Origin of the sequence: Qipengyuania sp. YIM B01966 (assembly GCF_016461955.1) — a bacterium.
Classification (GTDB): Bacteria; Pseudomonadota; Alphaproteobacteria; order Sphingomonadales; family Sphingomonadaceae; genus QFOP01.
Map to the genome: position 1 here is coordinate 57672 of NZ_JADMNM010000007.1, position 55743 is coordinate 113414.

Genomic DNA, 55743 nt, shown 5'->3' on the forward strand with positions numbered 1-55743 from the left:
TCATCGGCAGCATCCTTGCATTGGCCCACCTGACTATGCGAGGCCCCGCGCGTGACAAGCCCCTTCGCGATTTCCGCCCGTGCGCTGACCCTCGATTTCGGCACCGCCGACGCCCCGGTGGCGATCCTGCGCGGGATCGATCTCGACATTGCGGCGGGCGAGGTTGTCGCGCTGCTCGGCCCGTCAGGATCGGGCAAAAGCTCGCTGATGGCGGTGCTCTCGGGCCTCGAACGGGCGAGCAGCGGGTCGCTGGAGGTCGCCGGCGAGGATTTTACCCGGCTCGACGAAGATGGCCTCGCCCGCGCGCGCCGCGGACGAATCGGCATCGTGCTGCAGGCCTTCCATCTGCTTCCCACCATGACCGCGCTCGAAAACGTCGCCACACCGCTGGAACTGGCCGGCATTGCTGACGCGAGTGTCCGAGCCAGTGAGGAACTGGCGGCAGTCGGGCTCGGCCATCGGCTGTATCACTACCCCGCGCAGCTTTCGGGCGGCGAGCAACAGCGCGTTGCCATTGCCCGCGCCATCGCCCCGCGCCCGGCGCTGATCTTTGCCGACGAGCCGACCGGCAATCTCGATGTCCGGACGGGCCACACGATCATCGACCTGCTGTTCGCGCGCCGCGCCGAAACGGGGGCGACCTTGCTGGTGATCACGCATGACCCCGAACTCGCGGTGCGCTGCGGGCGGGTGATTACTTTGGCCGATGGCCGGATTGCCAGCGATGTGGCGCCATGAGCGGTGCCCCGGCGCTCGATTGGCGCACCGCCTGGAAGATCGCGCGGCGCGACCTCAACGCCCGCTTCCGCGGCCTCAGGCTGTTGCTGGTCTGCCTGTTCCTCGGCACCGCCGCGTTGACCGCGATCGGCACGCTGACCAGCGCGATCGAGCGCGAACTGGCGGGGCGAGGGCAGGAGATACTTGGCGGAGACCTCGAAGTCGAGGTGTGGCAGCGTGACCTGACCGCTGCCGAACGTGCGCTGCTGACCGCGCGTGGGCGCATCTCGGCCGGGACGCGGATGCAGGCGATGGCGGTCGCCGGCGCGCAGGCCGCGCCGGTCGGGCTGAAGGCTGTGGATGATGCGTGGCCGCTTTATGGCCGGCTGGTGCTGGCCGATGGCCGCCGCGTCGGTGCGCCGGCAGCGGGCGAGGCCTGGGCGGCCAAGGGCGCGGCCGAGCGGCTGGGGATTGCGGTGGGCGAAAGGTTCACCGTCGGCACCGGCGAACTGGTGCTGGCCGGGATCATTGCCAACGAACCTGACCGCCTGTCCGAAGGGTTCCAGCTTGGCCCCTCGGTCATCGTGGCGGCCGATTTCCCCGCGCGCGCGGGCCTCCTCGCACCGGGCGCGATGTATCAGAGCAAATATCGCCTTGCGCTTCCGCCGGGGGCCGACCCGGCGGCGGCGCAGCAGGCGATTGCCGCCGCCGCGCCGTCTGCGGGGTTTGAATATCGCACGCGCGACCGGGCCTCGCCGGGTGCGGACCGGTTCGTGTCGCGGATGGGCGAATTTCTCGGGCTGGTGGGCCTCGCCGCGCTGGTGATTGCCGGGATCGGCATTGGCGGCGGGGTGACGTCCTATCTCGACGCGCGGCGCGCGGCGATTGCGACGCTGAAAGTATTGGGCGCCACCAGCCGCGATATTGCCCGCATCTACGCGTTGCAGATCGCCGCCGCGACCGCGCTGGGGACGGTGCTGGGGATGATTGCCGGCACGCTTGCCACCCCGCTGCTGGCGCGCGCACTCGCCGGGCTGCTCCCGGTGGAGACGCGGCTGCTGGCCGATCCGCGGTCGCTGCTGCTGGCGGCGGCCTATGGCCTGCTGGTCGCGCTGGTGTTCGCCGCGCCGCCGCTGATGCGGGCGCGCTATTATCCGGCGATGGCGATGATGCGCGCGCGGGTGGCGCCGCTTGCGTTTCGCCGCGCGGGCCTGTGGTGGAGCGCGGGCGGCCTTGCAGCGATTGCGCTGTTGGTGGTGGCGACATCGGCCCAGCCGCTGCTGGCGGGCGGTTTTCTGCTCGGAGCGGCGGTGGTGGTGGGGTTGCTGGCCCTGCTCGGCAGGGGGATTGCCCGCGCGGCCGCCGCGCTGCCGCGCCCGCGCAATCCGCTGGCACGCGCGGCCCTCGCCAATCTCCACCGGCCAGGGGCTGCCACCACCACGCTGGTTACCGCGCTGGGTTTCGGGCTGGCGGCTTTTGTGCTCCTAGCGGCGATTCAGACCGCGATTGACGGCAATATCGCCCGCACCGTCCCGCGCGAGGCGCCCGACTTCTTCGTTCTGGACGTCCCGCGCGAGCGCGAGGATGCGTTCCGCGCGCTGGTGACGGATAGCCAGCCGCAGGCCGCTATCCGCACCGTCCCGGCGCTGCGGGGCGCGATCCTCGCTTATGGGCCGCAAGCTGCGATGACCCGCGTGGCCGATTTGGAGGACATTCCCGACGGCGCCTGGGCGCTACGGGGCGAGCGCGGGCTGACCTATGCGCAGGGCGTCCCGCCCGGCAATCGCGTGACCGAAGGACAATGGTGGAGCGCCGATCAGGCTGGCGAGCGGCTGGTGTCGGTCGATGCCGATCTCGCCCAGGCCATCGGCCTGGAGGTGGGGGATTATCTGACCATCGGCGTGCTGGGGGTGGAGCGGACCGCCCGCGTCGCCAATCTGCGCGTGATCGACTGGGAGAGCATGGGCTTCAACTACGTGTTGGTGTTTTCACCCGGTACGCTGGCTGATGCGCCGCATAATCTGGCCGCCACCATCGACTTGCCGGCTGGTGCCCAAACCGGCCCGCTGCTGCGGGCGCTGGTCGGGGCGTTCCCGTCAAGCTCTGTGATCGAGGTGGGTGATGTGCTGGTGCAGGCGCGCGATCTGTTGGGGCAAGTCGGGCTGGCGACGCTGGCGGCGGCTTCCGTCGCGGTGCTGGCGGGTCTTGCCGTGCTCGCCGGCGCGATTGCCGCTGCCCGAGCGGCACGGACCTATGACACGGTGATGCTCCGGGTGCTGGGGGCCAGCCGCGGGCAGGTGCTGGCGATGCAGGCGGCGGAATACGGGATGCTGGCGCTGGCGTTGGCGGGCGTGGCGCTGGCTCTCGGCACCGGGATCGCCTGGCTGGTGGTTACGCAATTGTTCGAGTTTGAATGGTTGCCCCATCGGCCGACCGTGCTCGCGACGCTCGGCGGCGGGCTGGCGCTGGTGCTGGCGTTTGCCGTCGGGGGATCGTTGCCGCTGCTGCGCGCCCGCCCGGCCCAAGCCCTGCGGGCGCTGTGATGGACCGGGCGCGAAACGCCTAGCCGACGACCTGTTGCTGCGTTTCCATAAACTGGCGGCGAAAAATCATGGGATCGCTGATCCCCTTGATGGGTGCCTGCGATGTGCCTGTCCCCGAAATAATGACCGAACCATAATTAAAGATGCGGCCGAATATCCCCTGATGAACCCGAACGCTTTCGACCTTCGGCAGCAGAAGCTCGGTTGTATCGCGCGAAATGAAGCCAAACTTGGCCACCACCTTCCGATTCGTGACGGCGAGCTCAGTTGTCTTCCAGCGCAGAAATGCGATTAGCCAAAAAACGGGGCCAATGAAGATCGGCAGGGTCACCAACCCGAGAATGATCCATCCCGCCAACGACCAAATGCTGACCTTGGCCTCGTGTCGCACCACTTCGCCGTCATTCAACGTGCTGTCGATAAAGCTGCCCATTATTCTCCCCATGTGGCTTTACCGTCATCCGTAGTTATGTGCCTTTTTATCGCAATAAAAAAGGGACCCCGCCGCAGCGGAGCCCCTTTTTTTGTTCTGAGCGCTGCCCGCTTAGAAGCGGTAGCGGATCGACGCACCGTAGGTGCGCGGCTGGTTGGGATAGCTCGAGATCGAGCCTGCCTGCGCCACCGAATCAAACAGCGACAGCAGATAGCGGTCGTTGGTCAGATTGCGGCCCCAGATGGTGAATTCGAGCCCGTTCATCATAGCATAGGTAAGCGAGGCGTTGAGGTTGTCGACCTGACGGCGGAACGGACGGGCAGCGGCAACGGCCGCGGCCTGGCCGCCCTGCGACAGGAAGCCAGGCAGCCCTTCGACCACCTGCACCGGCGATTCGAGATGCAGATCTCCGCGCGCAATCAGGCGGTCGCCATTGCCCAGTTCCTGGTTCCACTGCGCGCCGAATGTCGCCGACAGTTCCGGCACCCCGGCCACTGCCCGACCGCTGAGGTCGCCGATCGCCGAATTGAGGAACTCGTCATATTTGGCGTCGAGATAGGTGAAGGCGACGTTCAACGTCAGCTCGTCCATCGGCCGCGCCATCCCTTCGAACTCGATGCCGAAGGTACTCTGCTTGCCCGCATTGGCCAGCGCAAAGCCGGTGCCGGTGAAGATGTTGGACTGGAAGCCGTCAATCTCCTGCTGGAACACGGTGAGGTTGGCAGAAGCGAGGCCCCAATCGGCCTTGATTCCAGCTTCGTACACCGTCGATTCTTCCGGGCCGGCAAAGCGCGAGCCGGTGGTGAGGTTCGGGGTGATGAGATTGGCCGCTGTCAGCGCCGGAATGTCGCTCGCCAGCGGGCGGCTGTCGCGCGACAGGTTGAAGCTGCTCGCCTTGAAGCCGGTCGCGTAAGACAGATAGAGGTTGATCGATTCCGTCACATCGTAGGCGACCCGCGCGGTGTAGCTGAAATCGCCATCATTGGTCTTGCCGTCTTCCACCGCGTTGGGAACGTTGAGGAACGGCGGCAGGAATTGCAGCGAACGCAGGCCGAGCAGCGGTGCAGTGCGCCCGGCGACCGTGGTGCTGATGGTCTGGAACAGGGCCGGCTGCGCCGCGGCAAAGCCCTGAATCTGCGCCGGCGTAGCAAACCCGCCGGGCAGCCCGAGGAGGCCGCCGATGGTCTGCGAGATGCCCGCATTGGTCGCCGCCGTACGGATCGCCGGCAGATTGAGCGCGGCAAACACGTCGGTCGAGACGACGTTGGTGGCGATTTCCTTCTTGTCCTTGGTGTAGTTGCCGCCGACCGTCACGGTCAGGCCGTCAACGATCTCGAAATCGAGCTGGCCGAAAATCGACCATGCCTGGTTGTCGAGCGAGTACGCTTCGGTGAGACCCTGCCCGGTGCCGAAGAAGCGGCCGGTATAGAGCGCCGGGTTGCCCGCCAGCGCGCCGAATTGCGTTTCAAGCGCCGCCACGTTCAGCGCACCCGCGCTGGCCCCGCGGATCAGCAGATCGGCATAGGGGCGGAACTGGTTGCCGAAGAAGATCTCGCTGTTCTGTTCGACCGACTCGTCGAAATAATAGCCGCCGAGCAGGAAGCCGACGCGATCGCCGATTTCCCCCGCGAGGCGCAGTTCCTGCGTGAAGGTTTCGATCCCGACATCGTCGAACTTGCGGCCGATCAGGTCGGCGCTGGTGAAGTCCGCATCCTGATTGGTGACCGCGTTGCTCTTGCGGAAGGCGCTGATCGAGGTGAGCGTGAGGCCGGCGCCGAGTTCGAAATCGACCTGGCCCGAAATGCCATAATTCTCGATCTCGTTGGTCGAATCGAAGTTCGAATAAACCACATCAGCATAGGGATCGGCCGGGTTATTGACCCGCCCGCCCACCGCGAAGATCGCCTGCGTGGCGGCCGACTGGCGGACATTGATGACGCCGCAGCACAACTCGTCGATGCTGTCATAATCGGCGATGATGCGCGCGCGCACCGGGCCTTCATTTTCGAACAAGGCCTGGCCGCGCACGAACCAGCGGTTGCGTTCGTTAGTGGCGTTGCCCGTGCCGAGATCGTCGAGATAACCGTCGCGCTTGTTAATCCCGCCCGCCAGGCTGAAGGCGAGGCTGTCGCTCACCGGTCCGGTGACGACGCCCTTGGCCAGGATCGCATTGTAATTGCCGTAGCTCAATTCCGCCTGTCCGCCGAAGCTGAACTGCGGTTCGCGGGTAACGATCGAGATGACGCCCGCCGAAGCATTCTTGCCGAACAGCGTCGACTGGGGCCCCCGCAACACTTCGACGCGCTGCACATCGGGCAGGTCCGAGATCTGCGAGGCGGTGCGGCTGCGATAGACGCCATCGACGAACACGCCCACCGACGGCTCGATGCCGGCATTGTTGGCGCCGTTGCCGAAGCCGCGGATGATGAAATTGGTGTTGGCCGCGCTCTGCAGCGTGGTCACCCGCAGCGAGGGCACCACGGTCGACAGGTCGGCCACATCGCGGATCTGCGCGCGTTCGATGGTTTCGGCGGTGGTGACCGAAACCGCGACCGGGATTTCCTGCAGCGTCTGTTCGCGCTTGGTCGCGGTGACGATGATCTCGTTGCCGGTCGCGCTGTCTTCCTGGTTCTCGTACGTGTCGCCGTCGGTGTTGGGCTCGCCCGGCTGGGCGGCCTGCGCAAAAGCGAGGCCGGGCACGGCCAGCGCAAAGGCGGCCGCGCCGGTGAGCAGCGAGAAGCGGGTCGAAATCATGCAAGTGGTTCCTCTGCCAAGGCTGTCCCGGGCCATCCGCGCGATGCGGTGCGGCCCGGTCAGCGTGCTTTTTTCCGGCAGCCGCCTTAGAAACAGGCTGTTTTTACGACAAGCGTATTGCCATGCCGGCCCACCGCATCGCCGGCGCTGTTGCAGGCGGGCCACAGGTATGCCTTGCCGCAGCGGGCCCCTGCCTGTAGAGGCGCGCGCGATCCGGCCGCCCCTTTCGCGGCCCCTGCAGCGCCCCTTTCGAGAAAGCTTTTCCCCTGATGTCCGCAAATCTGCGCAACGTGGCGATCATCGCGCACGTCGATCATGGCAAGACCACGCTTGTCGACCAACTGTTCCGCCAGTCCGGCACCTTCCGCGACAATCAGCGCGTCGAGGAACGGGCGATGGATTCGAACGACCTCGAAAAGGAACGCGGGATCACCATCCTCGCCAAATGCACCAGCGTCGAATGGACCCCGCCCGAAGGCGGCGAGACAACGCGGATCAATATCGTCGACACCCCTGGCCACGCCGATTTCGGCGGCGAGGTAGAACGCATCCTCAGCATGGTCGATGGCGTGATCCTGCTGGTCGACAGCAGCGAAGGCGCGATGCCGCAGACCAAATTCGTCACCGGCAAGGCGCTGGCGCTGGGCCTCAGGCCGATCGTGGTGGTCAACAAGGTCGACCGGCCCGACGAGCGTATCCAGGAAGTGCTCGACGAGGTGTTCGACCTGTTCGTCAGCCTCGATGCCAATGACGAGCAGCTCGATTTTCCGGTGCTCTACGCCTCGGGCCGCAACGGCTATGCCAATGCCGAGCCCGACAAGCGCGAGGGCACGCTGGCGCCGCTATTCGACAAGATCGTCGCGCACGTCCCCGCGCCGCGCGTCAATGCCGACGGGCCGTTCACTTTCCTTGCCACCCTGCTCGACCGCGACAATTTCATGGGCCGCGTGCTGACCGGGCGGGTGGTGTCGGGCAGCGTCCGGGTCAACGACCCGATCCGCGCGCTCGACATGGATGGCAAGGTCATCGAAACCGGCCGCGCGACCAAGCTGCTGGCTTTTCGCGGGCTGGAGCGGGTGCCGGTCGACAGCGCCGAAGCGGGCGACATCATCGCGCTGGCCGGCCTCGAGAAGGCAACCGTCGCCAACACCATCGCCTCGCCCGAGGTGACCGAGCCGCTGGCCGCCCAGCCGATCGACCCGCCCACGCTGTCGATGCGCTTTGCCGTCAATGACAGCCCGCTGGCCGGGCGCGAAGGCGACAAGGTGACCAGCCGGATGATCCGCGACCGCCTGCTGCGCGAGGCGGAAACCAATGTCGCCATCCGCGTCACCGAGAGCGCCGACAAGGACAGCTTCGAAGTCGCCGGGCGCGGCGAATTGCAGCTGGGCGTGCTGATCGAAACGATGCGCCGCGAAGGCTTCGAGCTCGGCATCAGCCGCCCGCGCGTGCTGTTCCGCGAGGAAGCCGGCCAGCGGATGGAGCCGTACGAAACCGTCGTCATCGACGTGGACGACGAACATTCGGGCACGGTCGTCGAAAAGATGCAGCGCCGCAAGGCCGAGCTGACCGAGATGCGCCCGAGCGGCGCAGGCAAGACCCGCATTACCTTCAGCGCGCCCAGCCGCGGGCTGATCGGCTATCACGGCGAATTCCTGTCCGACACGCGCGGCACCGGGATCATGAACCGGCTGTTCGAGAAATACGGCCCGCATAAGGGCCCGATCGAGGGGCGGCCCAACGGCGTGCTGATCTCCAACGCGACCGGCGAGGCGGTCGGCTATGCGCTCAACGCGCTGGAAGAGCGCGGCGTGCTGTTCATCAGCCCGCAGGCGAAGCTCTATGAAGGGATGATCATCGGCGAAAATGCCAAGCCCGACGATCTTGAGGTCAATCCGCTGAAGTCAAAGCAGCTGACCAATTTCCGTTCGACCGGCAAGGACGATGCGATCCGCCTGACCCCGCCACGGATCATGACGCTGGAACAGGCGATCGCCTATATTGACGATGACGAGATGGTTGAGGTGACGCCGAAATCGATCCGGCTGCGCAAGGCGATCCTCGACCCGCACGAGCGCAAGAAAGCCCGGCGCCGCGGCGAGGATTGAGCGAGGTGAGGAGGCGTCCGCTGGATTGCCACGGCGCCTGACAGCGCCTCGCAATGACGGGCTTAACCGTCGTCATTGCGAGCGAAGCGCGGCAATCGACGCGGCGTAGCGCTGCCGGGGCCACTGGATTGCCACGGAGCCTGACGGCTCCTCGCAATGACGAGTGTACGGGGCGCTTGCACTGTACTTCCCAGCGGCGGGCGGCTTCTCCAACGTCGTCATTGCGAGCGAAGCGCGGCAATCCAGGCGGCATAGTGCTGCGGGTGCCACTGGATTGCCACGGAGCCTTACGGCTCCTCACACTGACGGGCCTACTGGCCCACCTTCGTCATTGCGAGCGAAGCGCGGCAATCCAGGCGGCATAGTGCTGCGGGTGCCACTGGATTGCCACGGAGCCTTACGGCTCCTCACAATGACGGGCCTACTGGCCCACCTTCGTCATTGCGAGCGAAGCGCGGCAATCCAGTGGCCTGTGCGCCGCCCGGTCGCCAAGTCAGTCCTTGGGCTTCGCCGGTTCCTGCTTGTCATGCCCTTCGAGCTGGTCGGCATGATCGGCATTCTGCAACCCGTCGGCCGCATCCTTTGACTGCGCGCCGCCCGATTGCTGCGCCGCGATGGCGGCGGTTTCGGGGTCGAGCTTGACGGCGGAACTGTCACGCGGGGTGTCAGCGGCGGGTTTGGCGGTCTCGGCCATCATCGTGTCTCCAATCGGTGTGTTGCCCTCAACGCGCCAAGCGCCGCCTGGCTCCTAGCGCGTGACGGATTTTCCTACATCGGCATCGGGTGATACGTTGCGGGGTCGCGTCAAATCATTCCGTCCCGCCACAGCGTAGTGGCGGGTGACAATTGCGCCGCGAAAAGTCACCGGCCGCCCGGCCAAAAATTGGCACAACGCTCTGGCGGGGAAGGAATATTTCTGTGAAAGGTCACAGTCTGGCAACCCCTTTGTCTGTCGCCTTGCCCCGCCGCCACTGCCGCTTGGCGCCGGGGCGGGGCCGCGCTAGATGGCGGTGATGGAGACGGGGACCATCATTTCGCTCGGCGCGTATTTCGTGCTGATGCTCGCCATCGGGGTCTATGCCTGGCGCAAGACCGCGCTGACATCGGAAGGCTATCTGCTCGGCGGGCGCGATCTGTCGCCCTCGGTCACGGCGCTGTCGGCCGGTGCGGCGGATATGTCGGGCTGGCTGCTGCTGGGCCTGCCGGGCGCGCTTTATACGGCCGGACTGGTCGAGGCGTGGATCGGAATTGGTCTGTTTGTCGGCGCGCTGGTCAACTGGATCGTTGTCGCGCCGCGCCTGCGCCAGCAGACCGAGGAACTGGACAATGCGCTGACCATCCCCGAATTCCTCGCCAACCGCTTCCCCGACAAGGCGACCGCGCTCAGGCTGGTATCGGCGGTGGTGATCGTGGTGTTCTTCACTGTCTATACCGCCTCGGGCATGGTGGCGGGCGGCAAGCTGTTCGAAACCAGCTTTGCCGCCCTGTTCGATACCGCATGGGCGAGCGATTATCTGATCGGCATCTGGCTAACCGCCGGGGTGGTGCTGGTCTACACCATCATCGGCGGTTTCCTCGCCGTCAGCTTGACCGATTTCGTGCAAGGCATGATCATGTTCGTCGCGCTGGTCGCGATGCCGCTGGTGATCATGTTCGGCCCCGGCGGCAGCGGCATCACCGAGCTGGGCGAGGTGCAGGCGGGCTTCACCAGCCTGACCTATGGCCTTACCGGGCTGGGCTTCCTGTCGGCGGTGACCTGGGGGCTGGGCTATTTCGGGCAGCCGCACATCATCGTGCGGTTCATGGCGATCCGCGACGTGCGCGAGATTCCCACCGCACGGAATATCGCGATGGGGTGGATGGCGGTTTGCCTGGCGGGGGCGATCGGGGCCGGGCTGGCCGGGCGGGCCTATGCGATGCGCCACGCCCTGCCGGTGCGCGACCCGGAAACGATCTTCATCATTCTGGCCGAGGTGCTGTTCGATCCGCTGGTTACCGGGCTGCTGCTGGCGGCTTTGCTGGCGGCGGTGATGAGCACCATCAGCTCGCAATTGCTGGTTTCCGCGAGCTCGCTGACGGAGGATATCTACCGCCTGCTTGCGCGGCGCGAGGCGAGCGAGAAGGAAGCGGTGATGATCGGCCGGCTGAGCGTGCTGGCGGTGGCGCTGGCGGCGATTTTCCTCGCCCGCGATCCCGATAGCCAAGTGCTTGGCTTGGTGAGCAACGCCTGGGCCGGCTTCGGCGCGGCGTTCGGGCCGCTGATCATTCTGTCGCTCACTTGGCGCGGGATGACCGGGGCAGGGGCGGTGGCTGGCCTCGTCACGGGCGCGGTCGTTGTGGCCGCCTGGATCCTGTTGGGATGGAATGCCAGCTTTCTGGGCGGCGAGGGGATTTATGAAATCCTGCCCGGCTTTATCGCCGCGTGGTTAGCCATTTGGCTGGTCAGCAAGGCAACCCGCAAGCGCGCCTAGAGGCTGCATCCCACCTTGTGGTAAAATCCACCAATGTTTTCAACCTGAACCGATTGAAAGAATTTCGCCCGGTCCGAAAAGGGCGGAAATCAGCCATTTTCTCGGCGTGGCACGGTCCCTGCAAGCATGGGCTTATCGGCGGATAGCCGCCGAACCATTGATGAAGGGATCGAAAAATGCCGCGTGATACTGTTTCTGCCCGCGTCGCCGCTGCCACCGCCTCGCTGCTGGTTTCGGCGCTGTTCCTCGCTTTCGCGATCATTCCCGCCACCCCCGTGGCGCTGGCCGCTGGCGGCGTCGCATGAGCGGGATCGAACCTCGTCGCTCGGGGCGGTCGCTGGGCCGCCCCTTCCGCCGGGATCGGGCGGATGGCAAGGTCGCCGGGGTCTGCGCCGGGATTGCCGATTATTTTGAGATCGACCCGCTGCTGGTGCGCGCGGTCTTCGTGATCGGCACGCTGGTCGGCTTCGGCTCGTTCCTGCTGATCTATCTCGCGATCTGGCTGCTGGCGGATTGAGGCTTCCGGCAGCTCACATCGCCGAAATCCCGCCATCGACACGCAGTTCGGTGCCGGTGACGAAGCGGCTTTCATCGCTGGCGAGGTAAAGCACCGCGGCGGCGATATCCGCCGGCTCGCCCACCCGGCCAAGCGGAATTTGCCGCGCCAGCTTGTCCATCACCACCGCTTTGTCATAGCCGGTGTTGGCCGCCATCCCGTCGAGGATCGGCGTGTCGATAAAGGTCGGATGGACCGAGTTGCAGCGAATGTCCCAGCCCCGCTTGGCAGCGTAGAGCGCGACCGATTTTGTCAGCATCCACACCGCTGCCTTGCTGGCATTGTAGCCCGGCATCGTGTGGCTGGCGATCAGACCGGCGATCGAACTGATATTGACGATCGCGGCAGGCTGGCTCTCTTTCAGCAGCGGCATGGCATATTTGCAGCCGAGGAATGGGCCGTCGCTATTGACCGCAAAGCCGCGCCGCCATTCCTCAAGCGTGCAGCTTTCGATATCTCCGCGCACGCCGATGCCGGCATTGTTGACCAGCACCGATAGGCCGCCCATCCGCGCCTGCGCTTCTGCCACCGCTGCCTGCCATGCCGCCTCGCTGGTCACGTCGTGTTGCAGGGCGAAGGCTGTGCCCGCACCGTGCCTGCCGTTGATCGCTGCGGCGCTTTCTTCTGCCCCCTGGCCGTTGATATCGGTCACCAGCACCTGCGCGCCTTCCGCCGCCAGCCGCTCGGCAATCGCCGCGCCGAGCCCCTGCGCGCCGCCTGTTACCAGCGCTTTCTTGCCCGCAGCCCGCCTGGTTCTCATCCCCCGTCTCCTGTCTGTTCGAAGGCCAGCATCAGCCCCATCAACCGTACATCAATCCCCACGCCGCGCGCTCGCATGGTCGCGACGAACCCCGCCAGTTCGGTTAGCTCGACCCGATGGGTGATGATATTCTCCCCCTCGGTCCCGCCCCCGGGGCCCACCTTGCTCAGGCCATGCGCGCGGACCAAGGTGAAGCTTTCGCCGAGCATTCCGGGCGAGGAATAGAAGCTGCCGCAATCCTCTAGCCGCGCGGCGCGGTAGCCGGTTTCCTCTTCAAGCTCGCGGCCGGCGGCGGCAAGCGCGTCTTCGCCGTCGCTGTCCTCGTGGTCGCCGATCAACCCGGCGGGCAGTTCGAGGCAGTTGCGGCCCAGCGGCACCCGATATTGTTCGACCAGCAGGACGTGGCCTTCGTCGATGGCCAGGATCACCGCGGCGCGGATCCCGCGCGAACGAGTGACATATTCCCACCGACCGCGCACCTTGGCGGTGACGAAGCGGCCCTGCCACACGGTCTGCTCGGGCGCGTCGTGATCGGCGACCGGTGCCGGCCCGTCCGTCGCGCCCGCGTCCGCCATCAAATTTCGACCAGCCGGTCTGGCAGTTCGTTGATGTCGTTTTCCACTCGAGGGAAATGTTCGGCCAGCACCGCACCGACATCGCGGATGCCGGCGACCAGACCATCGCCCACGCGGCCGCGGGCAATATGTTCGAGCATGTCGAACATCGCTTCGCCCCAGACCTCAGGTGCGACCTTCTCGGAAATTGACTGGTCGGCCACGATTTCCGCACGATGTTCGTGCAGCGAGACGTAGAGCAGCACGCCGGTGCGACCCTGCGTGCGCCGGTCGGCACCGACCTTGAACAGGTCGATCGCGCGTTCGCGTACCCGCGCAGTCTTGACCGGGCCGGGGACCAGCGCGAATTTGAGGGGCCGCCAGAGTTGTAGCAGCCACATGCCGAGGAATTTAAGGATCGCCACCGCGGTGATCGTGGTCAGCACAAGGGCCGGGGTCCAGCTGTGGTTCCAGCCGCCCAACAAGCGGTCGATCAGCCCGAAATAGAAATCTGGAAAGAGACTCCAGACGGCCATCGCCGTGAACGCGGCGGCAGCTGACCAGGCCAGTGCGATATCGCTATACCCGTCGGAGCGGTCGGTGAGTACGGTGACGATTTCGCCGGAGGTGTGCGCCTCGGCCGCTTCGACCGCGCTGGTTACCTTGTCGTGTTCGTCGGCAGACAGATAGCGCATCACCAACTCCCGCTCGCGCCGCCGCCGCCAAAGCTGCCGCCGCCGCCTGAAAAGCCGCCGCCGCCGCCGAACCCGCCACCGAATCCGCCGCCGCCTCCCCAGCCGCCGCCATGATCGCGCCCGCTATTGGCTGCGGCATTGATTGCCGACCAGAGGATGACATCGCCGATCGCGCCGCTGACGCCGCTGCGCCGGCGATGGCGCCTGCCACCGCGGCTCAGCATCGGGAGAATAAAGAAGAAGAAAATGAAGATGAACCAGATCACCGTCCCGATCGGAAAGCCATCATCACCGCGCTGAGCGGGCTGCGCCTGGGCCTCGGCGGCGACGCGCGCGGCCTCTTCGGGCGGCAGCTCGAGCTGCTTCATCACTGCATCGGCGCCGGCGACAATTCCGCCGGTCATGTCGCCCGCCTTGAAGCGCGGCACGATTTCGCCTTCGATAATATCGTGAGCGAGGCCATCGGGAATGATCGATTCAATCCCGTAACCGGTTTCGATCCGCACGCGCCGCTCATTGGGCGCGACAAGGAGGATGATCCCATCGTCATTCTCGGTATCGCCGAGGCCCCACTGGCGCCCTAGGCGATAACCGTAATCGGAAATCTCGTACCCTTCGAGGCTCGGCACTGTCGCCACCACGAATTGGCGCTGCGTGCGCTGTTCGAACGCATCGAGCTTGGCCGACAGTTCGGCTTCGGCAGCATCGTCGATCACGTTTGCCGCATCGACCACCGGGGCGTTGCCGCGTTGGGGAAAGGTCTGTGCGGTGGCCGGCGCGGCGAACGCCAGCCACACGAACAGCGGCGCGACAAGGCGCAGCAGGCTCATCGCGCCGATCCGCCGATCAGTTGGCGGTAGCGGTCCGCGCCGAAGCCGGTGCGGCATTGTCGTTCACGCCGGAGGCCGGGGCGGTGCCGGCAGGGGCCGCCGCCGCGCCGCGCATATCGAGTTGCGGCGCTACTTCGGCACCGGCGGTTGCCGCTTCGTAGGGGACCATCGGCTCGGCCCCGTGGATCACCTTGGCGCCGATGATGTCGGGGAAGGTGCGGATGGTGGTGTTATACTGGCGCACCGCCTCGTTGTAATCGCGGATGGCGACACGGATGCGGTTTTCGCTTCCTTCGAACTGGGTCATGAAGCGGCCGAAATTTTCCTGGCTACGGAGCTGTGGGTATTGCTCGACCGACACCAGCAGCCGCGACAGAGCGCCGCCAAGCTGGTTCTGCGCGGCCTGATACTGGCGCATCTGTTCGGGATCGCTGAGATCTTCGCCCGACAACTTGATTTCAGGGCGCGTGGCCGATGCGCGCGCGGCGATGACCTCGGTCAGCGTGCCGCGTTCCTGCTCTGCCGACGACAGCACGATTTCCTGCAGGTTGGGGATCAGGTTGGCGCGTTCCTGGAACGCGGCCTCCACATCGGCCCACTTGGCCTTGGCGTTTTCTTCGGCCGTGGGGACGGAATTGACCCCGCAGGCCGCAAGGCCAAGCGAGGCGAGAGCGGCCACGGCAAAGCGCGGCAGGCGGGTGAACTTCATCGGGCACTCCCCTTGACGCGCACGACCACCGCGCACGCCTCTGTGTTGGCTAGTTAGCACACCATGCCCTTGTTTCAAGAACTCCGGTGGCTTAGCAATTGCACACCACGCTGCCAGAGGTCTCCTGGACAAACTTGAGGGAGGTTAAATATGCTGGGTGAATTTCGCGAATTCATCGCCAAGGGCAACGTGCTGGATCTGGCGGTTGGGGTGATCATCGGCGCGGCATTCGGCAAAATCGTCTCGTCGCTGACTGACGACGTGATCATGCCGGTGGTCGGGCGCATTTTCGGCGGGCTCGACTTTTCGAACCAGTATCTGGTGCTGGCGGGGAATGTCGCACCCGGCACCTCTCTCGCGGCCGCCCGCGCGGCGGGCGCCAATGTGCTGGCCTGGGGCAGCTTCGTCAGCGCGATCATCAATTTCCTGATCCTTGCCTGGATCATCTTCCTCATCGTCAAGGCGGCCAACAAGGCGATGCGCCGCGGCCCTGACGCGCCGGCCGGCCCGACCGATGTCGAATTGCTGGCCGAAATCCGCGACGAACTGAAGGGTCGCCCGACCGTCTGAGACGCGGTTGCGCCACGGTCACTTCACATTAAGCCGGTATCGCCTATATGGGGCGGTGCCGGCTTCGGCCGGATATGGCGATAAACTGCGCTGTGCAATAGATGCAACGGACCCGGGGGCAGTACCCGGCGGCTCCACCATCTCCTCCGTTGCGGCGGGGGGCATGACGGGGCCGAACCAGGATCGACGTGCGTTGAAAGACAGTGTTTTTGCCCGGGCTGAGTAACCCGTTCAAGGCTCACAACACACAAGTGCCAACGACAACGAAGCACTTGCTCTTGCTGCGTAATCTGACGGCTTAACGGCCTGATCTTACAAAGACTTGAGCACGGTTCGGACCGAACCGGGTAACAGAATCGGAAACCGGGCGTCCGGGGGTACGTAGCAACAGAAACCCCCACCTTCCTTTTTCAGGTTCCGGGTTCGGCAGGTTGGGTCGCCGCCTGTTCGTATTTCAGGCAATCAAGGATTTTCGCGCCGGCCAGAAACACCGAGCCAGTGCAGGCAAGGAACAGCAGCTTGCCGCCGAAACCTGGATATTGGCCAAGATAGACCTGCCCACGCTCGACCGCGCCAAGGGCCAGGGCGTAAATGATCAGAAAGGCCTCCCAGCGGGTCTTGATGACAAACAGTCGGCTGATCTTTGCGAGCATCTGCGAAATCCCGTTAACACTTTGCCCCAGCAAAGCCCGTGCCAGACGCAGTTTTGCGGGGTTTCCAATGGTTAAGCGCAGGCGGGATTGTAAGCCATCCCGACGGGTCAGGCGAGCGTCTCGAGGTCGAGCGCGTTGAGCAGGGACAACCGCGCTGCGCGCACCCGCCGGGCGAGGTGGGGATCGCCGATCTCGCCCGGCGCGATGGTTTCGGGCCAATGCTCGTCTAGCACATTGCCAATCCGCTGCGCCTTGGCATCGTCGAGCAGGAATCGCGGATCCACCGTGCGCGGATCGGCCACCACCCTGAGGCGCAGGCAGGCCGGCCCGCCGCCATTGGCCATGCTTTGCCGGACATCGACCGGGATCACCCGCGCAATCGGCCCGTTGCCGGCCACCATCCGGTCGAGCCAGGCCGAAACCGCCGCGCTCTCGGCGCATTCGCTGGGCACTACCAGCGCCATCGTTCCGTCCGGCAATGTCAGAAGCTGGGCGTTGAACAGATAGGTGCGGATCGCTTCGGCGAGGCTGACTTCGCTGTCGGCCACCTCGACCACTTCCAGCGCGGGGAAGACAGCGCGGATCGCGGCATAGGCGCCCTGCTGGTCGGCAAAGGCCCGTTCGTGAGTGAACAGCACGCGGCCATTGGCGACGCCAACTACATCGTTGTGAAACGCGCCCGCCGCGATCGCCTCGGGGTTCTGTTCGAGGAACACGGTCCGCGCCCGATCCAGCCGGTGCAGCCGGGCTACCGCGCGACTGGCCTGTTCATGCTGGCGGGCGGGGAAGCGTCCGCCGCTGCGGCCGAAGACGAATACCTCGATCCCCGGATCATCATGCGCCTCGGTCAGCCGCATATGGTTCGCCGCGCCCTCATCGCCGAAGCTGGGCGGAACGGGCGCGTGTAGGACGAAATGCCGTTCGTCGGCAAAGGCCAGCGCCAGTTGTCGCGTCGTGTCGGGCCATTCCTGCCCGCGGTGGAGCATAGTGACGAGGTTCGCCGGCGTCAGATGGCAGCGCCCGTCCCCTGTGTCGGGCGCCGGGCTGACCGTTGCGGCATTGGCGGTCCACATCGCACTGGCGGACCAGGCAGCCGCCCGCAGCGCGCGCTCTGCCCGCTCGTCCGCGCCTAGTTGCACTAGCAGTGCATCGTTCGGGCGGGGAAGCGGGACGAAAAACCCCTGTGCCAACCCCAGCGCGCGGTTGGCCTCCATCTTGGCCAAACCCTGAAGCGCGGCGGCGCGCGGATAGGATACATCGCCCGCATGGCTGGTCGCCGCGAGATTGCCGAGGCTCAGCCCCGCATAATTGTGGCTCGGCCCGACAATGCCGTCGAAATTGATTTCGACCAGCGCGCCCGGCGCGCTCATCGGGCGACGCTCCACACCGTCTCGCCCGGTTCGAGCTGCAGGATGCGCGCCGCATCAGGGTTGATCGCCAGCGTACCATCGGCTGCCAGCGAGCGCAGGCCATAGCACGCGCGGAACGTGCCCAGCCGCCCGGCGGCGAGGATCGCCTTGTCGCCTTCGTCCAGATCGGTCGCCACCAGTTTTCCTGCGCGGGCGGCGGCGATCGAGCGGACGTTGTCGGTCCGCGCCGTCATCGTCGGGCCGCCGTCGAAAATGTCGAGGTAATCCTCAAACGCGAAGCCTTCATCCTCCAGCATCCGCATCGCCGCCCGGCCCGAGGGGTGGGGCATCCCGATGGCCTTGCGCGCTTCGTCATCCAACATCGCGATATAGACCGGATGCTTGGGCATCAGGTCGGCGATGAACTGATTGCCATTGATGGCGTTAAAATAATCGGCCTCCTGGAAGCTCATCCCGAAGAACCGGCCGGCGACCCCGTCCCAAAAGGGCGAGCCGCCGCGTTCGTCGATGATGCCGCGCAATTCGGCCAGGATGCGGTCGGCAAAGCGCGCGCGGTGCATGGCGACAAACAGATACCGGCTGCGGGCGAGCAGCAGGCCCAGCCCGCCCGCGCGCGCACCGGGGTGGAGGAACAGCCCGCCAACCTCGCTCGACCCTTCGAGATCGGTGACAAGGTTCAGCATTTCGGCGCGTACGGTGCGGCCCAGCTCTTCCGAATGCTGGGTCAGCGTGGTCTTGCGATAGGAATAAAACGGCCACTTCTGGCCCACCTGGCTCATCAGCTGGCAGGTACCGCGAATCGCGCCGGTTTCGGAATCTTCCATCACCAACACGAATTGCTCATCAGCCACGCTGTTCTCGTCGCGGGCGAAGGCGGCATCGGCGCGCTCGAGCTTGGCGGCGAGCGCCTTGCGGTCGGGCGGCAGATTGGTGAACCCGCCGCCGGTCAGCTTGGCCATTTCATAGAGGTGTTCGAGATCGTCGGCATGAGCCGAACGCAGGCGGAAGGTCACAGATGATCTCCGGTGGCAAGCGAATGGAGCAGGAGCGCGGACAGGGCCGCGCGCTCGGTCAGCGAGGGGGTGATGAGATATTCGTCGGACGAATGGATCGCCCCGCCGCGCACGCCCAGCGTGTCGACCACCGGCACGCCGCAGGCGGCGATGTTGTTGCCGTCGCACACTCCGCCCGAGGGTTGCCAGCCGATCTCCTGCCCTAGCATCGCGCCGCATTGGCGGACCAGGTTGAACAGGTTCTGCGCGCGGGCATCGACCGGCTTGGGCGGGCGGGTGGTGCCGCCATGGACATGAAGCGTGACCTCGTGCGCCTGCGCGACATCGGCTACGAGCCGCGCCAGCCGCGCATCGAACCGGGCCGAAGCGTCGGGCGAGCGCGGGCGGATGTTGAACCGCAGCACGGCATTGTCGGGCACGACATTGTTCGCCGCCCCGCCGTCGATCCGCGCGGGGTTGACCGGGCAATCGCCCTCCTCGCCGTGCTTCAACCCCACCGCCAGCGCGGCCGCCGCAACCAGCGCATTGCGTCCATCCCCGGGGTTGCGCCCGGCATGGGCGGCACGTCCGCGAACGATCACCGCGTAATTCCCCGTGCCCCCGCGCGCATGGGCGAGCGTGCCATCTGGCAGGGCAGCAGGTTCGTAGGTCAGTGCGGCATATTTTCCGCGCGCCAGTGTTTCGATCAGCGCAGCAGATGCAAGCGAGCCGGTTTCCTCGTCCGAATTGAGCAGCACGTCATAGCCGATGCGGTCTGCATCCCCGCTCGCTTCGAAGGCGAGCAGCGCGTGGAGCATCACCGCGATGCCGCCTTTCATGTCGGCCACGCCGGGGCCGTTCACCGTGTTATCGTCGAGGCGAACCGGCTGCTGGAACGGATGGGCGGCGGGGAACACCGTGTCCATATGGCCGGTGAGAAGCAGCCGGCGCGGAGCGTCGGGTCGCACCCGCAGCACCAGGTGATCGCCATTGGACTGCTCGACCGCGCTGCCATCCGGGGCAATCGCGGTGACGGGGGCAGGGGCCACCGCCTCAAGCGTGCCGGGCAGCGCCGAGAAGGCCTCGGCCAGCGCCTCCCATTGCCGCCCCAGCCCGTCGAGGTTGCCGGTGCCGGTATTGATCGCGCTCCACCCCAGCACCTGCTCCAGCATGACCGCGCCATCGAGCGGCGCGGCGAGACGGGCGGCGAGGTCGCTGGTCGGGTCCATCGCGCGCTGCGTTAGCCGCCGGGCCGCACCGGGCCAAGCCCGGTTGCGTTTTGCCCCCGATTTGCCCATAGCCCGCTCGCCTCCTCCCCGGGCACGATGGCAAGGATTACGCCGGCTGCGCGCCGGACGAAAAAGGGGACTTCATGAGCACAATGGTCGCACGCAGCGGGCTTCAAGTCGACGAGGCGCTGGCCGCGTTCGTCGAACGTGAGGTGCTGGAAGCCGGTGGCCACGATCCGGCCGCGTTCTGGGAGGGCTTTGCGGGCCTGTTGGCCGACTACGTGCCGCGGAACCGCGCCTTGCTCGCGCGGCGCGAGGCGCTTCAGGCCGAGATTGACGGCTGGCACAAGGCCCACCGCGGCCAGCCGCACGATCCGGCAGCCTATCGCGCGTTCTTGGAACAGATCGGCTATCTGGTGCCCGAACCGGCACCGTTCACCATCGGCACCGCCAATGTCGACCGCGAGATTGCCAGCCTTGCCGGGCCGCAGCTGGTCGTGCCCGTGCTCAACGCCCGATTCCTGCTCAATGCCGCCAATGCCCGCTGGGGCAGCCTTTACGATGCGTTTTACGGCACCGACGCGCTGCCCGATGCGCCGGCGGCCCGGCATGGCGGGTACGATCCTGTGCGCGGCGCGGCGGTGATCGCGGCGGCCCGCGACTTCCTCGACCGGGCGGTGCCGCTGGCAGAGGGGGCAAGTTGGCGCGATCTTGCCGCGCCGAACGATGGCGGCATCGCGCTTTCCGACCCGTCGCAATATGTCGGCGCGACGGCGGCTGGCCGGCTGTTCTGCCACAACGGTCTTCACATCGAGGTCCGCTTCGACCCTGACAGCGCGATCGGGCAGAGCGATCCGGCGGGCATTTCCGATGTTCTGCTGGAAGCTGCCCTTACCACCATCGTCGATCTGGAAGATTCGGTCGCGGCGGTGGATGCGGCTGACAAGCTTACAGCCTATCGCAACTGGCTCGGAGTCATCCGCGGCGATCTGACCGACACCTTTGCCAAGGGTGGAGACACGCTTACCCGGCAGCTTGCGAGCGACCTGTCCTATACCGATCCGGTGGGGCGTGCTGCCAGCCTGCCGGGTCGCAGCCTGCTGTTCGTACGCAATGTCGGCCATTTGATGACGAGCCCCGCGATCCGGCTCGCCGATGGCAGCGATATTCCCGAAGGGATCATGGACGCGGCGATCACCGCTGCCATCGGCGCGCTCGACGTCGCGGGGGAGGGGCGCTGGCGCAACAGCCGCACTGGCAGCATTTATATCGTAAAGCCGAAGATGCACGGGCCGGAAGAGTGCGCTTTTACCAATGACTTGTTCGACGCAGTTGAAAACCTGCTAGAACTTCCACGCTATACCATCAAGGTTGGTGTGATGGACGAGGAACGGCGCACCAGCGCCAATCTGGCCGCCTGCATTCACGCTGTCCGGGACCGCATCGTGTTCATCAATACCGGATTTCTCGACCGCACCGGGGACGAGATTCATACGTCGATGCAGGCCGGGCCGATGGTTCGCAAGGCAGCGATGAAGGGTTCCGACTGGCTCACCGCCTACGAGGCACGCAATGTCGCCATTGGCCTTGCCTGCGGACTGTCGGGGAAGGCGCAGATCGGCAAGGGGATGTGGGCGGCGCCTGACCGGATGGGCGCCATGATGATCGAGAAGATCGCGCATCCGCGCAGCGGTGCCAACACCGCCTGGGTGCCAAGCCCGACCGCCGCCACGCTCCACGCGCTGCACTATCATGCGGTCGACGTGTTCGCCGCGCAGGAACATTTGCCACCGGCTCCCGGTCTGGACGCACTGCTGACCATCCCCGTCGCAGCCGGCACCAACTGGAGCGCTGACGAAATCCGGGCCGAGCTCGACAATAATTGCCAAGGGCTTCTTGGTTATGTGGTGCGCTGGATCGATCAGGGCGTCGGCTGTTCGAAGGTCCCCGATATCGACGATGTGGGGCTGATGGAGGACCGGGCGACTTTGCGTATCTCCAGCCAGCACCTCTCCAACTGGCTGCTGCACGGCGTGTGCAGCGACGAGCAGGTGATGGACAGCCTGCGGCGCATGGCGGCCAAGGTCGATGCGCAGAATGACGGCGACCCGGCCTATGTGGCTCTGATCGGCAACGAGAATGGGCCGGCATTCCGCGCGGCGCTGGACCTGATTTTCAACGGCGCGGAGCAGCCATCCGGCTACACCGAGCCGCTGCTCCACCATTGGCGGCAAATCGCCAAGGCGGGCTGACCTTTAGCGGAGCGCGCGGGCGATCGCGACGAATTCCGCGACGCTCAGCGTTTCGGCGCGGCGTTGCGGGTCGATGCCGAGGCTGTCCAGCGCAGGCAGCGCGCCGGGGACCGATTTGAGGCTCTGCCGCAGCATTTTGCGACGTTGGCCAAAGGCAGCTTCTGTGATGCGCTCCAATGCGCGCGCGGACACGCCCTCGGGCATCGCGGCGGGGGTGATGTGGACCACGGCGCTCATGACCTTGGGCGGCGGCGTGAATGCGCTCCGGTGGACCTTCATCGCGAGGCGCGCGTGGCTGCGCCACTGGGCGAGCACCGCCAATCGGCCATAGGCCGAGCTGCCGGCCGCGGCGACGATGCGTTCGGCGACCTCCTGCTGAAACATCAGCGTCAGGCTGGCCCATTGCGGAGGCCAGGCCTCGCCTCCCAGCCAGCCGACCAGCAGCGCGGTGCCGACATTGTAGGGCAAGTTGGCAACGACATGGAATGGCCCGGTGATGCCGGCATCGATGCGCGTGGCATCGCCTTCCAGAACGCGCAGCCGGCCGGGGAAGGCAGTCTCCAGTTCTCTGAGCGCGGGCAGGCAGCGGCGGTCCATCTCGATCGCGGTGACGTCGGCCCCTGCGCGCAAGAGGGCGCGGGTGAGGCCGCCCGGGCCAGGGCCGATCTCTAGCACCTGCACCCCGCCAAGATCGCCCGGGATGGCAGCGATCCGGGCGAGCAACTGCTCGTCGAACAGGAAATTCTGCCCGAGCGCTTTTGACGCCGACAGGCCATGTCGGGCGATAACTTCGCGCAAAGGAGGAAGTTCGATCACGCCGCCCGCCGCTGGGCAATGGCAGCAGCCATGCGGATGGCAGCGATCATCGCGCCCGGATGCGCGAGGCGCTGGCCGGCAATATCGAACGCCGTGCCATGATCGGGGCTGGTGCGCGCGATAGGCAATCCCAGCGTAACATTGACGCCCTCGTCGAAATCGAGCGCCTTCAGCGGCACCAATGCCTGATCGTGATACATCGCCAGCGCCACGTCGTAAGTGATCCGCGCGCGGGGGGTGAACAGCGCATCGGCGGGGTGCGGCCCGGTGACGTCGATCCCCTCCGCCCTGAGGCGTGCAATGGCGGGCGTGATGATCTGCGCCTCTTCATCGCCCATCCGGCCATCCTCGCCGGCATGCGGGTTGAGCGCCGCAACAGCGAGGCGCGGCGCCAGGATTCCGAAATCGCGCGCCAGCGCAGCCGCGACGATCCGACCGCGATGGACGATCAGCTCGGCGGAGAGCGCGCTCGGGACTGCACTCAAAGGGAGGTGGACGGTGAGCGGCACCGCGCGCAGGCTCGGCCCGGCGAGCATCATCACTGCGTCCTCGGCGGGTAAACTGCAGGCGGCGGCGAGGAATTCCGTCTGCCCGGGATGGGTGAAGCCAACCCCCGCCAAGTGCGCCTTGGCGACGGGGGCAGTGACCAGCCCCGCCGCTGCCCCGCTGATCACCAACGCGGTCGCATGATCGAGCGAAGCCAGCGCCAGCGCTGCGCCGGCCTTGTTTGGGAGACCGGGCGTATAAGTGCCGTCCTCAGCGCCGAGCACAGGCAAAGAGGCCGGAAAGGCGGCTGCCGCCTGATCGAGGTCGGTAATCGCGGCAATCGGTACGTCCAGCCCGCACGCTGCGGCGGCTGCACGCAGCACCCCGGCGCCGCCGATCGCGGCGAACGGCACATCACCCGATGCCCGGGCCGCCCATGCCTCGCAGATCAGTTCCGGCCCGATACCGGCCGGATCGCCGAGCGAGAGCGCGAGCGGGCGCAAGGCAGGTCAGTTATATTCGATGATCGCGTCGTTCCGCAGGTCGCGCAGATAACGCTGCGCGCGCTTGTTGACGCGGTCTTCCTCGAGCTGCTGCATCAACGCGTCGAAGCTGGGGCCGGCGCTCTGCTCCGGATCGTCGCGGCCGCACAGCATCAGCACCCGGACACCGTCCTCGACCGAGCCGAACGCCGGCGTGGTCTGGCCGATCTGCAATTGCAGCATCGCCGCCTGCAACTGTTCGGGCAAGCTGCGCGCGCGCAACTCGTCATTGGCGACGACCTGCGCCCCCATCGTGGCGGCGGCGCGTTCGACATCGCCGCAGCCGCGGATCGATTGGACCATCTGGCTGAACTGCCGCACGCGCCCCTGTGCCTGCGCCTCGGTCATGCCGGGTTCGAAGCTGATCGAGATCTGCTTGAGGCTGAGCACCGCATCGCGCGGATCGGCGGTCAGCACCTGCCGGCGGTCGATCATGTAGAGGATAGAGAACCCGCCCGGGATGGCGATCGGGCCGACCACCTGGCCGGGCTGCATGGATTGCGCGGCCACCGCCAGTTCGCTCGGCAGCTGAGCCGGGCGCACGAAGCCGAGATCGCCACCGACCGCGGCCGTCGAGGCTTCGGAAAACTGGCGGGCATAGGCGATGAAGCTGCCGCCCTGGCGTAGCTGTTCGATGATCCGCTGGGCATTCTGTTGAACCTGCGCGGCGTTTTCGGCGGTCGCCGACAGATAGATTTCGCCCAGCCGGTATTCCTCCTGACCGCGCGACGCTTCGAGCCGCTGGAGCAATTCGCGCACTTCATCTTCCGAGACGTTGACGAAGGGCTGGATGTTGCGGCGCAGCAGGCGCTGCCACGAGAGCTCCCCTTCAATCTGCCGCTTGAGCGAAGCTGGCGACGACCCGATCGAGCGCAGATGCGCGTCCATCGCGGCCACATCCTGCCCGAAATTCTGTGCCGCGACGCGGGCATATGTCTGATCGATATCCGCTTGCGGAACCTCGATCTCCTGCGCCTTGGCGGCCTGAATCTGCAGGGTCTCGTCAATCAGGTTGCGCAGCACCTGCATCCGCAAGCGAGCCAGTTCGCTGTCGGCGATCTGGCCGTCGCTCGCCGCGACCACCAGCGCCACGCGGTGATCGATGTCGGTTCCGGTGATGACCGAACCGTTGACCACCGCCGTCGCCGTGCGAAGGTTGGGATCGCGGGTGCCGAGCATCTGCGGATTGGCCGGCAGGTTCAGCGGGTTGGCTTCAGGCGCGCTCGCGGTCGCTGCGTCCTGTGCCTGAACGGCAATCGGTGCGCCGGCCAGTGCGAGACAGGCGGCAGAGGCGGCGAAAGTGGCAAGACGCTTGATAATCACACGCAAAACCTATCGTTGAGAGGACAGCGCGGGCTGCCCGATTGCCCGCGGCGACTGCCGCGCAGCGGCTGAACCCAAGCTGAGTGCTACCGGCCGCGCTGCCGATAGCCGCTTTCCCGTGCGGTGCCAATCGCCACGCCGCGCGGTCACCGGAAACCCAGATTGCGCAGCGAAAAGAACAGCTGGAAGGTGTTGCCGCGCCGGGCATCGCCCTGTTCGAAATAATCGCGCCGCCAGGTAAGCCCCATTTCGAGGCAATCGTCGCGATAGGCCACACCCAGCCGCGTGCGCAGCGGCTCGAACCCGTCGGAAGTGAGGCCGGGATCCTCTTCCCGATCGGTCAGATTGAACACGCCGGAGCCAAATACCGACCAGTAATTGGCGAAGGCGACCCGTCCGGCAAGGCGCAGCTCCTCGCGGTCCTGCAAATCCTCGATCGTCCGAGTAATGTCGCGGTTGAGCCGCAAATAGCCGATCTCGCCATAGGTGCGGGTGGTGCCGACCGTAGCGTCCACTTCGTTGCGGCGGATCGCCAGATTATCCTTGTCGAGCCGGAAGCGGTGCGTGAAGCGCACGAAATCGCGCAAGCGCAGCTCGGTGCGGCCGACGAAATCCGACAGCCGGTCGGACAGGCCGGTGCCGTCCGGCAGGATGGTCGGCTCCGAATTGAGACGATAGGACTGGCCGAAAGTCGTCTTCACCCGCCAGCCCGGCCGTTCGAGCTGCCAGTCGAAACCGTAGGTCACCCGCGGCCCTTCCTCGACCCGGTCGTAGCCGGGAAAGCGGTTGAGCGCGAACAGGTTCGAATCTTCGAGGTCGATCGCCCGTGCGTCTTCGTTGGGAACGGCGAGATTGCGGATCGGCGGGCTGACGACGAGCTGGACGCGCGGGGTGAACACCTGCGTCCCGCCCAGCAGCGAGCCGGCGAACGGCCATTGCAGATCGGCCGCCGCCAGCGCCACGGCGCGGGTCTGCCAGCCTTCCTCGCCGCGATAGATCGCGGTTGCGGTGCGGTCATTCTCGTCGGAATGATAGACATCGCCGCGCACCAGCGCGGTCAGCGTCAGCGCCTGACCGAGCGGGGTGAGCCGCCGCAAATCCCACCGTGCCCCCGCAAAGGCACGCTGCGTATCCTGCCCCGCGCTGCGGAAGATGGCGAGGCTGTTGGCCTGCAATTCGACCGTCCCGCCCAGCCACGGATCGATGATCCTCTTGCGATAGTCGATTGCCGGTAGCGCCAGCGGCACTTGCCCCTGGTCGACCCCGATCCGCAGCGTCTGCGTGGCCCAGCCGGCGAGCTGGAAGTAGGAGGTGGCGCTGATCCGCTCCAGCTGGGCGACCGAGCGCAGCCGGTCGTCCCGCGAAATGTCGTAGCGGCGCAAGAAGGTGCGGTCTGTTGCGAAGCGAACCGAGCTGTCAAAGCTCCATTTTTCGTCGAACTGGAACCGTCCATTCGCAAACAGATAGCCGCGTACATCGCGCTCGCTGGTGCCCAAGGGATTGCCGAAAGGGTCGATCCGCGCACTATGCGTGGCGTAACCCGTGATCTGGAATGCCCCCCGATCGGCCAACTGGCGATACTGGCCCGACACCATCGGCGGCGCTTCGGTAAACAGATAGCCGGCCAGCGTGAGGTCGCGATTGGGTGCCAGCCGCCAGTAATAGCTGCCCGCCAGCTCGAGCCCGTTGGACTGGGAAAAACGAATGTCGGGCAGCAGAAAACCGGTGCTTGCCCGGCCATCGGTGCGTATCGCCAGGCCCGGCAACGGCAGCAGCCGTGCGCCGAACAGCTCGAAGAAGGCCCCGCTGAACCGGATACGCGAGGTTGCCGGATCATAGGTCACCCAGTCGGCGGTGATGCGCCAGCTGGGCCGCTTGTCGCAGCCTTCCGCATCGACCACCGAGCAGCCCGAATAGGCGGCGGTTTCCAGCGTGATCGCGCCACCCGCCGCGCGCGTTCCCCGCTCGGCTGCGAGCCGACCGCCTGCACGTAGCGCGATCAGCAGATCGTCCATCGCGCCGGCGTCGAAATCCTCGTTCAGCGTGACCCGTTCGGTGAAGAGCTGGTTGCCGTTTTCATCGACCAGTCGGACATTGCCTGTGCCAGTGATGTCGCCGGTCTGCTGGTTCCATTCCACCCGGTCGGCGCGCACCGACCGGTCCTGCCCGTCGCCGATCAGGACATTGCCGGTGCCGACCGTTTCGCCGGTGCGGCTGTTCCAGATCACCTGATCGGCGCGCAGCGTGCGCCCCGTGCCGTCGGCGATCACGACCTCGCCTTCGCTTTCGATCAAGCCGCTATCGCGGTTCCAGCGCACGCCATCGGCGCGCACGGTACGATCGCGATTGCGCAGCAGCACATTGCCGCGCGCGGTGACCGCTTCGGAATTGCTGTCATATTCGATCGAATCCGCCGCAAACGCGACCTCGTTCTCGCCGCTGGGGCGCGGGAGGCCGGTAGTATCGGGGGCCGCCGGGGCGGGCTCGGCCGCCACGGGCGGAGCCAGCGTTTCGGCCACCTCGGCCGCCTCGCCGCGGCGCTGTGTCTGCCCGTCGGGCTGGGTCGCGGTGCCCATACCGGTGGCCGCCCCTTCCTGCGCCATGGCGGGCCGCGCCGCGAGCGCGCAGGCGAAGGCGGCGCAGCTGGCGGCGAGAAGAGCGGAGGAGCGGATCGCGCGAGACCAGCGCGCGGAAGGCGGCAGCATGGCTTGCCTATCGCACCGGTGCCGCCTAATCGCAATCGCCATCGCGCGCGCCTTGCCGGCCGCCCATTCCCGCTATCTCTGCCGGAGCATCCATGGACTTCACCTTCGCCCAATCCGTCCCCGCGTCCATCCGCACCATCGCGCTGCCGGTGCTGCTCGATACGCTGCCGCCCGAACTGGAACCGGCGCTGCGCGACGGGGCCAAGGCGGCGCGCTTTACCGGCAAGGCCGGGCAGGTGTTCGACGGGTTCGTCGAACGCGGCGGCGCGGTCCACCGGTTGGCGCTGGTCGGGGTGGGCGCAGCGACCGAGAAGGAGCGCCTGCCGCTGCTGGAAAAAGCGGGCGCTGCGCTGGCGGCGAAATATCTCACCTCGGGCGAAAAGGAGCTGGCGCTCGACCTCAGCAATAGCGGCCTGTCACCCGAACAGGCGGCGGCGATGCTGCTTGGTCTGCGGCTGCGGAGTTGGCGATACGATAAATATCGCACCAAGTTGAAAGACGAGCAGAAGGTGACGCTCGCCGCCGTCACCGTTGTCGGCGTGCCCGATGGCACGGATGCCGCATGGGCGGATGCCTCGGCAGTGGCCGACGGGGTCGAATTTACCCGCGAACTCGTCACCGAACCGGGCAACGTGATCTACCCCGAAAGCTTCGTCGAACGCTGCCGCGAGCGCTTTGCCGGAACGGGAGTCGAAATCACGGTACTCGACGAGGATGAAATGGGCGCGCTCGGCATGGGGGCGCTGCTCGGGGTCGGGCAGGGTTCTCGCCGCGCCTCGCGGATGCTGGCGCTGCGCTGGCAGGGCGGGGCCGAGGGCGCCGCGCCGATGGCCTTCGTCGGCAAGGGCGTTACCTTCGATACCGGCGGCATTTCGTTGAAGCCTGGCCCGGGCATGGAAGAAATGAAGTGGGACATGGGCGGCGCGGGCGCGGTGGCCGGCGGGATGCTGGCGCTCGCCCGCCGCAAGGCCAAGGCCAATGTCGTGGGCGTGATGGGGCTGGTCGAGAACATGCCCGACGGCAATGCGCAGCGGCCGGGCGATGTCGTGACCTCGATGTCGGGTCAGACAATCGAGGTGATCAATACCGACGCGGAAGGCCGGCTGGTGCTGTGCGATGCACTTCACTGGACGCAGGAGACCTATAGCCCTTCAGCCATTGTCGATTTCGCCACGTTGACCGGGGCGATGGTGATTTCGCTCGGCAACGAACAGGCCGGGATGTTCTCGAATGACGAGACGCTGGCCGAAAAACTGCTGCTGGCCGGCGTCGCCAGCGGCGACAAATTGTGGCGGATGCCGCTCGCCCCGGCCTACGACAAGCTGATCGATTCCCCGATTGCGGATATGCGCAATGTCGGCCCGCGTCAGGCCGGGTCGATCACTGCAGCGCAGTTCCTGCTGCGCTTCATCCGCGATGGCCTCCCCTGGGCGCATTGCGACATTGCCGGCATGGCTTGGGCCGACAAGGCCGGGGCGACTTGGGACAAGGGCGCCACGGGTTACGGCGTGCGGCTGATCGACCGCTATGTCCGCGACGCGCTCGGCGGCTGAACGGGTGGGCCGGGGTCGCGCGGCGTGAAAGCCGATTTCTGGCAGTTGGAGCGCGACCCGGCTGACAAGGTCGTCGCGCTGATTGCCGGGCGCGTACTGGCCGAGGGCGAGCGGCTGCTGGTGGTGGCCGGCGACGCAGCCTTGCGCGAGGCCATCAGCGCCGCGCTGTGGGATGCGGGCGAGGGGAGCTTCCTCGCCAATGGGCAGGCGGGCGGTCCGCACGATGCGCGCCAGCCAGTGCTGATCGCGAAGGAACTTGCGGGTGCCCCTGCCAACGGGGCGAGCCATGTGATCTTCGCCGACGGCGTCTGCCGGGCGGCCGACGGCTTTGCCCGCGCGTTCCTGCTGTTCGGCGAAGCGACGATCGAAGCGGCGCGCGCCTGCTGGCGCGGGCTCGACGGGGCGGAGGGGCTGGAACGGGCCTTTTACCGTCAGGATGGGGGCCGCTGGGTCAAGGTTGCGTGACTTGCCGGAAGGGGCAAACGCGGCTAGGGGCGCGCGCGATATTCACTCCCCTATTTCTCCAGACAAGGACACCACGATGGCGGCCACCCGCACCTTTTCGATCATCAAGCCCGACGCCACACGCCGCAATCTGACCGGTGCGGTCACCAAGATGCTGGAAGATGCCGGCCTGCGCGTCGTTGCCAGCAAGCGCATCCAGATGACCCGCGAGCAGGCCGAAGGCTTCTACGAAGTGCACAAGGAACGTCCGTTCTATGGCGAATTGTGCGACTTCATGACCAGCGGCCCGGTGGTCGTGCAGGTGCTCGAAGGGGAAGATGCGGTGAAGCGCAACCGCGACGTGATGGGCGCGACCAACCCGTCTGACGCGGCCGATGGCACTATCCGCAAGAGCTTTGCCGAGAGCATCGAGGCCAATTCGGTCCACGGTTCGGATTCGGACGAGAACGCCGCGAAGGAAATCGCCTTCTTCTTCACCGATGACGAAATCGTCGGTTAATTCGGCACCAGACAGACGAGAGAGATCACCGATGTCGCATACCCCGCACGAATTAGCCGATGAGTTCCCCGAGGATCACGCCATCCTTCACCGGCTGAAGATGGAAGACCATCATTACGCCAACCTGGCTGACCGCTATCACGAGGTGAACCGCGAGATTCACCGCATCGAGAGCGAGGTCGAGGCCGCATCCGACGAGCGGACCGAAGAGTTGAAGAAGCAGCGGCTCGCGCTGGTCGACGAGATTGCCGGCATCGTCGCCAAGGCGCGCACGAGCGCCTGATCCCACAGCCGCTCAGCCGGGGCGCTGGGCGGCGAAGTGGCGCAAGCTATCGGCGTGGCGGCGATGCGCGGCATCGTCGCCCGCCCGCATGACCCGCGCCATGCCGGCCGCTGCGGCGGGTGTGAAGGCGAGGCCCAGCGCGCTGTAGATGCCGCGCATGGCGCTCTGCCAATCGTCACTGACAACGTCATATTCCACCACCGCGACCGGGCCGGTGAATTTCGCCAGCGCCGCTTCCATGCGCGCTTCGCGCAGCGCCGCCTTGCGGTGCCACTCCTGCTCGAGCCAGGCCAGGTCCACCGCGTCCGATTGCATCGCCATCTGATTGGCCACCAGCGAACAGGCGCTGGCATGAACCGCCGCCGGATCGCGCCGTGCGACGACAACGCGCGCATCGGAAAAGCGCGCCAGCACGGCGGCTAGGTCCTCGGCAAATTGCGGCACTTTCATCACGCGCGGCTGCGCGGAGTTGCGATGCCAGCCGGCGTCAGTCGCCAGAATGCGTGCAAATTCGGCATAGACCGGCGCAGGATCGCGCGCTTCGCTGAACGCGACGAAGGAGGGGATACGCCATTGTGCTTCGTAGGTTGCGTGGTCCAGCGCGGCGGCCAGCCAGCCCAGTTCCTCGTCAGGCTCGCTGGCGCCGAAGGGGTGCAGCGTATCGAGCCAGGGATTGGCCAGACGCCCCAGGGCAAGCGCCATTGCGCCGCGCAGGGGGCGCAGATCGGGCCGCTGCGGCACCGGGTTCCAGCTATCGCAAAATCGCGTCGCCACGTGGGCCGGGTCGGCCGCCAAGAGACGATGCAGCCGGGTGGTCCCGGCGCGCATCTGGCCGACGACGAGGATCGGCGGCGCGAGCATTGTGGCCGGCAGATCGGGCCGCGCGCGCCACAACCGCCCAAGCGCCAGTCGCTGGCGGATCGCGCGGACCAACTGCCCATGCGCGGCGGCGAGGCCCACCGGGTTGAGCTGCGCTTCCGCCGCGGCGGAGCCGGCCAACTTCTCCAGCCGCAGCCGGAAATCCGCCACCTCGACGGCGCTGCGTCCGGCGCTCTCATCATCAGGCGAGAAACCCTTGCTGGCCTTGGCCCACAGCGCGGGCGGGTCGAGCGGCGGCACAGCCAGCCAGCCTTTGGGCCAGGCGCGGGCGAGCAAGCGATTGCCGCGATCGACCAGCGGCGCGCGGGCGAGGGGGTGGTGCCGTGGCGGCGGCATCGGGCGCTATCTAGAACGCGTCCGCCGCGTCAAGCAGCGTGGTGAGCCGCCGCGGCGCGACCGCGCGCCAACTGCGTGCCAGCCAGTAATCGACCTGCGCCCAATCGAGGTCCGGCCGGTTGAGGATCAGCCCGACCCAACCGCTCGCGCCGTAATAGGCCGGGCGATGGAACACATCCGGATCACTTTCGACCAGCGCCGCCAGTTCGTCCGGGCCGGAGGTCTTGCACAGTACAGAAACATACGGCGTGCCGTGATGCTGATCGCTGAAATAGGCGAAGAACTTGCCGCTCTTGCCGCCCGTGCGGAACCCCGGCGCGCCGTGGCTGTCGCGCTCTTCCGTCTCGGGCAAGGCGAGCGCCCTGGCGCGCACTTGTGCCAGCAGCCAGCCCGCATCGAACGGACGGCGCGCAATCTCGCTCAACATTGCCGGATAGAGCTGCTGTTCGGCCAGCTTGACCCGCGCGGCGAGGCTCTCGGCCGTGTCGCCGGCGGTAATGGCCACGCGGATCTGGCCGAGCGCCTCGCCCGCATCGAGCTCGTCGGTTACCCAGTGCACCGTCGCCCCGCCATGGCTGTCGCCCGCTGCTAGTGCGCGGGCATGGGTGTCGAACCCCGGATAAAGTGGCAGCAGGGAGGGATGAATGTTGACCAGCCGGCCCTGCCACCGTGCCACGAAAGCCGGTCCGAGCACGCGCATGTACCCCGCAAGCGCGATCAGATCGGCGCCGGCATCGGCCGCCGCTTGCGACATGGCGGCGTCATGCGCGGCGCGGTCCGTCCCGCGATGCGAGAGGGCGAAGGTCGGCACGCCTTCTCCGGCGGCCAGCGCAAGGCCGGGGGCAGTGGGATCGTTGCTTGCGGCCAGCACGATCTCGTACGCCGCGCCGGGCAGGCGGCTGGCATAAAGCAGAGCGGCAAAGGTGTTCCCCTGGCCCGACAGGAACACCGCGACACGCGCGCGCTGCATCAGCCGCGCTCAGGCATGGTGCACGGCGTTCCACGGGGCGCGGGCCGACCAGCTTTCCGCCCCGCCGCTGACGGTGCACCCGCGCTCGCCCGCGACGATTGTGCCAATGGCAAACACCGTCTCGCCCGCAGCGGCCAGATCGGCGGCCAGCGCCTCTGCCCCGTCGGCCGGCACCGCCAGCACCATGCCGATGCCGCAATTGAAGGTGCGCGCCATCTCTGCCGGCTCGATGCCCCCCTGCGCCTGGAGAAACGCCATCAGCCGCGGCTGCGGCCAGGCATCGGCATCGATCCGCGCATGGAGGCCTTCGGGCAGTACGCGCGGCACATTTTCAAGCAGGCCGCCGCCGGTGATGTGCGCCAGCGCATTGATCCGCCCCGCACGGATCAACGGTAATAGGCTGCGGACGTAAATGCGGGTGGGTTCGATCAGCGTATCGATCAGCAGCCGGTCCTGATCGAACAGGGCCGGGCGCGTCATCTTCCAGCCGAGATCGTCCGCCATGCGACGGACCAGCGAATAGCCGTTCGAATGGACCCCCGAACTGGCCAGACCCAGCAGCACATCGCCCGCCGCGACCTTGCTGCCGGTCAATTGCTCGCCGCGCTCAACCGCGCCGACGCAAAAGCCCGCAAGGTCGTAATCGCCCGCCGCGTACATCCCCGGCATTTCGGCGGTCTCTCCGCCGATCAGCGCGCAGCCGGCCAGCTTGCAGCCTTCGGCGATGCCGGCAACGACGCGCTCTGCTACGCCGTTATCGAGCTTGCCGGTGGCAAAATAGTCGAGGAAGAACAGCGGTTCGGCGCCCTGTACGATCAGGTCGTTGACACACATTGCGACGAGATCAATGCCGATCGTGTCGTGCCGGTCGTGGTCGATCGCCAGCTTGACCTTAGTCCCGACGCCGTCATTGGCGGCGACCAGCAGCGGATCGGCATAGCCGGCGGCACGCGGGTCGAAGAAGCCGCCGAACCCACCCAGCTCGGCATCGGCGCCGGGTCGGGCGGTCGCCTTGGCTAGCGGGCCGATCGCCCTGACCAGAGCGTTGCCGGCGGCGATCGAAACGCCCGCGCCTTCGTAGGAATAATGCGCCGGAGGGGAATTGTTGGAGGACATGGCCGCGCGCTAGCCTTTTCGCGCTTGGATTTCCATCGGCCTTTGGGCAAAAGGCCGCCAGTTTCCCCGATGGCCATGACCCTCGCCTTTCCCGCTGCCTCAGGCCGCTCGCCCGCCCGCATGATTGCGGCGGTGCTGGCGGTGCTTGCCGTGTTGGCGCTGGCCGTACTCGGCGCGCGGGCGCTGGTGGCGCAGGTCTCGGCCGAACGCGGGATCGCGCCGGTGGCGGTCAGCCGCGACATCAATGTCGGCGGGATCAAGGTCGATGTGCGCGGCGACAACGCGCAGGCTGCGCGGGAAAAGGGGTGGGAAGAAGCCGCCCGGCTGGGCTGGCAGAAGCTTGGCGGGCCGGCAATCGGCGATGGCGAACTGTCCTCGCTGGTCTCGGCCATCGTGGTCGAACGCGAACAGATCGGCCCGCGCCGCTATATCGCCACACTGGGCGTGGTGTTCGACCGGCAGCGGGCCGCATCCTACCTCGGCGGCGATGGCAAGGCGGCGCGCTCGGCACCGCTGCTGCTGGTACCGGTGCAGATCAGCGGTGGGGTGGCAACGGTCTATGAGACGCGCAATCCCTGGCAGCGCGCCTGGGCCGAATTTCAGGCCGGCAGCGGGCGGATCGATTATGTCCGCGCCTCGGGTGCGGGCGGGGATTCGCTGCTGGTGACGGCGGGGCAGACAGGGCGCCGTAGCCGGACGTGGTGGCGCACCGTGCTCGACACCTTTGGCGCCTCCGATGTGCTGATCCCGGTCGCGCATCTCCAGCATCGTTATCCCGGCGGCCCGATCGATGGCACCTTCACCGCGCGCTACGGACCGGATAACCGCTTCCTCGAAAGCTTTCGCCTGACGGCAGCCAACGATGCAGCACTGCCGGCGATGCTGGGCGATGCCGTCCAGCGGATCGACGCGATCTATGGCCGCGCGCTCGCCGACGGGTTGCTGGCACCCGATCCAACGCTCGATATGGGCGCACCGCAACTCGACCCGGCGATTGCCGCGCTGGTCGAATATGGCCGCGCTGCGCAGGCGCAGGACCGCGCGGCGGCGGCCGCTGCGGCCGAGCGCGCGCGGCGCGATGCGGCGGCTGCTGCAGGACCGGAAACAAGCACGGAGCCCGCGCCGGCGGCTGTACCGGTGCAAGGGGTGACGATCCAGGCAGCGACGCCCGACGCGGCGGCGGCCGATACGATTCTGGGCGCCATTCGCGGCGCTGCGGGGGTCCGCGCGGCGGCGACCAGCAGTCTTGCGCTGGGCGGCACCTCGGTCTTCAGCGTGATGTATGCCGGCGAAGTCGGTGCGCTTGCCGACGCGCTGCGGGCGCGCGGGCTGACCGTCTCGCGCAGCGGCAACATCCTGTCCGTCAGCCGCTGAGGCCGCGCAAGTGGCGCCGCGCCAGACGATCCTGCCTTTTGCCGCGCAGCCGGCCGGGCAAGGCGAACGGATCGTGCTCGGCGCGGCCAATCGCACGGTTGCCGACGCGCTGGCCGATCCGTCGCGCTGGCCCTATCGCACTGCCGTGCTGGCCGGGCCGTCTCGCGCGGGCAAGTCGCTCTTCGCCGGCTGGTTCGCAGCGCAGCCGGAGTGCGCGGCGATCGACGGGGCCGACGGGTGGGACGAAACGCGCCTGTTCCACCGCTGGAATGCGGTCCAGCAGGATGGCGGCTATTTGCTGCTCATAACCGACCGCCAGCCGTGGGAAATCGCACTGCCCGATCTGCGCTCGCGGCTGGGAGCTGCGCTTCAACTCGAAATTTCCGAACCGGACGATACGCTGGCTGCCGGCCTGATAGCACACCACGCCGAACGGCGCGGGCTGGTGCTTAGCGAGGAGGCGCGCGCCTATCTGCTGCCGCGCATTCACCGCACCCATGCCGGGATCGAGGCGCTGATCGCCGCGATCGACCGGCTCAGCCTCGAACGCAAGGTTCCGGCGGGCGTCGGCCTGTGCCGCGACGCGCTGGAGGGCGTGCAAGGGATGCTCCAGCCGCGCTTGCTTTGACGGGCCTGTGGTGGGAGATATGACGCGATGTTTGCCGGGCTGATCCGCTATCTCGATTCCATACGCGCGCGCGATCCGGCGCCGCGCTCGCGCTGGGAGATCTTGCTCTATCCCGGGGTCTGGGCGCTCGGCTTCCACCGCGTGGCGAACTGGCTCTATCACGCCCGGCTGTTCTTTCTGGCCCGGCTGATCAACCATCTGTCGCGGATGCTGACCGCGATTGACATTCACCCCGGCGCGCAAATCGGCCGCAATTTCTTCATTGATCATGGCTTCACCGTGATCGGTGAAACCGCCGAGATCGGCGACAATGTCACGATCTATCAATGCGTGACGCTGGGCGGGACGAACCCGACCAATGGCAAGGCAGGCAAGCGGCACCCGACGCTGGCCGACAATGTCATCATCGGGTCCGGTGCCCAGGTGATCGGCCCGATCCATGTCGGCGCGCGGGCCCGGATCGGGGCCAATGCCGTGGTGACCGACGATGTGCCCGAAGGCGCGACGATGATCGGCCTCAAGGCCCGCTCCACGCTGGTGCCGGTCGAAACCTGGCTGCGCGAGTTCATGCCCTATGGCACCCCGTGCGACGACCCTTGCGAGCCGAGCCGCGACAGCCTCGAAAAGCTCGAGGCCGAGTTGAAGGCCTTGCGGGGCGAGGTAGCCGAACTGCGTGCCGCGCAGCAGGGCGGGGGCAAACCCGCCAGACGCAGACGGGCGGGCGATTGATGGGGTGCTCGCCGGGCGACACCATCGTGCCCTTCACGCCGCGCGGGCAGGCCCTTCAGGTTGGTTTCGAGCGGGCTGAACTGCAACGCATTCTCGACCTGTACGGTCGCATGGTGGCCGCCGGACAATGGCGCGATTACGCGATGGATTTTACCCGCGAAGCGGCGGTATTTTCCGCCTTCCGGCGCACCGCCGAACGGCCCCAGGCACGGATCGAGAAGCGGCCAGCGCTGCGGAGCCGGCAGGGGATGTGGGCCTTGCTCGGCGAACATGGGCAAATGCTCAAGCGCGGGCATGACCTTGCCGGCGTGCTTGCCCCGCTCGAACGGCGGCTGGTCAAGGCAGTCGCCGATTAAGTCGCGGCTTGGCCGGCGGCTGCCGGAACCAGAGCGGGGGGTGGCAGGACTGTCCGCCAGCTTTCCGGCAGACGGGAGAGGACGGCGTTGCGCCAGCAGCGCTGTCAGTGTCGCGGCGAGCAGCAACGCGGCTGTGCCGGGGCCGGCGGATTGCTGGCCGGAAAGCGCCTGATTGCCGGCCGTCAGATTTTCACCAGCGATGGCGAACACGGGCAACGCCACCACACTCCCCACGGCGAGGTAGGCGGCGCCGGCAAAGGCCAGCAGCAGCACGATCGAGGGTAGCGCCATCCGCGGCCTGCGGGTGAAGATTTCCGCCAGACCCCACGCGGTCGCCGCGATCGCCGCTGCCGGCATCCCGACCGATAATGCGGTGTTGAGGAGGCTCGCGCCGGTTTCGTTGGGCATCGCCGCAGCGACGATCGACCCACTGCAATCAGCAGGATGATCACCCCGATGGTGACGAAGATGTCGTTGAAGCTGGTGACGAGGCGGAAGTTTTCCTCGTCCTGCAAGGGTGCCTGCCGCTGCACTGCGATATGGGCGCGCAGCGCGTCAGCCGCCTCAGCGCTCAGCGCACCGGCGGCGACTGCCGAATTGAGATCATCGTTCGAATACACTGGCGGCCCCCCGCAACCCTTGTCCTAGGCGAGGGTGGCGGCGGGGCCGGCCAACGTCAATCAAGCGGCGCGCTTAGCCCCGCGCGCTGCTAGGCGCGGCGTCGGGGCCGAGCACTTCCTGCATCGCTTTCAGGATCGCGGCCGATTGTTCGCTGCCCGATTGCGGCGCGCGAAGATTGTTCTGCGCGCTGATCTTGTCCCAATTGGCGGCGAAACCTTCGACCGTGCGGTCCTCGTCGCGCAGCCAGACGGCGTCGTTCATCATCACCCAGGCCGAGTGGAAGCCGCCGGCGCCCGCGCCAACGATGGCGTTGGACGGTGCATCCTCGCTGACCAGGAACAGCGCGGCCGGCACCACATTGACCGGATCGAACAGCTTGAACGCTTCTTCGGGAAACAGGTCCTGCGTCATCCGCGTGCCCGCCACCGGCGACAGCGTGTTGACCTTGATGCCGTATTTCGCCCCTTCGAGCTGCAGCGTCTTGGTAAGGCCGGCAACACCCAGCTTGGCGGCGCCGTAATTGGCCTGGCCGAAATTGCCGAACAGGCCGGTGCTGCTGGCGGTCATCAGGATACGGCCATAGGCCTGTTCGCGCATGGTTTCCCACACCGCCTTGGTGGCGAAGGCCGAGCCGGTCAGGTGGACCTTGACGACGAATTCGAAATCGGCCGGCTCCATCTTGGCGAAGGTCTTGTCGCGCAGCACGCCGGCATTGTTGATCAGGATGTGGACGCCGCCCCATTTCTGCTTGGCGTCAGCAACCATCTTTTCCATCTGCTCATATTCGGTGACTGAGCCGCCATTGGCCATCGCCTCGCCGCCGGCAGCCTCGATTTCGGCCACCACCTGCGCGGCCGCATCCGACGAACCGGTGCCGTCACGCGCACCGCCGAGGTCGTTGACCACCACCTTCGCGCCGCGCCGTGCCAGTTCGAGCGCATATTCGCGCCCGAGCCCGCCGCCCGCGCCGGTGACGATCGCTACCTTGTCCTTGAACGAGATGGTCATGGGAAAATCCTCGCTGTCAGCTTTACGTAAAGGTCAAGCGGAGCGGTCGCACATCCGCGCCGTGCTGGCAACCGCAAGCTGTCAGCCCGGCGGGTTCCGTAGCGGCATGGTGAGCGCTTCGAGCGCCGGGATAAGCTGGCTGAACGAATCGATCACCGCATCCGCGCCGAGTTCTGCCGCCGGCTCGTCGCAATAGCCATAGGCAGCCGCGATCACCGGGACATTGGCGGCCCGCGCGGCCATCACGTCGTACGAACTGTCGCCGATGAACACTGCGCGCCCGCCGCCCAGGCGTGCGATCATTTCGTGCAGCGGATCGGGCGCGGGCTTGGCGCGGCCTGGCCCCAAAGTATCGCCGCCGATGACCGCGCCGAAGCGAGCCGCGAGGCCCAGCTGGTCGAGGATATGCACGGCAAAGCTCTCGAACTTGTTGGTCACCACCGCCAGCTTCACCCCGCGCGCGGCGAGATAATCAAGTGCCGTCTCGGCCCCCGGATAGGGCCGCGTATGTACCGCATTATGCGCGCCGTAATAGGCCAGCATCGCCTTGTAGAGCGGGCGGAACTCCTCGTCCGGCAGGCCCCCCTGATCGTCAATTGCGCGCTGAAGCATGATCTTGGCTCCGCCGCCGATCAGGTCCTGCGCGTGCTCGACCGGGACCGGCGCAAAGCCGCCCAGCGCCAGCGCATGATTGACCGCGGCGCCGAGATCGCGGTGCGTTTCGAGCAGCGTGCCGTCGAGATCGAAGCCGACAATGTCGAAAGGAAAATCCGCCATGCGCGCCGGCGTGGCCGATGGTTCTTCAAACCGCAAGCGAATGGTGGCATGGCCGCCGCCAAGGAGAGACCATGCACGAATTTGCCGCCATCGTCCTTGCCGCGGGCAAGGGCACGCGCATGAAAAGCGATCTGCACAAGGTGCTGCATCCGATTGCCGGACGCGCCATGCTCGACCATCTGCTGGCCTCGGTCGCACAGCTCGGCCCGGCCGATACCGTGGTGGTGGTGGGTGCCGGGCGCGACCAACTCGAAAATGCCCTGGGAAGCCGCGCCAGCACCGTTTTGCAGGAACCGCAGCTTGGCACCGGCCATGCGGTGCAACAGGCTGAGGAGGCGCTTGCGGGCTTTTCCGGCGATGTGCTGATCCTCTACGGCGATGTGCCGTTTGTCCGGCCGGAGACGATGCGCGCGATGCTCGACCGGCTCCACGCCGATGATGCGCCAGCGGTGGTCGTGCTCGGTTTCGAACCCGATGATCCGTTGCAATATGGCCGCGTCATCGCCGCGCCCGACGGGCGGATCACCAAGATGGTCGAATATAAGGATGCGAGCGAGGAAGAGCGGGCCTGCCGCTTGTGCAATTCGGGCCTGATGGCCGCCCGCGCCGCCGATCTGTTTGCGCTGCTGGCGCGGGTCGGCAACGATAACGCGCAAGGCGAATACTACCTCGTCGATGTGGTCAATATCGCCAATGCGGATGGGCGCCATTGCGCGGTCATCAGCACCGACGCGCCGGGCGAGGTTGCGGGCATCAACAGCCGTGCCGAACTCGCCGCGGCCGAGCGCCAGTGGCAGGAATTCCGCCGCGAGGAAGCGATGGCGGACGGCGCGAGCCTCAAGGCGCCCGAAACCGTGTTTTTCAGCTTCGACACCGTGCTCGGCCGCGATGTGACGATCGAGCCCAACGTTGTTTTCGGCCCCGGGGTCACTGTGGGTGACGGGGTGACGATCCGCGCGTTCAGCCATCTCGAGGGGGCGACACTGGAAGACGGGGTCGAGATCGGCCCCTATGCCCGCCTGCGCCCCGGATCGGTGCTGAAACAGGGCAGCAAGATCGGCAATTTCGTCGAGATGAAGAACACGGTCTTAGGGGCGGGGGCCAAGGCCAACCATCTGACCTATCTGGGCGATGCCGAAATCGGTGCCGGCGCCAATATCGGCGCGGGAACGATCACCTGCAATTATGACGGCTATTTCAAATACCGTACCGAGATCGGCGAGCGGGCATTCATCGGCTCGAATTCCGCGCTGATCGCCCCGGTCAAGATCGGCGCGGATGCGATTGTCGCGGCCGGTAGTGCGGTCAGCCGCGATGTCGCCGATGGCGAAATGCGGATGGTGCGCGGCGAACAGCTGATCAAGCCTGGCTGGGCCGACCGGTTCCACGACGCGATGCGGGGCAAGAAGGCGGAGAAGAAGGGATGAGGCTTTTTCTGGCCCCGCTGGCGCTGGCCGCGCTTGCCGCCTGCGGGCAGGGCGATACCGCCGCGCCGCCTGAGGGCGAGACTGCGCTGCCACCAGTGGCGGACAGCGGCATCGACCCGGTCGATTGCCCAGGCGATCAGCAGACGGTGTTTTCCTGCCGCGCGGACGGGGGCAAGCGGATTGCGGTCTGTTCAGCAGGGCCCGGCAAGGCCGAATATCGTTACGGCAAAGGGGCGCCTGAAATCCGCCTGACCGGCGGGCAGTTCGCCAATGTGGCCTATTCGGGCGGCGGCGAATCGCAGATCGCGTTCGACCATGGCGACACGCGCTATGTCGTGTTCAGCCGGATGGTCCGAACCGGCTTTGACGATGGTGGCAACGCACCGGCGATCAGCGACGGGGTGGTAGTCCTGAAGAACGGGGCCTTCGCGGCGCTTGAAAAATGCGACGATATCAAGCCGATCGCGGTGCAACTGACGCTGGCGGAGCAGGCGATGCCGACGGCTGGCGCATTGTTCACCGAAGAAACTGCGCGGGCCGATGGCGGGCGCTGAACCGGCGGCCTGCTGGCTGTGCGAGCGGCCGCTGGGCGAATTGATCCAGTGGCATCACCCGGTGCCCAAATCGCGCAAGGGCAAACTGGTCGTGCCGCTGCACCCGATCTGCCATCAGACGATCCACGCCAGTTTCACCAATGCGCAACTGGCGCGCATCGCCGAGGATCGCGAGCAATTGCTCACTAGCGCGGCGGTAGCGAAATTCGTTGGCTGGGTGGCGAGCAAGCCGCCCGATTTCCACGCCCCGACGCGGACCCGCTGAGAGGCCCGCGTCGGCGCGCGGCGCTCAATCCTTGAGCCTCTGCAGCAGATAGACCGTCTGCAAGGCTAGCAGGCGCGCGCGCTGTTCATTGTCGACCCCGCCCGAATGGCCGCCGGTCATGTCCTCGTAGTAGAGGTAGGGCTGGCCGATTTCCGCCAGCCGCGCGGCGGCCTTGCGCCCGTGGCTGGGATGTGTGCGGTCGTCCGCGGTCGAGGTAACGAAGAACGGCATCGGATAATCGCGCCCGCGCACGATCTTCTGATAGGGCGAGTATGGCTCGATCCACGCGCGCTGTTCGGGGATGCGCGGGTCGCCATATTCGCCGATCCAAGAGGCTCCGCGCCCGATCAGGTGATAGCGGAGCATATCGAACAGCGGGATCTGCACGATCGCGGCGTTGAACAAGTCAGGGCGCTGGGTGAAGGCCGTGCCGACCAGCAGGCCGCCCTGGCTGCCGCCCTGGATGCCGAGATGTTCGGGCGTAGTGAAGCCGCGCGTGACGAGATCCTGCGCGACGGCGATGAAATCGTCCCAGGTGCGTTGCTTGTTTTCGCGGATCGCGGTCTGGTGCCAGTCAGGCCCGAACTCGCCGCCGCCCCGCATATTGGCCAGCACATAGGCGCCGCCGCGTTCGAGCCACATCTTGCCCGTCGAGCCGAGATAGCCCGGCAGGCGCGGCACCTGGAAACCGCCATAGCCGGTCAGCAGGGTGGGCGTCCCGGCATTCAGCGCCATGCCCCGCGGCCGGACGATGAAATAGGGAATTTTCGTGCCATCGGCGCTGGTCGCCTTATACTGTTCGATTGCCATCCCGCTAGCGTCGAAGCGCGCGGGGCTGGTCTTGATGACCGACGGCGCGTTGCCATCGGCCGAGTAATAGAGCGTGCTGGGGGTGAGGAAATCGGTGACCGAGAACATCACCTCGTCGGACTTGCTCGATGCCGCTGCAACGCCCAGCGTAGCATTCTGCGGCAGGTCGACCGTCCGGCTGACCCACTGGCCGCCCTCATAATCGAATTTGAGCACCCGCCCGCGCACATTGTCGAGCAGGTTGACGTACAGGCTGTTGGCAGTCGCCGCACCGCCTTGCCGCGTCTGGCGCGGGCCTGGCGCCCATACCAGCGTCTTTGCTGCGCCATTGGGGTCGCGCTTGAACGCTTCGAGTTCGACCGCAATGATCGCATCGGCCGGGAAGACCTGGCTGCCGGTATTCCAGACCTCGTCGGTCGAGATCAGGACGTGTCCGTCAACGATGCCATAGAGACCTGCCTTGCGCGGCAGGTTGAGGCCGACCCATTCATCGCCTTGCCGGATATAGGTGGTCGATTCGTGGAAGGTCAGGCCGCGCGTGGCGACCATGCCGTGCACCGTGCCGGCGGAATCGCGCAGCAGGCCCGCGCCGGCGGACACATCGCTCGCCGCGCCGCGAAAGACTTCCTGCGCCTGTTCGAGCGTCTCGCCGCGTTTCCACAGGCGGGTGGTGAAGGGGTAGAAGCTTTCGGTCACGGTGCCGCCGCCGAAATCGCGGCTGACCAGCAGCGTATCCTTGTCGACCCAGCTCGCGCTGCCCTGGCTTTCGGGGAGGGTAAAGCCGCCTTCGACAAAGCTGCGCGTCGCCATGTCGAATTCGCGCAGGATGGTCGCATCCTTGCCGCCATCCGACAGCGCGACCATGCAGTGGCGCATGTCGGGTTCAAGGCAGCTCATGCCCTGATAGACCCATTCGCGATTATCCGCCCGGGCCAGGGCGTCGATATCGAGCACCGTTTCCCATTGGGGGGTGTCGGTGCGATAGCTTTCCAGCGTGGTGCGCCGCAGAACGCCGCGCGGGTTGGCGCGGTCCTGCCAGAAATTGTACAGGCCGTCAGGGCGGAAGCTGACCATCGGGATGCGGTCTTCGGCATCGAGAATGGCCAGCGCCTCGGCCTTGAGCGCCTCAAACCGCGGGTCATTGGCGAGCTGCGCCAGCGTCTTGTCGTTCTCGGCCCGGACCCAGGCCAGCGCCCGGTCGCTGCGCGCTTCCTCAAGCCAGATATAGGGATCTTCCGCCTCGCCCGGGACCCCGGAAGCGGCCGAAGGAGGCGAGGTGGTCTGGGCCATGGCCGAAGTTCCTGTAGTCAAGGCGAGAGCCGCGGCAAGCGCCGCGATGGAGGTGCGAGTAGAAGTCATTGCGTCCCCGGTTGGTTGCGTGAAACCCCGCCCATCCTTTGGCAGGGCCGTACGATTGGCAAGGGCGCGAGCGACGTTCGTCGACGCCTCTCCCAGTTTCAACGATAACGTAGCGGGGGCGCCCGCGCGTTAGCGCCCGTTTGCGAGCGCTTTCATCACCGCTTCGGCCACCGAATGGGCACTGGAGGGGTTTTGCCCCGCGATCAGTCTGTCGTCTTCGACCACATGGGCGGCAAACGGGATCCGTGCCTTGTCGTAATCCGCCAGCGCTTCCAGCCGCTCCTGCAAATTGAACGGAACGGCCTCGTCGCGGCGGGCGAGCTTTTCCTCGGCCCAGGAGAAACCGGTGACTTTGCGGCCCGCGAGCAGTGGCTTTCCGTCGTCGAGCTTCACGTCGAGCAAGCCGGACGGGCCGTGGCAGACCGCCGAGACGATTTTTCCCTGATCCCAGAACGCAGCGATCAACCGGGCAAGCGCGGGCTGTTCGACGAAATCGAACATCGTGCCATGACCGCCGGTGAGGTAAATGGCATCATAATCGTCCGCGCGCACCTCGGCGAGGGGGAGTGCCGCGCGCAGACGGTCCATGAAAGCTCGATCTTCGTATCGTTTGGCCATCTTGCCATCCAGCCCTACGGCAGACGCAACACCGCTTACCAGCAAGCTTTCCGGATCGATCGGCACAACCCCGCCCGCCGGGCTGGCGATATCCATCGTGTGCCCGGCTTCATCGGCCACATCCCAGAAGTGGGTCAGTTCGGCCAGCCACAACCCTGTCCGATATCCCGCCTTGCGGTATTCGTCAGTTGAAGTGACGACGATCAGGATATGCGCCATGGTCGGGAGTTCTTCGGCAAAGGGATAGACCGGGGCAACGGGACCTGACGAGTTAGGTTCCTAAAGCGGTCGGTACGCCGGTTCAGTCCTCGACGTGTTCCGCCAGAACCGTCAGACCGCTGGCATTGACTTCGGCAAAGCCGCCACGAACCTGAATTTCCTCGGGAGTGGCGCCGGCGCTGCGATAGATCTGCACCGCACCGTCGCGGATGGTCGACATGAACGGCGCGTGCCCTTCGAGCACGCCGAACTCGCCCTCGGTACCGGGGACCACCACCATATAGACCTCTTCCGACCGGACGAGGCGGGCCGGGGTGACGAGTTCGAAGTGCAGGGGCATTTACGCTACTCCTCCTCTCCCGCGCGGGAGGGGCCGGGGGTGGGTTTTTTGCATGGGGCGGACAGGCCACCCCCGACCCCTCCCGCTTGGGGGAGGGGCAATGGTTCACGCCTCTTCGGCCAGCTTCTTGGCCTTCTCGACCGCTTCGTCGATCCCGCCGACCATGTAGAACGCAGCTTCGGGCAGATGGTCATATTCGCCATCGACCACCGCCTTGAACGAGCGCACGGTATCTTCGAGCTGGACAAACTTGCCCGGGATGTTGGTGAACACCTCGGCCACGTGGAACGGCTGGCTGAGGAAACGCTGGATCTTGCGCGCGCGGGCGACGGTAAGCTTGTCCTCTTCCGACAGCTCGTCCATCCCGAGGATGGCAATGATGTCCTGCAGGCTCTTGTACTTCTGCAGCGTTTCCTGAACGCGGCGAGCCGTTTCGTAATGCTCCTGCCCCACCACGCGCGGTTCGAGCACGCGGCTGGTCGAATCGAGCGGGTCCACCGCCGGATAGATGCCGAGTTCGGAAATCGCGCGGCTGAGCGTGGTGGTCGCGTCCAAGTGGGCGAACGAGGTCGCCGGCGCCGGGTCGGTAAGGTCGTCGGCCGGAACGTAAATCGCCTGCACCGAGGTGATCGAGCCCTTGGTCGTCGAGGTGATGCGTTCCTGCAGGTTACCCATGTCGGTCGCCAGCGTCGGCTGATAACCCACCGCCGAGGGGATACGGCCGAGCAGCGCCGAGACTTCCGAACCGGCCTGCGTGAAGCGGAAGATATTATCGACGAAGAACAGCACGTCCTGCCCTTCCTGATCGCGGAAGTATTCGGCCATGGTCAGGCCCGACAGTGCCACGCGGGCACGCGCGCCCGGGGGCTCGTTCATCTGGCCGAACACGAGCGCCACCTTGCTCCCTTCGCTGGTGGCGTTGCCTTCCGCGTCCTTGGCGATAACGCCGGCGTCGAGAAACTCGTGATACAGGTCGTTACCTTCGCGGGTGCGTTCGCCGACGCCCGCGAACACGCTGACGCCGCCGTGGCCCTTGGCGATGTTGTTGATCAGTTCCTGGATCAGCACGGTCTTGCCGACGCCCGCGCCGCCGAACAGGCCGATCTTGCCGCCCTTGGCGTAAGGGGCGAGCAGGTCGATGACCTTGATGCCGGTGACGAGAATGCTGGCTTCGGTCGACTGGTCGACGAACAGCGGCGCTTCGGCATGGATCGGGGCGGTCTGGTCGGCGCCGATCGGGCCGCGCTCGTCAATCGGCGCCCCGACGACGTTCATGATCCGGCCGAGCGTCTTGGGGCCGACGGGCACCGAAATCTGTTTGCCGGTGTTGGTCACCGGCTGGCCGCGGGTAAGACCTTCGGTTGCGTCCATCGCGATCGTGCGGACAGTATTTTCGCCCAGATGCTGCGCGACTTCGAGAACCAGCGTGTTGTCGCCGTTCTTCGTTTCGAGAGCGGTCAGGATCGCCGGCAGCTCGCCATCGAAGCGCACGTCGACAACGGCGCCGATGACCTGCGCGATCGTGCCATTGGCCGACAGGTTGGGGGTGGTGGTGTCCATAATGGGGGCGGTGGCCATGTTCGTGTCCTTTATCAGGAGGCTTTGTGATGAGCGCCGTGTTCGGCGCAGATCTTTGCAGGTTCGGCGAGCGTCCAGCCGGTGCCGGCTGCGTTGGCGGTCAGCGTAGCCTTGTGGCGCAGATAGCTGTCTTCACCCAATCCGTAATCGCACAGCACATCGTTCGAACCGAGACCGGCGCGCTTGCAGACTGCGGTGTTGACCGGCTCAGCACCCTCGCACGCTTTGGCAAAGGCGGTGCTGAAGGTTTCCTGATCGGGTGCCGGCAAGGTCGGCGTGGGTGCAGCAGCGACGCTCGCCGTCGGTTGCGGCGCGGGGGCCGGTTCCTGGCCGCAGGCAGCCAGGGCAAACAGGGGTAGAAGGAACAGCGAATGCTTCACAGACATATCCTCAGAGCGCCTCGGCGCCGGCAATGATTTCGATGAGTTCGGTGGTGATCGCGGCCTGGCGGCTGCGATTGTACTGGATGGTCAGCTTGTTGATCAGGTCGCCGGCATTGCGCGTGGCATTGTCCATCGCGGTCATCGAGGCGCCCTGTTCGCTCGCCTGGTTCTCAAGCAGCGCGCCGAACAGCTGCGTCTTGAGATAGCGCGGCAGCAATTCCTTGAGGATTTCCTCCTCGTCAGGCTCGTACTCAACCACCGCGTCACTGGCGACCTGCGTGTCGGGCGTAGGCACCGGGATGATCTGCTGCACCGTCGGCACCTGCGTCAGCGCCGACTGGAAGCGCGAGAAAAACAGGTGCGCCACGTCGAACTTGCCCGCCTCGTACATTGCCACCAGCTCTTCGGCGATCCGCTCGGCCTCGGCATAGCCGGGTTCGCGAACTTCGGTGGTGTCGAACATCGTGCCCACCCGGCTGGGATGCGCCCGGCGGATCGGTGCGCGGCCCTTGCGGCCGACCAGGTAGAATTCGACATCCTTGCCGGCGGCGAGCAGTTCCTGCGCCTTGACCATCGCCGCCTTTACGATGTTCGAGTTGAACGCCCCGGCGAGGCCCTTGTCGCTATTGGCGACGACCAACAGATGCTTTTGCGCCGCGCCCGTGCCGCGCAGCAGCAGCGGGGCATTGTCCTGCCCGGCAATCTTGCTGGCGAGACTGCCCATGACGCCGGCCAGCCGCGCGGCATAGGGGCGCGCGGCTTCTGCCGCGGCCTGCGCCTTGCGCAGCTTAGCGGCGGCGACCATCTGCTTGGCCTTGGTGATCTTCTGGGTCGATTTGACCGAGTTGATCCGCCCTTTAAGTTCCTTAAGCGAGGCCATCGAGCCTTACCCCTTCGATCGGATCAGGCGAACTGCTTCGCAAAGGCGTCGAGCGCGGCGACCGTGGCGGCCTTGGCGTCGTCACCGAAATCGCGGCTGTCGCGGATCTTGGCGAGCACGTCGCCATGCTCGTTACGCATGAAACTGAGCATCGCGGCCTCGTATTCGGTCACGCGGTTCACGGGCACATTGTCGAGGTAGCCATTGGTGCCGGCGAAGATCGACACGGTCTGCTCTTCGAACGGCATCGGCGAGAATTGCGGCTGCTTGAGCAATTCTGTCAGGCGCGCGCCGCGGTTGAGCAGTTTCTGCGTCGCGGCATCGAGGTCCGAGCCGAACTGTGCGAAGGCGGCCATTTCGCGGTACTGCGCGAGGTCGAGCTTCATCGAGCCGGCAACTTTCTTCATCGCCTTGGTTTGGGCGGCACCGCCGACGCGGCTGACCGACAGGCCGACATTGATGGCCGGGCGGATGCCTTGATAGAAGAGCCCGGTTTCGAGGAAGATCTGGCCATCGGTGATCGAGATCACGTTGGTCGGAATGTAGGCCGACACGTCGCCCGCCTGCGTCTCGATAATCGGCAGCGCGGTAAGCGAGCCCGCGCCGTTTTCCGCGCTCATCTTGGCGGCGCGTTCGAGCAGGCGGCTGTGGAGGTAGAACACGTCGCCCGGATAGGCTTCGCGGCCCGGCGGGCGGCGCAGCAACAGGCTCATCTGGCGGTAGGCGACGGCCTGCTTGGAAAGGTCGTCATAAACGATGACCGCGTGCATCCCGTTATCGCGGAAGAATTCGCCCATCGCGCAGCCGGTATAGGGCGCGAGATATTGCAGTGGGGCGGGCTCCGACGCGGTCGCCGCGACGACGATGGAATATTCCATCGCGCCATTTTCCTCGAGCGCGCGGACGATCTGGGCCACGGTCGAGCGCTTCTGACCCACCGCCACATAGACGCAGTAGAGCTTCTTCGATTCGTCGTCGCCGGCGTTCAGTTCCTTCTGGTTGATGAAGGTATCGAGCGCGACAGCCGACTTGCCGGTCTGACGGTCGCCGATGATCAGTTCGCGCTGGCCGCGGCCGACGGGAACGAGGGCGTCGATCGCCTTGAGGCCGGTCTGCACCGGTTCATGGACCGACTGGCGCGGAATGATGCCGGGCGCCTTGACCTCGACCCGGCGGCGTTCGTCGGAAACGATCGGCCCCTTGCCGTCAATCGGGTTGCCGAGCGCATCGACCACGCGGCCGAGCAGGCCCTTGCCAACCGGCACGTCGACGATGGTGCCGGTGCGCTTGACGCTGTCGCCTTCCTTGATTTCGGCGTCGGTGCCGAAGATCACGACGCCGACATTGTCAGCCTCGAGGTTGAGCGCCATGCCCTGTATGCCATTGGCGAATTCGACCATCTCGCCCGCCTGGACGTTGTCGAGGCCGTGCACGCGGGCGATACCATCCCCCACCGACAGCACCGAACCGACTTCGCTGACCTCGGCGTCGGTGCCGAAATTGGCGATCTGGTCCTTAATGACCTTGGAGATTTCTGCGGCGCGGATTTCCATGGGTTTGCCTTCAGCCTTTCATCGGTCCAACGGGCATACGGGCTGTCAGCCCTTCATTGCCTGCGCGAGGGAATTGAGACGGGTGAGGATCGAACCGTCGATGCGTTTCGAGCCGATAGTGACGACTAGGCCGCCGAGCAATTCGGGATCGACCTTGGTGGAAAGCTTGACGGTGCGCCCTTCGCGGGCAGTCAACCGGTCCTTGAGCTCGGCGAGCTGCGCATCGCTCAGCGCGTGGGCGCTGGTCACTTCGGCGGTCATCTCGCCGCGCTGGGCTGCGGCAATCGCGCGGAAGGCGCGGATGATCGAGGGCAGATCGCCGAGCCGGCGGTTATTTGCCAGCACGCCCATGAAATTGCGGGTCAGCGCGGCCAAGCCGAGCACGCCGGCAACGCCGTCGATCGCAGTGGCCTGCGCTGCACGCGAAACGCGCGGATGGCGGATCATCGCCGCAAGGTCGCCCGATTCGCCCAGCGCCGCCTCAACCCGGTCCAGATCTGCTTCGACGCTGGTGACCGTGCCGTGTTCCGCCGCCAGATCGAACAGGGCCGAAGCGTAGCGGCCTGCCAGGCTAGCCTGAATTGCGGCGGAATTCTCCACGCGAAAGTCCTCTTGGATCCGGAAAGGAACGATGTCGCCAGGCCGATGCGGGCCGTCGCTGAGCGCGGCCCCGGCAAGGTTGGCGCGCGCCTAGCATCGGCTTTGCTGCGATGCAACCCGATGTGCCGACCCCTGGCCTACGTGCGTGATCCGGTCACTCGCGTGACCGGGATGTCGGTATAAGCTGCGACCGGGCGCAGCATGCAAGAGGAGAGGGCGACATGGAGATGGTCCCGCTGGAACCCACAATCGGCGTCGAGATTCGCGGCGTCCAGATGGCCGAAGCCGACGGGGACACGCTCGATGCGATTCGCCGGGCGGTCTGGGAACACGGCGTCGCGGTGTTCCGCGACCAGAGCCTGACCCCCGAACAGCACATCGCCTTGCCAAACGCTGGGGCGGGATCGACCTCAACAATTATTTCCCGCTGCACGAAGCGCAGCCCGAAATTGCGCTCGTGAAAAAGCGCGCGGATCAGGTGATGAATATCGGCGGCGGCTGGCACACCGATCATTCCTATGATGCGGTGCCCGCGATGGGCTCGATCCTGGTGGCCCGCGAACTGCCGCCCAGCGGGGGCGACACGCTGTTTGCCCATATGGGCGCGGCCTACCACGTGCTCGCACCCGAAGTGAAGCAACAGATCGAAGGTCTGCGCGCCTGGCATAGCGCCGACCATGTCTATTCACCCGAAGGTGTCTACGCCCAGACGGACATGGCCAGCGAGCTGCGCGGGCAGGATCTGAAGACGGGGGCCGAGCACCCGGTGGTCATTCGCCACCCGCAGACGGGGTGCAAACTGCTCTACGTCAATCCCGGTTTCACCACCCATTTCCTCGGCATGACGCGCGATGAAAGCCTTGGCCTGTTGCAACAGCTCTATGCAGCAGCAGTCGATCCGGCGCATCAATACCGGCTCGAATGGCGCGAAGGCACGGTGGCGATCTGGGACAACCGCACGACCTGGCATTATGAGCTCAACGACTATCAAGGCTATGCGCGCGAAATGCACCGCATCACGCTGACCGGCGAACTGCTCGCCGCCTGAGCGGCGGCCTACTCGGCGCGGCAGCTGTAATATAGCCGTTCGTTCGGCCGCGTGGGGAGCAGGGCTCGCACCTCGCTCTGCCGCTCGCCCAGCGTGGCGGGTGGTTGCCCCGCATTGCAGGTCGGCGCCTGGTAACGCGCACGTGCGGCACGGACGGCCTGCATCGCGGGCGCGGACAGCAAATACCGCTCGACCCGGAAAGCGCGCGCGCCCGGATCATAGGTGTTGATCGCCACCACGTCTTCGCTGTCGGGCGCGAACAGCCGCGACCATTCGCCCTCCGCGAGGCCATATTGCGTGCGCCCGTTGACGCAGCCCTTGCCATCCCAAGTGAAGGCGATGCTCGCTTCGGACGGTCCGGTGATACGGCTGCGCCCTTCATCGAGCGTGCATGTGAGCGTGCCACCCTCTGGCCGCGTGGTGGCCTGTGCGGGGGCAGTTGCGGGCGAGCGGGTGGCGGCGAGCGCCCGGCGGTCGATCTCGGCGAGGCCCGGCCGCGTCAGCCAGCTCGCCGCGGCGCCGACCAGCGCGATACCCGCGCCAGCGCCGAGTGCGATGGCCAGCCGGCGCCGCGCCGGGTCGCGCGACACCTGCCAGGCGGCGAAACCCAACCCGGCGCTCGCCAGCAACAGCACCAGCGCAATTGCCATCGCGTTCTCGCGCTCCTGCAGCACCGCCATCTCCGCCTCGAGTCGTGCGCGTTCGCGCGCCTCGCGGGCGCTGGTGGCGCGTTCGGCCAGCGCGGCGCGTGCGCGTTCCTGATCGGCCGACCGGCGCGCGGCATCCTCGGCGTCGAGCTCGGCCAGCGATCGGCAGGGGCGGGCGTTGATCTGCGGCTCGACCCCACTGGCGCGCAGGAATGCGGCCAGTTCGGTGGTAGCGATGGCAAAGAAGAACTCCGCATCACCGCCGCTCGATTCGGCGCCGAAGCTGTTGACGCCCAGCACGCGCCCGCAGGCGTCGAGCAGCGGCCCGCCCGAATTGCCGCGTGCAATCGGGGCGGTGTGCAGCAGCGTTGCGACATCGCGGCTCGACCGCGCGTCGGACAGGAAGCCGCGGCTCTTTACCGGCGGCTGCGGCTGGATGATGTCATTGACCGACAGGCCCTGCGCCTGATCGACATTCATCGGGTAGCCGACCGCGTTGACCTCGGCACCCGAAGGGAGCGCCGCGCCCGCCAGCGTCAGCGGCGCCAGCCGGAGGCCCGGCGCCAGTTCGAGCAGCGCCAGATCCTTGCCCTCGGAGACGGTAACCACCCGTGCCAGCGCGCCGCCTTCGCCGTGATTGGGAACGACGCCGATGCGCAGGGTCTCGTCCTCCAGCGCTTCGGCCACGACATGGGCATTGGTGACGATGCGCGTCGGGCTGACGGCAAAGCCCGTGCCATGCGCCACGGGATAGAAATTGGTTCCGTCGGTGCCGATGATGACCACCCGCACCACCCCGCGCGCCGCGGCATCGATATCGCCCGGCTCGGCCAACGCCCGGTGCGGCACCAGCAGGGTCAACAGGCAGGCGACAAGCAGCAGCAGGCGGGTCATGGGCTGCGCAATAGGCGATTGCCGCTTTTGACCGCAAGCCGCGGGATGCGGGCGGGGGTGCAATGCGCTAGGGCAGCTTGCATGGAACCGATCGATCCCGACCTCACCTGGGCAGCGGTGCTGCAACGCGACCGCGCATGGGACGGCCGGTTCGTCACAGGGGTGCTCAGCACGGGCATCTATTGCCGGCCATCTTGCGCAGCGCGGCATCCCGCACGCGCAAATGTGCGCTTCTTTGCCGACGGGTTGGCGGCGCGCGCGGCAGGCCTTCGGCCCTGTAAGCGCTGCCGGCCTGATGACGTCGCCCGCGACGAGGCGGCGGTGGCGCGCGCGCTGGAGAGGGTTGCACAGGCCGAAGCGCCGCCAGTGCTGGCCGAACTGGCCTCGTCCGCCGGTTATTCGCCGGGGCATTTCCAGCGGATTTTCACCCGCGCCGTGGGCCTGTCGCCGGGTGCCTATTGGCGGGCGCTGCGGCGCGAGCGGGCGGGGCAGGCAGCAATCTCGGGCGGGACTGTCACCGACGCCGTCTATGCCGCAGGCTACGGCGCGCCGTCGCGCTTCTATGATGATCTTGGCGGGAGAATGGGCATGAGCGCGAGCGCGTGGGTCGATGGCGGGCGCGGGGTGACGATCCACTATGCGATTGCGGACAGCACGCTCGGCCCGGTGTTGATCGCCGGTACTGCCGAAGGGGTCTGCCGGGTGGCGTTCGGCGAAGATGCCGGGGCGCTGCGCCGCCGCTTTCCCAAGGCCGAGATCGTGCCGGCCGCAGGCGCCTTTGCGGAACTGGTGCAGCAGGTCGTCGCGGCGGTCGAGGCGCCGGGGGCGCCGCACGCCATCCCGCTCGACGTGCGCGGCACCGCCTTTCAGGAACGGGTATGGGAGGAACTGCGCCGCATCCCACCGGGCGAGACGCGCTCCTACGCCCAGATCGCCGCCGCGGTCGGACGGCCAACGGCGGTCCGAGCGGCCGGCTCGGCCAATGGCGCAAACAGCGTGGCAGTGCTGATCCCGTGCCACCGGGTGGTGCGGTCGGACGGGACAGCGGGTGGCTATGCCTACGGCCTCGACATCAAGCGCGAATTGCTCCGGCGCGAAGGGGTGGCGACCCGGCGATAGAGCGCCTAGCATCGCGGCGTGAATACGGACTTGCCTGCCGCCGCACCGCCACCGCCCCCCGCCGAGCCGCTTGGCCGGCGCATCTGGCGCCATCCGCTCACCGCGCTGGTGACGGGCCTGGCGACCTTCGCCGCGACAGCTGTGCTGGCATCCTTTGCGGTGCGCTACCTGCCCGAGGGCCCGGTCGCCGCGATCGTCGGCACGCTGCTCACGATCGGGCTGTTGTTCGCGGCTTACAAGCTCGTGATCCGTCGCCTTGGTCGGCACCGCCACGACGATCTGCCCCTGCGCGGTGCTCTGCGCGACAGTATGGCGGGCGTAGCCCTGGCCGCTGTCCTGATGAGCGCGATTGTCGGCGTGGCGGCGCTTGCGGGCGTGTACCGGATTGTCGGCCCGGGCACGACCAGCGACGCAGTCGAACTGGTTTTCCAGGCCGGGCTGTTCGCCGCCTTTGTCGAGGAAGTGCTGTTTCGCGGGATCCTGTTCCGCTGGGTCGAAGAGTGGGCCGGGAGCATTGTTGCGATGGCGGTCTCGGCGCTGGCCTTCGGGGCGGCGCATCTGGCGAATGACAATGCCAGCTGGCTGGCCGCCCTCGCCATCGCGCTCGAAGCCGGCCTTATGCTAGGCGCGGCCTATATGCTCACAAGGTCACTGTGGCTCGCGATCGGCATCCATTTCGGCTGGAACGTGGTGCAGGGGTTGGTGTGGGACGTTCCCGTCTCGGGTTTCCCCCTGCGCGGGCTGGTCGATGCACGGCTGGAAGGGCCGGCTCTGCTAACCGGCGGTGCGTTCGGGCTCGAAGCTTCGGTGATCGCCATGGTGCTGGCCGGCGCGACCGGCGCATGGCTCCTCACCCGCGCCGTGCGCGCCGGGCAGCTCATCCCGTTGGGCGGGCTGCGCCGGGTCAGTCCAGCTTCGGGGTAAAGCCCGGCTCCGCTTTGGCCATTGCGCGCTGATAGGCGGGCCGCTCGCCAATGCGGGCGAGATAGGCGCGAATATTCGGATATTGCTCGATCGAAGTGCCGCGCATCGCGCGTGCGGTGGTCAGCGGATAGCCCATCATGATGTCGGCCAGTGTCAGTCCCCGTCCGCCGAAGTAGCGCGCCTCATCCAACCGCCGCTCGGCCAGCGCCCAGGCCTTTGCCACCCGGTCATTGACGAACCCATCGACAAACGGGCCATGCGCCTGACCCAGCATAACCACCAGCTGCATCATCATGTTCGTCATGAACGTGCCATTGGCGAAATGGAACCAGAACAGGTGATCAGCATAATCAGCGTCGCCGACGGGGGGGACCAACCGGTCCGCGCCATGCACCCGAGCGATATATTCGAGGATCGCCCCGCTTTCGCCCAGCACCAGATCGCCGTCGGTGATGACCGGTGCGATGCCCATCGGGTGGAGCGCCTTGTAGTCGTCGGGCGCGAGGCGATTGTCGGGCCGCCGGTCGTAGAGCTTCAGTTCGTAGTCCAGCCCCAGCTCCTCGCAGGCCCAGACAATGCGCTCCGACTGAGACTGGCGCAAATGGTGGATGGTCAACATAGTCCGCATCCTCGGCCGATGCTGGGCGGCAGGCTCAATCGTCGTCCTCCTGGTCCTCGGCGCCGGGCATCTTGGGTGCCAGTTCGGCCAGGGCAGGCGCGCGGTCGCCGGCCTTGAGCTTCGTGACAAGTTCCCTGATCTCCTTCGCCCGCTTGCCTGCGTGCGGATTGTTGATGATCGGGTTGAGCACCGTAATCGCTTCCTGGTCGCGTCCCTCGGTGAGGAGCAGGTGCGCCAGCGTTTC

General features: G+C 66.5%; 54 protein-coding genes, 1 other RNA gene and 1 pseudogene (2 of these 56 running past the window's edge). 23 read left to right on the plus strand and 33 right to left on the minus strand.

Features of this window, described 5'->3' with window-relative positions; all coding sequences use genetic code 11:
- Window positions 1-4, minus strand: the 5' portion of a protein-coding gene (locus ILT46_RS09205) for an arylesterase (RefSeq protein WP_199504352.1). It extends 701 nt beyond the left edge of the window; the window shows 4 of its 705 coding nt (coding positions 1-4); its start codon is at window positions 2-4; its stop codon lies off the left edge, out of view.
- Window positions 5-51: 47 nt separating this feature from the next.
- On the opposite strand from ILT46_RS09205, the gene ILT46_RS09210 reads away from it, so the two are divergent.
- Both ILT46_RS09210 and ILT46_RS09215 read left to right on the plus strand, forming a co-directional pair.
- Entirely contained in the window at window positions 52-738 is a 687-nt protein-coding gene (locus ILT46_RS09210; protein ID WP_199504353.1) for an ABC transporter ATP-binding protein, read from the plus strand.
- A complete protein-coding gene (locus ILT46_RS09215) occupies window positions 735-3260 on the plus strand; it encodes an ABC transporter permease (RefSeq protein WP_199504354.1) in 2526 nt (841 codons plus the stop codon). The genes ILT46_RS09210 and ILT46_RS09215 overlap by 4 nt, the downstream gene beginning before the upstream one ends.
- Before the next feature lie 19 nt (window positions 3261-3279).
- Here ILT46_RS09215 and ILT46_RS09220 read toward each other — a convergent pair whose 3' ends face one another.
- Both ILT46_RS09220 and ILT46_RS09225 read right to left on the minus strand, forming a co-directional pair.
- Complete coding sequence (locus ILT46_RS09220; protein ID WP_199504355.1) at window positions 3280-3693, minus strand: PH domain-containing protein; 414 nt, start codon at window positions 3691-3693, stop codon at window positions 3280-3282.
- 111 nt (window positions 3694-3804) lie between these two features.
- Window positions 3805-6447 (minus strand): TonB-dependent receptor, encoded by a 2643-nt coding sequence (locus tag ILT46_RS09225; protein WP_199504356.1) that lies wholly within the window; start codon window positions 6445-6447, stop codon window positions 3805-3807.
- A gap of 269 nt (window positions 6448-6716) precedes the next feature.
- On the opposite strand from ILT46_RS09225, the gene typA reads away from it, so the two are divergent.
- Window positions 6717-8555, plus strand: a complete 1839-nt coding sequence (typA, locus tag ILT46_RS09230; protein WP_199504357.1) for a translational GTPase TypA — start codon at window positions 6717-6719, stop codon at window positions 8553-8555.
- Window positions 8556-9048: 493 nt separating this feature from the next.
- Here the strand turns inward: typA and ILT46_RS09235 are convergent, their stop codons facing one another.
- Window positions 9049-9249 carry a hypothetical protein gene (locus tag ILT46_RS09235; protein ID WP_199504358.1) on the minus strand — a complete coding sequence of 67 codons (201 nt, stop codon included), beginning with the start codon at window positions 9247-9249 and terminating at the stop codon, window positions 9049-9051.
- A 319-nt stretch (window positions 9250-9568) separates the two neighbouring features.
- Here ILT46_RS09235 and putP point away from each other — a divergent pair, with 319 nt between their 5' ends.
- From putP to ILT46_RS09245, 3 genes are all read left to right on the plus strand, one after another.
- A complete protein-coding gene (gene putP, locus ILT46_RS09240) occupies window positions 9569-11026 on the plus strand; it encodes a sodium/proline symporter PutP (protein WP_199504359.1) in 1458 nt (485 codons plus the stop codon).
- Window positions 11027-11202: 176 nt separating this feature from the next.
- The gene (locus ILT46_RS12310; RefSeq protein ID WP_255528376.1) at window positions 11203-11331 is read left to right on the plus strand and encodes a hypothetical protein; all 129 of its coding nucleotides are present in this window, start codon (window positions 11203-11205) and stop codon (window positions 11329-11331) included.
- Window positions 11328-11543: a PspC domain-containing protein gene (locus ILT46_RS09245; RefSeq protein WP_199504360.1), complete on the plus strand. Its 216-nt coding sequence runs from the start codon at window positions 11328-11330 to the stop codon at window positions 11541-11543. Before ILT46_RS12310 ends, ILT46_RS09245 begins: the two co-directional genes overlap by 4 nt.
- Before the next feature lie 13 nt (window positions 11544-11556).
- Here ILT46_RS09245 and ILT46_RS09250 read toward each other — a convergent pair whose 3' ends face one another.
- Genes ILT46_RS09250 through ILT46_RS09270 form a run of 5 tightly spaced genes read right to left on the minus strand, consistent with a single transcriptional unit; the run spans window position 11557 to window position 15130 of the window.
- The gene (locus ILT46_RS09250) at window positions 11557-12342 is read right to left on the minus strand and encodes an SDR family oxidoreductase (protein WP_199504361.1); all 786 of its coding nucleotides are present in this window, start codon (window positions 12340-12342) and stop codon (window positions 11557-11559) included.
- Window positions 12339-12917 carry an NUDIX hydrolase gene (locus ILT46_RS09255; protein ID WP_199504362.1) on the minus strand — a complete coding sequence of 193 codons (579 nt, stop codon included), beginning with the start codon at window positions 12915-12917 and terminating at the stop codon, window positions 12339-12341. Before ILT46_RS09255 ends, ILT46_RS09250 begins: the two co-directional genes overlap by 4 nt.
- Complete coding sequence (locus ILT46_RS09260) at window positions 12917-13591, minus strand: TPM domain-containing protein (RefSeq protein ID WP_199504363.1); 675 nt, start codon at window positions 13589-13591, stop codon at window positions 12917-12919. Before ILT46_RS09260 ends, ILT46_RS09255 begins: the two co-directional genes overlap by 1 nt.
- Window positions 13591-14421, minus strand: coding sequence for a TPM domain-containing protein (locus ILT46_RS09265; RefSeq protein WP_199504364.1), 831 nt, complete (start codon window positions 14419-14421; stop codon window positions 13591-13593). Before ILT46_RS09265 ends, ILT46_RS09260 begins: the two co-directional genes overlap by 1 nt.
- A 16-nt stretch (window positions 14422-14437) precedes the next feature.
- Window positions 14438-15130 carry a LemA family protein gene (locus ILT46_RS09270; RefSeq protein WP_199504365.1) on the minus strand — a complete coding sequence of 231 codons (693 nt, stop codon included), beginning with the start codon at window positions 15128-15130 and terminating at the stop codon, window positions 14438-14440.
- 150 nt (window positions 15131-15280) lie between these two features.
- On the opposite strand from ILT46_RS09270, the gene mscL reads away from it, so the two are divergent.
- Window positions 15281-15700 carry a large conductance mechanosensitive channel protein MscL gene (mscL, locus tag ILT46_RS09275; RefSeq protein WP_199504366.1) on the plus strand — a complete coding sequence of 140 codons (420 nt, stop codon included), beginning with the start codon at window positions 15281-15283 and terminating at the stop codon, window positions 15698-15700.
- An 18-nt stretch (window positions 15701-15718) separates the two neighbouring features.
- Window positions 15719-16065, plus strand: a transfer-messenger RNA (tmRNA) gene (ssrA, locus tag ILT46_RS09280).
- Between the two features lie 45 nt (window positions 16066-16110).
- Here ssrA and ILT46_RS09285 read toward each other — a convergent pair.
- From ILT46_RS09285 to ILT46_RS09300, 4 genes are all read right to left on the minus strand, one after another.
- Entirely contained in the window at window positions 16111-16353 is a 243-nt protein-coding gene (locus ILT46_RS09285) for a hypothetical protein (protein ID WP_199504367.1), read from the minus strand.
- Window positions 16354-16460: 107 nt separating this feature from the next.
- Window positions 16461-17723 (minus strand): N-succinylarginine dihydrolase, encoded by a 1263-nt coding sequence (locus ILT46_RS09290; protein ID WP_199504368.1) that lies wholly within the window; start codon window positions 17721-17723, stop codon window positions 16461-16463.
- Complete coding sequence (locus ILT46_RS09295) at window positions 17720-18736, minus strand: arginine N-succinyltransferase (RefSeq protein WP_199504369.1); 1017 nt, start codon at window positions 18734-18736, stop codon at window positions 17720-17722. Before ILT46_RS09295 ends, ILT46_RS09290 begins: the two co-directional genes overlap by 4 nt.
- Window positions 18733-19944: a hydrolase gene (locus ILT46_RS09300; protein ID WP_233397152.1), complete on the minus strand. Its 1212-nt coding sequence runs from the start codon at window positions 19942-19944 to the stop codon at window positions 18733-18735. Before ILT46_RS09300 ends, ILT46_RS09295 begins: the two co-directional genes overlap by 4 nt.
- Window positions 19945-20087: 143 nt before the next feature.
- On the opposite strand from ILT46_RS09300, the gene ILT46_RS09305 reads away from it, so the two are divergent.
- On the plus strand, window positions 20088-22196 hold the full coding sequence (locus tag ILT46_RS09305) for a malate synthase G (protein WP_199504370.1): 2109 nt from the start codon (window positions 20088-20090) through the stop codon (window positions 22194-22196).
- A gap of 3 nt (window positions 22197-22199) precedes the next feature.
- Here the strand turns inward: ILT46_RS09305 and rsmA are convergent, their stop codons facing one another.
- The 4 genes from rsmA to lptD all read right to left on the minus strand — a co-directional run bounded on the left by rsmA (window position 22200) and on the right by lptD (window position 28068).
- Window positions 22200-23012 carry a 16S rRNA (adenine(1518)-N(6)/adenine(1519)-N(6))-dimethyltransferase RsmA gene (gene rsmA, locus ILT46_RS09310; protein WP_199504371.1) on the minus strand — a complete coding sequence of 271 codons (813 nt, stop codon included), beginning with the start codon at window positions 23010-23012 and terminating at the stop codon, window positions 22200-22202.
- Entirely contained in the window at window positions 23009-24001 is a 993-nt protein-coding gene (gene pdxA / locus ILT46_RS09315) for a 4-hydroxythreonine-4-phosphate dehydrogenase PdxA (RefSeq protein WP_199504372.1), read from the minus strand. Before pdxA ends, rsmA begins: the two co-directional genes overlap by 4 nt.
- Before the next feature lie 6 nt (window positions 24002-24007).
- A complete protein-coding gene (locus tag ILT46_RS09320; protein ID WP_370592405.1) occupies window positions 24008-25357 on the minus strand; it encodes a peptidylprolyl isomerase in 1350 nt (449 codons plus the stop codon).
- A 152-nt stretch (window positions 25358-25509) separates the two neighbouring features.
- Window positions 25510-28068 carry an LPS assembly protein LptD gene (gene lptD, locus ILT46_RS09325; protein WP_233397153.1) on the minus strand — a complete coding sequence of 853 codons (2559 nt, stop codon included), beginning with the start codon at window positions 28066-28068 and terminating at the stop codon, window positions 25510-25512.
- 92 nt (window positions 28069-28160) lie between these two features.
- Here lptD and ILT46_RS09330 point away from each other — a divergent pair, with 92 nt between their 5' ends.
- From ILT46_RS09330 to ILT46_RS09345, 4 genes are all read left to right on the plus strand, one after another.
- Entirely contained in the window at window positions 28161-29621 is a 1461-nt protein-coding gene (locus tag ILT46_RS09330; RefSeq protein ID WP_199504373.1) for a leucyl aminopeptidase, read from the plus strand.
- Between the two features lie 24 nt (window positions 29622-29645).
- Complete coding sequence (locus tag ILT46_RS09335; protein ID WP_199504374.1) at window positions 29646-30086, plus strand: DNA polymerase III subunit chi; 441 nt, start codon at window positions 29646-29648, stop codon at window positions 30084-30086.
- A gap of 76 nt (window positions 30087-30162) precedes the next feature.
- On the plus strand, window positions 30163-30585 hold the full coding sequence (gene ndk, locus ILT46_RS09340) for a nucleoside-diphosphate kinase (protein WP_199504375.1): 423 nt from the start codon (window positions 30163-30165) through the stop codon (window positions 30583-30585).
- Between the two features lie 31 nt (window positions 30586-30616).
- Entirely contained in the window at window positions 30617-30868 is a 252-nt protein-coding gene (locus ILT46_RS09345) for a YdcH family protein (protein ID WP_199504376.1), read from the plus strand.
- A gap of 12 nt (window positions 30869-30880) precedes the next feature.
- Here the strand turns inward: ILT46_RS09345 and ILT46_RS09350 are convergent, their stop codons facing one another.
- Genes ILT46_RS09350 through purM form a run of 3 tightly spaced genes read right to left on the minus strand, consistent with a single transcriptional unit; the run spans window position 30881 to window position 34169 of the window.
- The gene (locus ILT46_RS09350; protein ID WP_199504377.1) at window positions 30881-32083 is read right to left on the minus strand and encodes a sulfotransferase family protein; all 1203 of its coding nucleotides are present in this window, start codon (window positions 32081-32083) and stop codon (window positions 30881-30883) included.
- Between the two features lie 10 nt (window positions 32084-32093).
- Window positions 32094-33053 carry a phosphoribosylglycinamide formyltransferase gene (gene purN, locus ILT46_RS09355; RefSeq protein WP_199504378.1) on the minus strand — a complete coding sequence of 320 codons (960 nt, stop codon included), beginning with the start codon at window positions 33051-33053 and terminating at the stop codon, window positions 32094-32096.
- A 9-nt stretch (window positions 33054-33062) separates the two neighbouring features.
- Window positions 33063-34169, minus strand: coding sequence for a phosphoribosylformylglycinamidine cyclo-ligase (gene purM / locus ILT46_RS09360; RefSeq protein WP_199504379.1), 1107 nt, complete (start codon window positions 34167-34169; stop codon window positions 33063-33065).
- Window positions 34170-34238: 69 nt separating this feature from the next.
- Here purM and ILT46_RS09365 point away from each other — a divergent pair, with 69 nt between their 5' ends.
- Genes ILT46_RS09365 through ILT46_RS09380 form a run of 4 tightly spaced genes read left to right on the plus strand, consistent with a single transcriptional unit; the run spans window position 34239 to window position 37256 of the window.
- A complete protein-coding gene (locus ILT46_RS09365; protein WP_199504380.1) occupies window positions 34239-35543 on the plus strand; it encodes a heavy-metal-associated domain-containing protein in 1305 nt (434 codons plus the stop codon).
- A 10-nt stretch (window positions 35544-35553) separates the two neighbouring features.
- A complete protein-coding gene (locus ILT46_RS09370; RefSeq protein ID WP_370592403.1) occupies window positions 35554-36171 on the plus strand; it encodes an HdaA/DnaA family protein in 618 nt (205 codons plus the stop codon).
- Window positions 36172-36198: 27 nt separating this feature from the next.
- On the plus strand, window positions 36199-36900 hold the full coding sequence (gene epsC / locus ILT46_RS09375) for a serine O-acetyltransferase EpsC (RefSeq protein WP_199504381.1): 702 nt from the start codon (window positions 36199-36201) through the stop codon (window positions 36898-36900).
- Window positions 36900-37256: a DUF2794 domain-containing protein gene (locus ILT46_RS09380; protein WP_199504382.1), complete on the plus strand. Its 357-nt coding sequence runs from the start codon at window positions 36900-36902 to the stop codon at window positions 37254-37256. Before epsC ends, ILT46_RS09380 begins: the two co-directional genes overlap by 1 nt.
- Window positions 37257-37949: 693 nt before the next feature.
- On the opposite strand, the gene ILT46_RS09385 is transcribed toward ILT46_RS09380, so the two are convergent.
- Window positions 37950-38885: an SDR family NAD(P)-dependent oxidoreductase gene (locus ILT46_RS09385; RefSeq protein ID WP_199504383.1), complete on the minus strand. Its 936-nt coding sequence runs from the start codon at window positions 38883-38885 to the stop codon at window positions 37950-37952.
- A gap of 81 nt (window positions 38886-38966) precedes the next feature.
- On the minus strand, window positions 38967-39662 hold the full coding sequence (locus tag ILT46_RS09390; RefSeq protein WP_199504384.1) for an HAD family hydrolase: 696 nt from the start codon (window positions 39660-39662) through the stop codon (window positions 38967-38969).
- 71 nt (window positions 39663-39733) lie between these two features.
- Here ILT46_RS09390 and glmU point away from each other — a divergent pair, with 71 nt between their 5' ends.
- From glmU to ILT46_RS09405, 3 genes are read left to right on the plus strand one after another with little or no spacing between them, the layout of a single operon-like run.
- The gene (glmU, locus tag ILT46_RS09395; RefSeq protein ID WP_199504385.1) at window positions 39734-41089 is read left to right on the plus strand and encodes a bifunctional UDP-N-acetylglucosamine diphosphorylase/glucosamine-1-phosphate N-acetyltransferase GlmU; all 1356 of its coding nucleotides are present in this window, start codon (window positions 39734-39736) and stop codon (window positions 41087-41089) included.
- The gene (locus ILT46_RS09400) at window positions 41086-41643 is read left to right on the plus strand and encodes a hypothetical protein (protein WP_199504386.1); all 558 of its coding nucleotides are present in this window, start codon (window positions 41086-41088) and stop codon (window positions 41641-41643) included. The genes glmU and ILT46_RS09400 overlap by 4 nt, the downstream gene beginning before the upstream one ends.
- Window positions 41630-41908: an HNH endonuclease gene (locus ILT46_RS09405; protein WP_199504387.1), complete on the plus strand. Its 279-nt coding sequence runs from the start codon at window positions 41630-41632 to the stop codon at window positions 41906-41908. Before ILT46_RS09400 ends, ILT46_RS09405 begins: the two co-directional genes overlap by 14 nt.
- A gap of 24 nt (window positions 41909-41932) precedes the next feature.
- Here the strand turns inward: ILT46_RS09405 and ILT46_RS09410 are convergent, their stop codons facing one another.
- The 8 genes from ILT46_RS09410 to ILT46_RS09445 form a co-directional block, all read right to left on the minus strand.
- A complete protein-coding gene (locus ILT46_RS09410; protein ID WP_199504388.1) occupies window positions 41933-44008 on the minus strand; it encodes a prolyl oligopeptidase family serine peptidase in 2076 nt (691 codons plus the stop codon).
- Window positions 44009-44206: 198 nt separating this feature from the next.
- Window positions 44207-44914 carry a type 1 glutamine amidotransferase domain-containing protein gene (locus tag ILT46_RS09415; protein ID WP_199504389.1) on the minus strand — a complete coding sequence of 236 codons (708 nt, stop codon included), beginning with the start codon at window positions 44912-44914 and terminating at the stop codon, window positions 44207-44209.
- Window positions 44915-44996: 82 nt separating this feature from the next.
- Window positions 44997-45254, minus strand: coding sequence for an ATP synthase F1 subunit epsilon (locus tag ILT46_RS09420; RefSeq protein WP_199504390.1), 258 nt, complete (start codon window positions 45252-45254; stop codon window positions 44997-44999).
- A gap of 105 nt (window positions 45255-45359) precedes the next feature.
- The gene (atpD, locus tag ILT46_RS09425) at window positions 45360-46832 is read right to left on the minus strand and encodes a F0F1 ATP synthase subunit beta (protein WP_199504391.1); all 1473 of its coding nucleotides are present in this window, start codon (window positions 46830-46832) and stop codon (window positions 45360-45362) included.
- Window positions 46833-46846: 14 nt separating this feature from the next.
- Window positions 46847-47218, minus strand: a complete 372-nt coding sequence (locus ILT46_RS09430; RefSeq protein WP_199504392.1) for a hypothetical protein — start codon at window positions 47216-47218, stop codon at window positions 46847-46849.
- A gap of 4 nt (window positions 47219-47222) precedes the next feature.
- Window positions 47223-48095 (minus strand): F0F1 ATP synthase subunit gamma, encoded by an 873-nt coding sequence (locus ILT46_RS09435; RefSeq protein WP_199504393.1) that lies wholly within the window; start codon window positions 48093-48095, stop codon window positions 47223-47225.
- Window positions 48096-48118: 23 nt separating this feature from the next.
- The gene (gene atpA, locus ILT46_RS09440) at window positions 48119-49648 is read right to left on the minus strand and encodes a F0F1 ATP synthase subunit alpha (RefSeq protein ID WP_199504394.1); all 1530 of its coding nucleotides are present in this window, start codon (window positions 49646-49648) and stop codon (window positions 48119-48121) included.
- Between the two features lie 45 nt (window positions 49649-49693).
- Window positions 49694-50248 carry a F0F1 ATP synthase subunit delta gene (locus tag ILT46_RS09445; protein WP_199504395.1) on the minus strand — a complete coding sequence of 185 codons (555 nt, stop codon included), beginning with the start codon at window positions 50246-50248 and terminating at the stop codon, window positions 49694-49696.
- Between the two features lie 275 nt (window positions 50249-50523).
- Here ILT46_RS09445 and ILT46_RS09450 point away from each other — a divergent pair.
- Window positions 50524-51296 (plus strand): annotated as a pseudogene (locus ILT46_RS09450) (TauD/TfdA dioxygenase family protein).
- Between the two features lie 8 nt (window positions 51297-51304).
- On the opposite strand, the gene ILT46_RS09455 reads toward ILT46_RS09450, so the two are convergent.
- Window positions 51305-52837 (minus strand): trypsin-like peptidase domain-containing protein, encoded by a 1533-nt coding sequence (locus tag ILT46_RS09455; RefSeq protein WP_199504396.1) that lies wholly within the window; start codon window positions 52835-52837, stop codon window positions 51305-51307.
- Window positions 52838-52918: 81 nt separating this feature from the next.
- On the opposite strand from ILT46_RS09455, the gene ILT46_RS09460 reads away from it, so the two are divergent.
- Both ILT46_RS09460 and ILT46_RS12420 read left to right on the plus strand, forming a co-directional pair.
- Window positions 52919-53956 (plus strand): bifunctional transcriptional activator/DNA repair enzyme AdaA, encoded by a 1038-nt coding sequence (locus ILT46_RS09460; protein ID WP_199504397.1) that lies wholly within the window; start codon window positions 52919-52921, stop codon window positions 53954-53956.
- An 18-nt stretch (window positions 53957-53974) separates the two neighbouring features.
- The gene (locus ILT46_RS12420; RefSeq protein ID WP_199504398.1) at window positions 53975-54880 is read left to right on the plus strand and encodes a CPBP family intramembrane glutamic endopeptidase; all 906 of its coding nucleotides are present in this window, start codon (window positions 53975-53977) and stop codon (window positions 54878-54880) included.
- Here ILT46_RS12420 and ILT46_RS09470 read toward each other — a convergent pair.
- Together ILT46_RS09470 and ILT46_RS09475 are read right to left on the minus strand one after the other, a co-directional pair.
- Window positions 54861-55508, minus strand: a complete 648-nt coding sequence (locus ILT46_RS09470; protein ID WP_233397154.1) for a glutathione S-transferase family protein — start codon at window positions 55506-55508, stop codon at window positions 54861-54863. The genes ILT46_RS12420 and ILT46_RS09470 overlap by 20 nt on opposite strands.
- A 25-nt stretch (window positions 55509-55533) precedes the next feature.
- Window positions 55534-55743 carry the 3' portion of a tetratricopeptide repeat protein gene (locus ILT46_RS09475; RefSeq protein ID WP_199504399.1) on the minus strand. It continues 1335 nt past the right edge of the window, so only the last 210 of its 1545 coding nucleotides appear in the window; its start codon lies beyond the right edge, outside the window; its stop codon occupies window positions 55534-55536.

Coding starts and splice junctions, on each gene's coding strand:
- ILT46_RS09400 (WP_199504386.1), top strand. CDS start 41,086: ATGAGGCTTTTTCTGGCCCCGCTGGCGCTGGCCGCGCTTGCCGCCTGC.
- ILT46_RS09365 (WP_199504380.1), top strand. CDS start 34,239: ATGGCCATGACCCTCGCCTTTCCCGCTGCCTCAGGCCGCTCGCCCGCC.
- putP (WP_199504359.1), top strand. CDS start 9,569: ATGGAGACGGGGACCATCATTTCGCTCGGCGCGTATTTCGTGCTGATG.
- ILT46_RS09460 (WP_199504397.1), top strand. CDS start 52,919: ATGGAACCGATCGATCCCGACCTCACCTGGGCAGCGGTGCTGCAACGC.
- ILT46_RS09215 (WP_199504354.1), top strand. CDS start 735: ATGAGCGGTGCCCCGGCGCTCGATTGGCGCACCGCCTGGAAGATCGCG.
- mscL (WP_199504366.1), top strand. CDS start 15,281: ATGCTGGGTGAATTTCGCGAATTCATCGCCAAGGGCAACGTGCTGGAT.
- ILT46_RS09235 (WP_199504358.1), bottom strand. CDS start 9,249: ATGGCCGAGACCGCCAAACCCGCCGCTGACACCCCGCGTGACAGTTCC.
- ILT46_RS09245 (WP_199504360.1), top strand. CDS start 11,328: ATGAGCGGGATCGAACCTCGTCGCTCGGGGCGGTCGCTGGGCCGCCCC.
- typA (WP_199504357.1), top strand. CDS start 6,717: ATGTCCGCAAATCTGCGCAACGTGGCGATCATCGCGCACGTCGATCAT.
- ILT46_RS09380 (WP_199504382.1), top strand. CDS start 36,900: ATGGGGTGCTCGCCGGGCGACACCATCGTGCCCTTCACGCCGCGCGGG.
- ILT46_RS09290 (WP_199504368.1), bottom strand. CDS start 17,723: ATGAGCGCGCCGGGCGCGCTGGTCGAAATCAATTTCGACGGCATTGTC.
- ILT46_RS09285 (WP_199504367.1), bottom strand. CDS start 16,353: ATGCTCGCAAAGATCAGCCGACTGTTTGTCATCAAGACCCGCTGGGAG.
- ILT46_RS09455 (WP_199504396.1), bottom strand. CDS start 52,837: ATGACCCGCCTGCTGCTGCTTGTCGCCTGCCTGTTGACCCTGCTGGTG.
- atpD (WP_199504391.1), bottom strand. CDS start 46,832: ATGGCCACCGCCCCCATTATGGACACCACCACCCCCAACCTGTCGGCC.
- ILT46_RS09420 (WP_199504390.1), bottom strand. CDS start 45,254: ATGCCCCTGCACTTCGAACTCGTCACCCCGGCCCGCCTCGTCCGGTCG.
- ILT46_RS09300 (WP_233397152.1), bottom strand. CDS start 19,944: ATGGACCCGACCAGCGACCTCGCCGCCCGTCTCGCCGCGCCGCTCGAT.
- ILT46_RS09415 (WP_199504389.1), bottom strand. CDS start 44,914: ATGGCGCATATCCTGATCGTCGTCACTTCAACTGACGAATACCGCAAG.
- ILT46_RS09305 (WP_199504370.1), top strand. CDS start 20,088: ATGAGCACAATGGTCGCACGCAGCGGGCTTCAAGTCGACGAGGCGCTG.
- ILT46_RS09350 (WP_199504377.1), bottom strand. CDS start 32,083: ATGCCGCCGCCACGGCACCACCCCCTCGCCCGCGCGCCGCTGGTCGAT.
- ILT46_RS09470 (WP_233397154.1), bottom strand. CDS start 55,508: ATGCGGACTATGTTGACCATCCACCATTTGCGCCAGTCTCAGTCGGAG.
- ndk (WP_199504375.1), top strand. CDS start 30,163: ATGGCGGCCACCCGCACCTTTTCGATCATCAAGCCCGACGCCACACGC.
- purM (WP_199504379.1), bottom strand. CDS start 34,169: ATGTCCTCCAACAATTCCCCTCCGGCGCATTATTCCTACGAAGGCGCG.
- glmU (WP_199504385.1), top strand. CDS start 39,734: ATGCACGAATTTGCCGCCATCGTCCTTGCCGCGGGCAAGGGCACGCGC.
- ILT46_RS09385 (WP_199504383.1), bottom strand. CDS start 38,885: ATGACCATCTCGTTCAAGGACAAGGTAGCGATCGTCACCGGCGCGGGC.
- ILT46_RS09435 (WP_199504393.1), bottom strand. CDS start 48,095: ATGGCCTCGCTTAAGGAACTTAAAGGGCGGATCAACTCGGTCAAATCG.
- ILT46_RS09220 (WP_199504355.1), bottom strand. CDS start 3,693: ATGGGCAGCTTTATCGACAGCACGTTGAATGACGGCGAAGTGGTGCGA.
- ILT46_RS09250 (WP_199504361.1), bottom strand. CDS start 12,342: ATGAGAACCAGGCGGGCTGCGGGCAAGAAAGCGCTGGTAACAGGCGGC.
- ILT46_RS09390 (WP_199504384.1), bottom strand. CDS start 39,662: ATGGCGGATTTTCCTTTCGACATTGTCGGCTTCGATCTCGACGGCACG.
- ILT46_RS09405 (WP_199504387.1), top strand. CDS start 41,630: ATGGCGGGCGCTGAACCGGCGGCCTGCTGGCTGTGCGAGCGGCCGCTG.
- ILT46_RS12310 (WP_255528376.1), top strand. CDS start 11,203: ATGCCGCGTGATACTGTTTCTGCCCGCGTCGCCGCTGCCACCGCCTCG.
- ILT46_RS09255 (WP_199504362.1), bottom strand. CDS start 12,917: ATGGCGGACGCGGGCGCGACGGACGGGCCGGCACCGGTCGCCGATCAC.
- ILT46_RS09265 (WP_199504364.1), bottom strand. CDS start 14,421: ATGAGCCTGCTGCGCCTTGTCGCGCCGCTGTTCGTGTGGCTGGCGTTC.
- ILT46_RS09330 (WP_199504373.1), top strand. CDS start 28,161: ATGGACTTCACCTTCGCCCAATCCGTCCCCGCGTCCATCCGCACCATC.
- purN (WP_199504378.1), bottom strand. CDS start 33,053: ATGCAGCGCGCGCGTGTCGCGGTGTTCCTGTCGGGCCAGGGGAACACC.
- epsC (WP_199504381.1), top strand. CDS start 36,199: ATGTTTGCCGGGCTGATCCGCTATCTCGATTCCATACGCGCGCGCGAT.
- ILT46_RS09270 (WP_199504365.1), bottom strand. CDS start 15,130: ATGAAGTTCACCCGCCTGCCGCGCTTTGCCGTGGCCGCTCTCGCCTCG.
- lptD (WP_233397153.1), bottom strand. CDS start 28,068: ATGCTGCCGCCTTCCGCGCGCTGGTCTCGCGCGATCCGCTCCTCCGCT.
- ILT46_RS09345 (WP_199504376.1), top strand. CDS start 30,617: ATGTCGCATACCCCGCACGAATTAGCCGATGAGTTCCCCGAGGATCAC.
- ILT46_RS09410 (WP_199504388.1), bottom strand. CDS start 44,008: ATGGCCCAGACCACCTCGCCTCCTTCGGCCGCTTCCGGGGTCCCGGGC.
- ILT46_RS09260 (WP_199504363.1), bottom strand. CDS start 13,591: ATGCGCTATCTGTCTGCCGACGAACACGACAAGGTAACCAGCGCGGTC.
- ILT46_RS09225 (WP_199504356.1), bottom strand. CDS start 6,447: ATGATTTCGACCCGCTTCTCGCTGCTCACCGGCGCGGCCGCCTTTGCG.
- atpA (WP_199504394.1), bottom strand. CDS start 49,648: ATGGAAATCCGCGCCGCAGAAATCTCCAAGGTCATTAAGGACCAGATC.
- ILT46_RS09430 (WP_199504392.1), bottom strand. CDS start 47,218: ATGTCTGTGAAGCATTCGCTGTTCCTTCTACCCCTGTTTGCCCTGGCT.